The following is a 57,671-nucleotide window of genomic DNA, read 5'->3' as shown; positions in this document are numbered from 1 at the left end:
ATATTCAAACGCCATAGTCTTCCATGTTCTTCCATTCGTGGTCGGGCTACCATATTGAAAAACTCCTCGCTCCAAAGTTTCAATATCAATTCCGGGTTTGTATTTGGCAGGTCCTTTTTTAGTCGATGTAACAATCTCCCTCCAGGACTTATTTTTTGGAGGGCTGTGCTTAAATCCATGAGGAGTCCATCCAATACTGGGAGGTAATTCTGGATAGTTTTCACTGCCACTGGCTTCATGTGCCGGATCTTGAGTGCCAGCTGTTATACCGCATCTATCTTCCCCCGGACACGAACTCAACCCCAACGGATCCACCCACCCTGTCGGGTTGGGCACGTACTGGTAGCTGTTCAGCCCGCCCGCGAGTTTGATCGGGTCGGGGGTGAGGTAGCGGCCGGTGTTTGGATTGTAGTAGCGATGGCGGTTGTAGTGTAGTCCGCTCTCTTCGTCGTAATACTGGCCCTGAAAGCGCAGCGGGTTGGTGATTTCGGCCTTGTCGAGTTTGAGGACGTTGCCGTAGGCCCGGTAATGGGCCGACCAGACAATTTGGCCGCGGTGGTCGGTGAGTTCTTGTGGCGTGCCCAGGTGGTCGAGTTGGTAGTGGTAAGCCTGTGCGGTGGCGCCCTCACCCTGGAGCAAGGCCAGCGGTTTGAAGGTGCCCGGTTCGTATAAGTAGCTGCAGTAGTGGCTGATGCCACGCAGGCCTTTTTGTTGGGCGCTTTCGGCGATCAGGCGTTCGCCCTGCCAGAGATATTGCGTAGTGGTGCCACCATGGTCTTTGCTGATACGCCGCCCGAAAGCGTCGTAGCGGTAGGTCACCTGACTGCCATCTGGCAGGGTGATGCCGATCAGGCGCTGCTGACTGTCGTAGCGGTAGTCGCGGGTCAGGCGTTGACCTGTGCCGCGTCGCTCTTGGCGAAGGTTGCCGTAGGCGTCGTACTCAAAATGGCTATCGCCTTGCATCAGCAGGCGGTTGCCTTTGATGTTGGCGTAGCGGCTGTGCCGTTGGCCGTCGATGCTTTGATCGAGTAGGTTGCCCGCCGGGTCGTGGACGAAGTGTTCGTTCAGTTGGCCGCGTACTTCGGTCAGGCGGTCGAGGGGGTCGTAGGCAAAGCTTTTTTGCCCTTTACGGCTGTCACTGAGCAGGCTGAGGTTGCCGTTGGCGTCGTAGCGGTAGTGACGGCGGTACAGCGGCTGACCCTCTATATCGCCACGGGCATTCAGTTGGCTGACGGCGTGGTCTTGCAGTCGGCCTTGTTCGTCGTATTGGTAGTGGCTGACCACGTAGCCTTGTTGGCGGACGGTTTCCAGCCCCGCTTCGTAGCGATGCCCGGTGAGGGTTTTGCCGTTGAGGTCGATGCCTTTGAGGGCGCCGCCTTTTTGATAGTGGTAGTGCAGGCGGTTGCCATCGGGCAGGCGGCAGTCGCTGAGTTGGCCGAGTGCGTCGTACTGATAACGCAGGGTCGCCCAGCCTTGATGCTCGCTGACAAGGCGATCTTGCAGGTCGTATTCGTAAGCCAGTGGCCAGGCACCGTCGTCGACGGCAGTCAAGCGACCCAAGGTGTCGTAGATGTAGGTGACCTCGCTGCCATCAGGCAGGGTTTTACTTGTCAGCCGCCCTGCAGGGTCGCGCGCGTAGGTAGTGACCAGCGGAGCACTGTCAGGATGTTCTGCGTCCGGGTATTCGGTCTTTTCCAGTAATTGACCTTTGAGGTCGTAGGCATAAGCAGTTTTACGGCCGTCAAAGCCGATTTCTTGCTGGATCAAACCGTTGGGGTAGTACTCAAGCTGGTAGTGCTCGTGGCGCTCGTTTTCGATACCGGTCAACAATAAGCGGGCGTTGTCGTAGCGGTAGTTGAGCTGGCTGCCATCAGGGTTGATGCGACGGCTGATGAGGTGCAGGTTGTCGGCGTATTCATAGCGGGTGATATGGCCGCGCTCATCGCGCTCGGCCGTGACTTTGCCGTAGGCGTTGTAGCTCCAGGCTCGGGTTTTGCCACCGGGCAAGGTGATTTGGCTGAGACGGTTGGCAGCGTCCCACTGATACTGGGTGATGGCGCCCCGCTCGTCCTGCCGGGTGATGGTGCGACCCTGTGCATCGTAGCGATAACGCCGTTGCGTGCCGTCTGGCAGGGTTTCGTCGAGCAGTTGCCCAAGCGGGTTCCAGGTCAGTGTGTGCTGGCTGCCGTCCGGGTAGTACAGGCCGCTGAGTTGGCCTTTGGCAGTGTATTTGTAGTGGGTTAGATTGCCGTCCGGGTCGGTCTGGCAGGTAATGTCGCCCTGGTTGTTGCGTTCATATTTCCAACTGGCAAGACCGCGCTGCACTTTGCGCACATGGCCGTTGAAGTAGCTGTAGAACGTTGGTTCGTCAGTGGGCGGGATCACTGCCGTAAGCTGCCCGGCCTCGTTGTACTGGTATTCGGTGACCGCGCCGAGCGGGTCTTTTTCAGCGATCAGGCGGCCTTTGTCATCGTAGGCCTTTTGGTGCTCTGCGCCGTCCGGGTCGATCTGGCTGACTAGCCGCGCATTGTCGTCATGCACATACACTTGCTGGCTGCCGTCCCGGTTTTTCACCGTGACCGAGCCTTGGTCGTCCCATTCGTAGGTGGCGTCCATCTGCCCGAAGTTGGCCCAATGACGGATGCAACGCGCCTGCTTGCCCGCGTGTTGCCACTGCCAGTAAAACGCCGCGCCACCCGCCAGTTGCCGTTCCTGGATGACGTGTTGGGCGTCGTAGCGGTAGTGCTCGGTTTCTTCCAGCGCATTGCTGGCGCTAATCAGTTGCCCCGCTGCGTTGTAGCGATAAGCGACCTGCGTGTAGAGGGTTGCCCAACGTTCAAGGTGAATTCCGCACTTGGCGTAGTGGTCATTTGAGCGCTCGGCAAATTCACGGCTGTCATCGTATTGCTGGTAGTCAACAGCGCTGAGGCGTGCGTCGGTGTAGCGCAGCAGCAAGGCGCGGCCGGCACCGTTGTCTATGCGGTGCAGTCGCCCTTGCTGGTAGGTAATTTTCAGCCGGTTGCCGTAGGCGTCGCTGATGGCGGTCAGTCGCAAGTCGTTGAAGTGATAGAAGCGGCTGCTTTTACCGGCGTGGGCGAGGATCAACTCGCCATCATGGTCGCCCAGGTAAATCGCCGCCTTGGCCAAGCTGTTGATGATGGCCGGGCGTTGTGCGCTGGGCTGTGGAAAGCGGGTCTGACGGTTCTCTTGATCAGTCCACAGCAGTTCGTCGCCTTCGCGTTGCAGGCGGTGCGACAGTGTGTGGCTCCAGCCAAAACCCAAATCGCCGTTTACTTCGACCGCGCTGGTGCGATACAGGCGAGTCCACTCAAGCGGCAGCGCACCGTCGAGCACGCCATCAGTCAAGGTCAGCAGCTCTTCGCCGGTGACCATTGAAACCGGGCAACCGTGGGTTTGGGTGTCTTTGGCAGTTTCGGCAGGTTTGCCGTTGGAGGTTTGGGATTGCGACGGGGCATCGTCGACGTGCTCGACCACCTCCAGCGTTGTTCTCGCCTTGGGTTTGCTTCGGGCTATAACCGTGGCATCAGGGATGCTTTGGGCGGGGGCTGGGCCACTCTGCGGTTTGATATCCAGATCTGCCTTCAATCCTGGATCCAGGCGGCCCTCGCTTTGCAGCAAAATCGGCTTGCCTACTGTGGCGTGGTGAGTGGATCGCGCTTTGCTGGTGCGCATCAGCAGGTCGACAAAACCTTCCAGCAATCGAGTCGCTTTTGCGCTTTCAACCACAGTGTTGGCCCCCTTGATAGAGAGCCGTACAGCCAGGCCAATCCCCCCACTGAATATGATGCCGAGGACGATATTGATCAGAACGTCAGTGGTTAGGCGCGCTTGTATCTCGCTACGAACTTGGGGCGGTAATAGTTTGAGCCAGGCGATCAAGGCTGAGAAATAAGACCACATCAGTGGCTCATCGCTGGCAATTAGCAGCGCGGTTTCCAGTGTTTCTTTGGAGGCGTCCAAGAGCAACTTCAGTTGCTCTTCGCTGAGGAACTTCTTGAACTTTTCGTAGCTCTGCTGGGGGCGGCTGATCAGCTTCAAGAAACCAACGATGTCATCCCACACGGCCAACAATGACTTGATAAGGCCGCTCCACTGGCTCTTGATCTCGATCCAGGAACGTCCCAATGCATCGGCTTCCTGATGAGCTTGCCAGAGCGACAGATATTCAGTGTCCCACTGGGTACCGAGCCATTGGCTCAGATCACTGAGCACCTCCTGATAAGAGTTAAAAAACGCATCAAGCTGCTCAGAAGTGATCTGCGGGTAAAAGGTGACGTGGTATTGCTGATTGGGCAGGCAGCCCTCGACACGTGTGATACCGGTGGCATCAATCAACGCTTTGATCTCGACACCCCCCCCCACTGGCACCAAGCGCACTTGGGTATTGCCTATGGGTATAAAACGCGCTGCTTCAAAGGCGTGGACCAACGTCACGGTAGAATCGCGCTGGCATTGGGCAAACATGGCCGCCGGCGCCTGATCGTCCTTGTCATGGATCACTACTTCATCGCCGACACGAAACACTTGCTCGACATCGATCATGCCGCCGTACCAGGAGTCCGCCCGATCCCGATAGTCTTCGATACAGTTTTCTAGCTCTTGCAAAACCTGCTTTACGTCAGGCTGGGTGTCGCTAATAGTCAGAAACATTTTGCCGATAATCGTGATCATGGTTACGCACAAGCCTCTTGCTGCACATGAGCCAACAAGAGCCCGCTGTCTTTACGTTGTAAGGGGGTTGAGCGCTGTACGAAGTGTTCAACCTTCAGTCGCAGCCGGGCTTCGCCGATCACTGCATACAACGGCGCGTGAGTGTCTTTGAGCCACTGCATGAGGTTGTCGATTACGGTGTTGAGGTCTTGTTCAGCAAGACTGTCGAGCAGGTCATCGGGCACTTGCCACCACGCAAATGCCTGAGCGGCAAGCACCTCACCCTGCCCCACCGTGACCGGCTGGCCGTTGATCCAATAGCGGTCGAAGACCGGCAAGACATCACGGGTCGCTGTGCCCAAATGCTGAAGGATGGGCAACCAGTGGCGACCATCCCAGAACCGAAAGAAAACAGCTTCGCCAGAGGGCATCAGGACCTGGGTGAGACTGCGCAAATGTTCGGTGATACGTTGCGGACTGGCCGTGGAGATGGCCAACCAGCCCCAATCGTCAGCATCGGTTTGCGCGGCCCACTGGATGAACTCACTGTCAGGCGTCAGCCTCAGTAGATAAGGCATGACCGGGAGCCAGTCGGCATAGGCGGTGTCAGCCCACAGCCTGTCTGGTGGCTCGACTCCACCTTGTTGGCGGTAGGCCGCTAGGGGATCGGCATCGCTGGTGGAGCTGATCACCGCGTACAGGCTTTCGCCGGGGCGCAGCGGGTTATCTGCCAGCCACTGCTGGGGGGTTAAAGGCTCAGAGTTCACAAACGCCTCCTTTGCATTTTTCGCACTCTTCGCAGAAAGGTGCGTTGCGCTTGAGGCTGTTGATTTGGGTCGGGGTCAAGACGGCGGCGGTCAGTGCTGCAACGGCAGAGGTGACGGCGGGCAACGCGGGTGTGCCCGGCACCGGTACGCCACCGAGCAGGATCGGTGAGCTGACATAAATCCCGGCAGCGCTGACGATCAGGTGCTGGCCGCCCGCCGTCAGCGAGATACACGCCCCTGCCGACAACACCACATAGGCACCGGCCTTGATCGTGACTTCCATGCCCGCGTCGACCGTCAGCGCCACCCCCACCAGGGTGTGGCTGCTGGCGGCAATTTGGCGAAAGTCGTTGGCATTGAGCTGGGCTTTGCGATCACCGCTGACCGTGCGCTGATCATCACCTTTGAGCACCGAAATACTGTTGCCGGTGATGGTTTCTGCGCGCTGGCCATCGATTTGCAGCAGCGAGTCATTTTTGATGTGTTGTTCAAGGTCGCGCTGGGCATGCAGGTAGATCAGTTCCTGGCCCAGTCGGTCTTCAATGTGCAGTTCGTTGTAGCCCGTGCCGCTCGGGGTGCTACGGCTGCGCAGTACACTGCGGGTTTTGTAAGCGGGCAACGGATAGGGAGGCGGGTTGAGGCTATTGACCAGACAACCAGAAATCACCGGCTGGTCCGGATCACCCTCCAGAAACGCCACCAGTACTTCCATGCCGACCCGTGGCACGGTTACTGCGCCATGACTGTCACCGGCCCAGCTAGAAGCCACCCGCAGCCAGCAACTGCTGGCGTCGTTGTTTTGGCCTTCACGGTCCCAATGAAACTGCACCTTCACCCGACCGTATTGATCGCAATGTACCTCGTCGTTGACGGGGCCGGTGACCCGGGCGGTCTGCAGGCCCAGCACCTGAGGCTTGAGATGTTTGAGTGGCGGGCGGTAGAACACGTCCCACGGTGTCGCCGCGAAGTCGTTGCGATAGCCCTGGGTAAACCCGTCAGTGGGCTTGTCGTCCAGATCAGTCCCGGTCTCTTCGAGCACTTGCGGCTGTCGGCCCTGATGATGGATTTCAGTCAGCAACCACATCGCGTTCCAGTCGCCGTGGGGGTGCTCGCTCAGGGTAATGAAATGGCCACTGATAAAACCGCAGTCGTCACTTTCGCCATTGGCCAGACAGCGGTCGGCGCGTTGGCGCTCAAGGGCCCGCTGGCTCAGCAACTGGCCGCGCTGTTCGAGACTGAAGTGGCCGGGGTAGCGGTAATCTTCAAGATCTCGCTCGACGCGGTGGGTGTCGGGGCCGTAGCTCGCCTGGATATCGCGACTGGCGGTTTCGAAGGTGTAATCACGCAAGCTACTGCGGGTGGAACGGGTGTTGATGCCCACCTCGAAATAGCTGACCACCGGGGTATCGGCCACCAGGCCGCTTTCGCCCTGATATGGCACGGGGTGATCAAGTTTGGCGAAGGCGTTCTGGCCATCACCGAAGACCAATTGATGGCCTTGGGCAGAGTGACGGAAGTGGTAGTGAATGCCCTCTTCTTCGCACAGGCGCTGAATGAAGTGCAGATCCGTTTCGTGGTATTGCACGCAGTAGTCGCGAACCGGGTAGGTCCCGTGCAGGTTGAAAGCGTAGGCATTGCTGAAAATGCCGTGCTCCTCAAGGAGCCGGGCAATGATCTGCTCGACTGTCAGTTGCTGGAACATGCGCTGGTTGGTGCGATGCTCGAGGTAGGCCAGTTGCGGCACCAGGGTCAGGGTGTAAACCGTCAGGCGCTGGCGGGTCTGGCCTTGGGCAATGGCATAGATGAGCCCGTGAACGCCGCCTCCGCCGTCGGCATACGCCAAAAAGGCCGAGGCATGCAGCAGTGCCACCAGATCCAGATCGGCCCGCGGGCTGACCAGTATCAGCTCGAAGGCATAAGGCGTGCTGATGGCCTCATCACCTTTGAATGACAAGACTTGAAGGTCATCAGCAAAGCCGTCAATGGTCAGGCTGAAACGAAACTGAGGCTGCGAGCGTGACATCCGCGACTCCTTGCGCTGCGGTCGCCCTGATGTAACAAAACGTCAGGGTTTATCGGTGCGCAAGTGTGCAATCACGGCATTGGGGCTGGATGTAGGCTGGGTCTATGACTGTCTCAGCTTTAGGCGAATATCGAGTAGGAAGGCTGAATGCTAAGTGTAGGAGGGGCCGCCCAGTCGCGCAGCAGACAGGCCACTGTAGTCGCTGACGAGGTACGAAGGCTGCGATCGGCTGCGTGCAGCCGTGAAACCATCCACCTCGGTATTCTTAAGTACATATCCATTGCTGCGGCAACGACCACTTAGGGTTCCGGCCTTACGCCGGGCCTCTTGGATCAAGATCACAAGCCAGATCAAGATCAAAAGATCGCGAGCAAGCTCGCTCCTACAGGGCCTTTAGTGTCAATCACTTGTTTTGTGTTTGGTAAGAGTGAGCTTGCCTCGCGATCTTTTCGACCCGCGAGGCAACGGCTACAGCGTGTATTAAAACAATCCGGAGGTCGGTGGCGGCGTGCCTTTCAGTTGCCAGGAGCCAACGGCGGAGGCTTTCCAGTGGCGTGGGTTGTGGTTGGCCACCGTGCGCGCATTGCGCCAGTGACGGTCCAGGTTGTGCCCGCGCCCTGTGGTTGAGGCGCCGCCCACGTCGAACACCAGCTCGGCGGCCTTGAGCGCCGACTCGGCAGCAATATATTGCGCCTGTGCCACATCGACAGCGGCCTGGTCGACCAAGTGCGGATCGAGGTCGCCCGCCCATGCCCGGTCAATGGATTCTGCCGCGTGCAACACCACTGCTTCGGCGGTGAAGGCCCGGGCCGAGATGTCACCGACGCTCAATTCAACATAAGGGTCGTCCACCGAGCGGCTGGCGCTGCTGTGTTTGATGGGCCGGGCGTGCTCGTTGGCAAACACAATGGCGTCGTTCAAGGCGTTGCGTGCAATGCCCGCCTGAACCGCGGCGAGGAACAATTGCAAAAACGGCGTGACAATTGTGCGCTTGCCCTCTTCCACCGTCCGTGTACGAATTTCGTCAGCCAGCACTTGCACGTTATTCAGGCGCGTGGTGCCACTGGCGGTCAGGCGCTGGCCCATCGCGTCAAAATCGTCGAGCAACTCCAGGCCCTTGCGGTTGCGCGGCAGGATAAACGAAACCGGTTGATCCTCTTCGTCCAACGCCACCGCGCTGACCCAGTCGGCGTACAGCGAGCCGGTGCTGTAATACTTGCTACCGGTGGCCCGGTAGTGCTCGCCGTCACGCACAATCCGCGCGCTGATCGAGCCGTTGGCGCCGCCCACTTCCCAGCCGGCATTGCCCACCACGATGCCGTCCAGGTAGCGGGCAAACCAGCGCTCGCGCTCGGTTTCGGCCTGTTCGCTGGAGGACGCCAGCAAGCCTTCGACAAAGCCGAACCCCGGGCGCAACGCCTGGGCGACGTTGGAATCGGCGGCGGCAATGCGGATCAATAAACGGATCACATCCTTGACCGAACCACCGCTGCCGCCATAACGCACGGGGATGCGCGTGGTGAAAAAACCGGCCTTGGCAATCTGCGCCACCGCATCAAACGGCAGCAGGCGATCACGCTCGCGTTGTGCGGCCCCCGCTGCAATGGTGGGCAATATTTCATCAGCCCGGACATTCAGTGTGTCGATCGTGGCAATAGCCTGTTCAGTTACAAGAGACAACGTAGTCATGACAATTCCTTAAGGTGTTCAAGCTTAAATAGCGATCTTCCACAGTTGCGATTCGTCAAATCGCAACGCCGTGCTTTCCGCTTCCAGCGGTGGCACCACCAGCTCACTGTCGGCGCCCGGTAAACGCGGCACTGCGCCCAAGAGGCGTTGGGTGTAAGCGTGTTTTGGATGTTCAAAAAGGTCTTCGACCGGGGCGCTTTCAACCACTTGGCCGCGACGCATCACCAGCACTTCGTCACTGACATGGCGGATCACGCCCAGGTCATGGGAAATAAACAGGTAGGCCAGCCCCAATGAGGCTTGCAGGTCGGCCAGCAGGTCCAGCACTTGCGCCTGCACCGAGACATCGAGGGCCGAGACCGGTTCGTCACAAATGATCACTTTAGGGTTGCTGGCAATGGCCCGGGCGATGGCCACCCGTTGCCGCTGGCCGCCCGACAGTTGCAAGGGACGGCGGCTCGCCAGCTCGGCCGGCAAGCGCACTTGCTCGAGCAACTCGCGGATCCGTGCGGGCTGCTGCGAAGCTGCTACACCGGCCACATCCAGCGCGTCGGCGAGGATCTGGCCGATGTTCCAGCGCGGGTCGAACGAACTCAGCGGGTCTTGATAAATCACGCTGATGTCACGTCGATGCACACGCCGGTCTTTTTCCGCCACCCGATCTGCGCCCGCCCCCGCCCAGGCGTGCCCCAGAAACTGCACCTGACCCGCATCCGGCTCCAGCAACCCCAGCACAATGCGCGCCACGGTGGTTTTGCCCGAACCGGACTCGCCGACGATGCCCAGCGTGCGCCCGGCGCGCAGTTCAAAGCTGACGTCATCGACCACTTGGCGAGATTGCTGATCGGGGCCGATATAGCGTTTACCCAAACCGCTGGCCTTGAGCAGCACCGGCGAGTCAGCGCCCGGCCGAGGTTGCACAAGCTGCCCGCTGTTGTGCGACGACAGCCGCGTGCCCCGCGCATGTTCAGCCGGCACCGCGTCCAGCAACGCCTGGGTGTAGGGGTGGCTCGGGGTGCGCAAAACCTGCTGCATTGGGCCCTGCTCGACCACCACGCCGTGGCGCAGCACCAGCACCTCATCTGCCAATTGCGCCACCACCGCCAAGTCATGGCTGATGATCAGCAACGAATCACCGCGAGCCTTGATCTCTTGCAGCACTTGCAGAATTTGCGCCTGCACCGTGGCGTCCAGCGCGGTGGTCGGTTCATCGGCGATGACCAGCCCTGGGCTCAGCGCCAATGCACTGGCGATCAGCGCACGCTGGCGCAGGCCACCGGACAATTGATCGGGCCGCTGGCGGGCACGCAATTCGGGCTCGGGCACGCCAACTTTATCCAGCAATTCGATAACCCGCTCAGCGCGGCTGCGCCGGTCACCCCATTGGTGGGTCGTGAGCACTTCCAGAATCTCTTTGCCCACCGGGCGCAGCGGGTCAAGCGAGACCAGCGCATCTTGCAGCACAAAGCCAATGCCTTTGCCGCGTAAACCGCGCCAGCCACGCTCAGACAACCCGAGCAAATCCTGCCCGCCATAACTCAAAGTGCGCGCCGTCACCCGCGCCCCGGCACCGGCCAGACCAATCAGGCTACGCGCCGTCACGCTTTTGCCAGAGCCCGACTCGCCCACCAGCGCCAGGGTCTTGCCCGGCGCCAGGGTAAACGACACATCGCGCACCACGGTCTGGCCGCCAAACTCAATGGACAGGCCCTCAACGATCAAGTGTTTATCGCTCATGACAGGCGCCCCTCCAGACGTTGTTGCAGATAACGGCCCGCGACCGTGGTCGACAGCGTGGTGAGGACGATGAACACCCCCGGAAAGAAGGTCAGCCACCAGGCGTTGGCGACAAAGTCGCGGCCCATGGACAGCATGGTCCCCCACTCCGGCGCGGGCGGCTTGGCGCCCAGCCCCAGAAAGCTCAGGGCCGAGGCCCAGACAATCGCCTGACCAATCCCCATGGTTAGAGTCACGATCAGCGGGCGCATGGCATTGGGTAATAGCTGGCGCAGGATGATCCGCCGCGTGGGGTGACCCAAAGCAACCGCCGCTTCGATGTAACCGGCATTGCGCACCGCCAGCACCTGACCGCGCACCATCCGTGCATAGCCCGGCGCTGCGCCCAGTCCGGTGGCAACAATCAACGGCCCGATGCCGCTGCCAAACACCGCCACAAACAGCAGCGCCAACACCAGGCTCGGGAACGCGAACAGTATTTCCAGCAGCCAGCCAACCCCACGGTCAAGTCGTGCACCGCCAAGCCCGCCGAGCAACCCCAGGGCAATCGCAATGCTCATGGCCAGCACGGTAGCCGCCAGACCAATCAGCAGCGACTGGCGGGTGCCGTAAATCACCCGCGAGAAAATATCCCGGCCGGACTGATCCGTACCAAACCAATGCGCCCACCCCGGCGGATGAAACGCATAGTGCGGCACAATCGCCAGCGGGTCGGCATGGGTGAAGAGTTGCGGCAACAGCGCGGCAACGATCAAAAACGCCAGAAAAATCAGCGCCAGCAAAGGCCCCAGCGGCACCTGGCGTGACCTGCGTTGCACCCGCACACCCGGCAACTGCGTTTCGAGAGTCAGTGTGCTCATGCTGTTTTCCCCTGTTGACGAGGGTCGACCCACAGGTGCAGCAGGTCGACCAGAATGTTGGCCAGCACATACACCGCCGCAACGGTCAAGCTGATACCGATGGTCAGCGGCAAGTCCTGCGCCTGCACCGCCTGATACAACTGACGCCCCAGCCCCTTGCGCGAAAAGATCACTTCAACCACCACCGCGCCACTGATCAAGGCGCCGATGGCCCAGCCCGACAACGAAATGCCGGGCAACACCGCATGGCGCAGCGCATGCTTGAAGCGCACGGCGGTTTCGCTCAAACCACGGGTCCGCGCGGTCAGCACAAAAGGTTGCTCCAGGGTCAGCTCCAGTGATTCTCGGGTGACCTGCGCAATAAACCCGGCCAGCGGCACCGCCAGCGCCACAGACGGCAACACCAGGGTTCGCCAGCCATCGCTGCCGGCAGGCGGGAACCAGCGCAGCCCGAAGGCAAACACCGCCAGCAGCACCAGGCCTAGCCAAAAATGCGGCACGGCGGCCGAGACGGTTTCGGCAAACGAAGCCACCTTGGCCACCCAACGCTGGCGCCCGGCGGTCAACACGGTGAGCAACAGCACCAGCAGCCAGGCCAGGACCAATGAGGTAAACGTCAGTTGCAGGGTCGCCCACGATTGCTCGGCCAGCACGCGGGTCACCGGCAAGTGCTGCGAGTAAGACACCCCCAGATCGCCCTGGACCAGACGCCCCAGGTACAGCGCGTATTGCACCGCCAAGGGCTTGTCCAGCCCGTACTCGCGGGTGGCTTCGGCAATGGTCTCGGGCGACGGGTTGCCACTCGGGCCGCCGAGGATGGCCAGCACCGGGTCGCCCGGCATCAGCCGCAGGGCAAAGAAGGTCAGGGTCGCCACCGCCCACAGCACCAGCAGCCCGCCCGCCACACGCCAGACGGCGCGTCGCCCCACCTGCAGCCAGCGCTCGCGCTGCGGATTTACAGTCTCGATTCGGCTCATTGGTTCACCCTTTTCATTTATTGACCCAGGCGTCATACAAATACGTCACCGCCAAAGACGGCTCCAGGCGCACGCCCTGGGTGGTCTTGTAGATGCCCAGGCGTGAGCTTTGCGGGTACGTGGTCAGTTGCAGGTATTGGCTGGAGGCAATCTGCTGCGCCTTGTAATACAGCGCCTTGCGCTGCTCAGGATCTTGCGTGGTCAAGGCTTGCTGGATCAGCCCGTCAAACGCCGCATCGCTGAAGCCGGCGGTGTTCTGGTGATAGCCGCCGACACCCGCCGGGCGAATAAACTCCGAGCCAAAAATAATCCGCAGCACGTCGGGGGTGTTGGTGTTCCAGTAACCAATACGAATGTCGTAGTCCCAGTCCGCCTGGCGCTGAGTGGCCTGCACATCACTCATCTGGTCGATGATCAGTTGAAACCCGACCGCCCGAGTGGTCGCTTGCACCTGCTCCCACAAGGTGTACTCCGAGGGCGGCGTGCGGTTGCCCATCACCACATGCACCTGCAAGCGCTTGCCGTCACGAGTGCGATAGCCTTCGCTGTCACGTCCGGTCCAGCCGGCCTCATCAAGCAATTGCGCCGCGCGCGCCGGGTCGTAGTCCTGGGCGTGTTCGAAGTCCGGGCTGTAAAAGCGGGTCGCCGAACTCAGCGGGCCACCGGCACGGGGGAACTCGCTGAAATACACACTTTTGAGCGCGCCCTCGACATCCGAACTGCGCACAAAAGCTTCGCGCACCTTGAGGTCATTAAACGGCGCACGGGTGATATTCAGCGTGCCGTTGGTGGGGTTGCCCGGCCGCAAGGCCACCAATACCGTAAGGTCCGGGTTGCGTCGGGCGGCCTCATGGGATTCGGGCGGCAGCGTCTCGATCACATCGACCTCTCCGGCTTGCAGCGAGGCGAAGCGCACCGACGGCTCCTGAATGAACTTCCAGACGATGCGCTCCAGCCACGCCGGGCCTTGATGCTTGGCAGTGGGTGGCGCCCAGTTGTAATCCGGGTTGCGCACCAGTTCGACCTGGCTTTGCCGGTCCCAGCGGACGATCTTGAACGGGCCGCTGCCCACCGGGCTTTCGCAGTTTTCATCGCGCGAGCGAAGCAGCGCGGTGGGCGACTCTATGCCCAGAAACCCCTGGGCCAAGACTTCCAGAAACGCCGCGTACGGGGTGGCCAAGTGCACCACCGCCGTATGGTCATCGAGTACATCGGTGCTGCGGTATTGGCGGATATAACCGCCCGCCGTACTCGATTGGGTTTTCGGGTTGGCCATGTGATCGAGGTTGGCCTTGACCGCAGCCGCGTTGAACGGCGTGCCGTCGGTGAAATGCACGTCATCGCGCAAATGGAAGGTGTACGTCAGGCCATCGGTCGAGACCTCCCAACTTTTCGCCAGCCAGGGCCCGATCTGGCCTTGGTCATCCATCGACACCAGCGAGTCGAGGTACTGCTGGCCGATAAACACCTGCGGCATGTCACCCGCCACATGCGGGTCGAGGCACGTGGGCTCGCGGTCGGTGGCATAAATCAACGTCCCGCCGCTGACCGGTTTGTCGCTGCGCGCAACGGTTGAGGTTTCCTGCCCGCAGCCGACCAGTACCGAGCACAGGGTTGCGATGCCGAGCAACGGAAAGTTTCGAATAAAGGGGGAAATATTGCGCATGGGGCCTGCTGCCTTAAGTCCGGGACTTAGGCTATTGCACAAGCCATGCCGGGTTTTTCGCCCAGCAAACAGGCGCATATAGGCGTCAGGAAGGAGTCAAAAGCAACAGTCTGTGCAGCGACTGTTGGTGAGCCAACACTTGGCAAAAACCCACTGTAGGAGCGAGCTTGCCTCGCGATCTTTTGATCTTGATCTAAGAGCCCCCTCACCCTAGCCCTCTCCCGAAGGAGAGGGAACCGATTGGGGGATGCTATCGATTATCGGCGGCCTGCTTGCTTCGCGACAGGGCGACGTCGTATACGGCGCGCGCCCACCTACAAGTGATGTGCTCAGAAACGTAATGGCGTGGCCGGTTGTTGCAACAGCGCCGGGTCGCGATAACGGGCGCCGAAATGATCAGCGGGCAAACGCGCCTGCCCCGAACCAAACAGGCGTTCGCGCAGGGTTTCGCCTTCGTTGTAGCGCTCACGGAAACGACCACGACGGCGCAGTTCCGGGATCACCAGTTCAATAAAATCCCGGGCCGTTTCAAACGACAGGTACTGGCGCAAATTGATCCCGTCGATGCCGTCGACATCCAGCCACTTCTCGATTTCATCCGCCACCACGGTCGGCGTACCCGCCACAAAGAAACGCTCGCGGTTAAAGCCGGAGAACTGCGACAACACGGTGCCGATGGTCCACTCGGGCTTGTAGCGCTGCAGGCTTTCCCAGCCGTCGACTTTAAGCTCGATCAAATCACTGATCAGCGCATCGCTGGGGTAAGCGGTCAGGTCAATGGCTGACTGGTGATGGGCCAGCGACGCTTCGACGCTCATCAGCTTGCGATAGCTGTCGAGCTTGCGGCTGACTTCTTCGTCAGTCCGGCCCACGATCACCCCGGCCATGACGATAAATTTCAGCCCCGCCGGGTCACGCTCATGGGCGATGGCCTTGTTGCGCATGGCCTGGATATTCGCGCGCACGGCCGGAGTGTCGAGGCCACCGGTAAACACCACTTCGGCATGCCGCCCGGCAAATTCGATACCGGCTGGCGAGCCGGTTGCCTGGAACAACACGGGCGTGCGCTGGCGCGACGGCTGGCACAGGTGCGGCCCAGCCACGCTGAAGTGCTCACCCACGTGGTTGATGTAACGGACCTTGTGCGGGTCGGTGTAGACCCGTTGTTCACGGTCGATAATCACCGCGTCATCGTCCCACGAGCCTTCCCACAGCTTGTAGAGCACATCCAGGTATTCATCGGCGATTTCATAGCGGTGGTCATGCACGACCTCGGTGTCATGCCCGAAGTTGCGCGCCGCATTGGGCAGGTACGAGGTCACGATGTTCCAGCCCACCCGGCCCTTGGTCAGGTGATCCAGGGTGCTCATGCGCCGGGCAAAAGCAAACGGCGGCTCGTACGTGGTCGAAAACGTCGCGCCAAAGCCGAGGTTTTTGGTCACGGCGGCCATGGCCGGAATCACCATCAACGGGTCGTTGCTGGGGATTTGCATAGCCTCGCGCAGGGCGGTTTCCGGGCCATTGCGAAAACGGTCATAGGTGCCGATCACGTCGGCCAGAAACACCCCGTCAAAGGTGCCGTATTCCAGCAGTTGCGCCAGCTCGGTCCAGTAATCCAGATCATTGAAGCGGTGACGGTTGTTCTCGGGATGCACCCACAGGCCGTGAACGATATGGCTCACGCAGTTCATTTCAAACAGATTGACGTGCAGTTGCTTGGGCATCGCCCGTACTCCTATGGCGCAGGGTTGGGGACACGCTGATGGACGGCCTCGATGCGCGCCAGAATCTCCGGGCTGAGGCTTACATTGATTGCGCTGAGGTTGTCGCGCAATTGCACGAGGCTGGTTTGCCCGGTCAGCGCGCTGGCCACAAAGGGTTTGTTGATGACATAAGCCAGCGCCAATTGCGCCGGGGTCAAGTCGTGCTCGCGGGCGATGTCCACGTAGCCTGCGATGGCTTCTTGGGCCAGCGGGCTGTCGTAGCGATTGAACGTGCGGTACACCGAGGTCAGACGCGAGCCCTCAGGGCGGGCGCCTCCCAGGTACTTGCCGGTCAAGGTGCCAAACGCCAGCGGCGAATACGCCAGCAGGCCAACGCCTTCGCGATGGGTGAACTCGGCCAGGCCGCCCTCGTACAGGCGGTTCAGCAAGCTGTAGGGGTTTTGGATGCTGACAATGTTCGGCAGGCCCAGGCGCTCGCTCTGCTTGAGGAACTCGGCCACGCCCCACGCCGTTTCGTTGGACACGCCGATGTGGCGGATCTTGCCCGCCTTGACCTGATCGGCCAGCACCGAGAGGGTTTCTTCGATGGCCACGCTTTGCGTGTCTTCGGCGTACGGGTATTCACGCAGGCCAAAAAAGTTGGTCGGGCGGTCGGGCCAGTGCAGTTGATAGAGATCGAGGTAGTCGGTTTGCAGGCGCTTGAGGCTACCGTCCAGGGCTTCGACGATGTTGCGCCGGTCATGCCGGGTCAGGCCATCGCGAATATGCAATTGGCCACCGGGCTCGCGGGCCGGGCCGGCAATTTTGCTGGCCAGCACGATGTCGGCGCGGCGCGCGCTGTTGGCGCCCAGCCAGTTGCCGATATAGCGTTCGGTGGTACGCCAGGTGTCGCCGCGGGTGGGCGTGGGGTACATCTCGGCGGTGTCGATCAGGTTGACGCCTTCAGCCAACGCCAGTTCGATTTGCTGATGAGCGTCGCTTTCGGTGTTTTGGTGGCCCCAGGTCATGGTGCCCAGGCCCAGAACGCTGACGTTAATGCCGCTGTTACCCAGTTGACGGTAGTGCATGAGAGGTCCTTTTAGCTGGCAATCAATACAAACACCTTGAGTGTTTATGACTACCAGGAACCTATGCACCTAACATGCCACGGACCCCAACCTCAGGCATAACAGCATATTAGCCCTACGGGTCAGGCAACGTGTTGTTGGACCGTGTGCAATGTGCTCATGAAGTGTTGGGCAACCAACATGTTGATTTGTTTGCTTCACGACGTTTGATCTTGACCTAAGAACCCCCTCACCCCAGCCCTCTCTCGTAGGAGAGGGAGCCGATTGGGGGATGCGGCAGCCCAGTATTTATGGCGACTCTACTGTGCCGCCCTGGCAGCCGCGCTGATTGGGATTGTCGGTGCAGCCTTGCTGATAACTGAAGTATTGGCAGCCCGCACATAGAACAACAAGGCTCAACAGCATCCATCGCAATGTCATACGTTCTCCTGGGTCAGCTGGTTATTCATCTTCAATAGCCTAGCTGACATAAGAGAACACAGATGTTTAATGCCGATCTAAAAGCCTGGCACGATCTGGCCTTTGTAACGGGTCAGGATAAATTGACGCACGGCATCAGAGTGCAAAGCTTTGGCCAGCTTCTGAATACGCGGGTCATTGATGTTGTCCGGGCGTGCCACCAGGTACTCGACGTACAAGTCTTTGCCCTTCTCGACAATCAACGCGCTGTTGGTGTCGATACCCGCTTCCAGCGCGTAGTTGGCAAACACAAAGGCCAGGTCCACCTGGCTCACAGAACGGGCCAGCATGGCGCCTTCCAGCTCACGGATTTTCAGGTGCTTGGGGTTGGTCACAATGTCACGGGTGGTCGACTGCGGGTCGCCAGGGTTTTTAAGCGTGATCAGCTTGGCCTCTTCCAAAAGCACCAGAGCACGACCGGCGTTGACCGGGTCATTGGGGATGGCCACTGAAGCGCCGTCCTTCAGCTCGGCGATGTTTTTGATTTTGGTCGAGTACGCGCCAAACGGCTCGATATGCACGCCCACTACCGGGACCAGATCCGTGTGGCGTTCCTTGTTGTACTCATCCAGAAACGGCCGGTATTGGTAGTAGTTGGCGTCGATGTTTTTAAGCGCGAGTTGTTGGTTGGGCTGGATAAAGTCGTTGAACACTTTGATCTGCAGATCAACGCCCTCCTTGGCCAACTCAGGCTTAACAAACTCAAGAATTTCGGCATGGGGCACCGGCGTGGCACCGACCACCAACGTTTCATTGGCCTGAGCGCTAAAGGCAGCCATCACGGCCACCAGAGCAAGAAGCTTTTTCATTGCACAAACTCCGAACAATCAAAAATGAGCCGTCTCAACGACGGCTGTAATGGGACACCAAACGGTCACCGGTCATTTGCAGCCCTTGCACCAACAGGACCAGCAAGGCCACGGTGACCACCATGACGTCAGTCTGAAAACGCTGATAACCAAAGCGGATTGCCAGGTCGCCCAAGCCCCCGCCACCGATCACTCCGGCCATCGCGGTGTAATCCACCAGTACGATTGCGGTCACCGTGACGGCTGCAATCAGCCCCGGCCGGGACTCTGGCAACAAGGTGTGCCAGATGATTTGCCAGGTCGTGGCGCCCATGGACTGGGTGGCCTCCACCAGGCCGCGATCAACTTCACGCAGCGCGGTTTCCACCAACCGCGCAAAGAACGGCGTACAGCCCACCACCAATGGCGGAATGGCACCCGCCACCCCCAGCGAGGTGCCGGTGATCAAGGTGGTCACCGGGATCAGCACAATCAGCAAAATGATGAAAGGCAGCGACCGCAGGACATTCACCACCATCGACAGCACGCGGTAGATACCGGGTTTGGCGTGCAACTGCTGCTTGCCGGTGAGGTACAGCACTACCCCCAGCGGCAACCCCAGCAACACGGTAAAACCCAGGGCCATGCCGAGCATGCTCAGGGTGTCGAGGCAGGCCTGGCCGATTTCAGGCCAGTTGATGTTGCTCAGCAGCGCGTCCATCGTTATGACCAGTCATGACGCGGCGGATTGACCCCGTTCAACAGCCAGTTGCCGACCACGTGGTACTTCCAGCGCACCGGGTCATGCAGGGTGTGCACGCGGGCGTTGCGCCAGTGGCGGTCATGGTTGTGTCGCGCCAGCGAGGAACGCGTGCCGCCCAATTCAAACAGACGGTTACTGGCTTCCAGGGCGATTTCCGTGGTCAGCACCTTGGCCTTGGCCACCGCCACCGAAGCCCGCGCCACGCCGTCTTCACCTGGATTTTCGCGCTCGCGGTCGAGGACTCGGCCGGCCCGTTCAAGCAAGGCTTCGGAGGCGTCCAGCTGGATGCTCAACTTGCCGATCTGGATGATGGTCAGCGGGTCCTCGCTGGCCTTGTCCAACCCCGAGTCGATCCATGGGCGAGCGTGATCACGCACAAAACTCAGGGTGTCGCGCAAGGCCGCGCGAGCAATACCAGCATCAATCGCAGCGGTGGTGATTTGCGCAATCGGTCCGGCCAGGGTCGGGTTTTCATAAGACTGGTACGTCTTGAACACGTTAAAGGCCGGCACCCGCAGGTTTTCTGCGAGCACCGTGCCGCTGGCGGTGTTGCGCTGGCCAATGCTCGACCAGTCATCCACCACGGTGAGGCCCGGCGTGCGCCGCGGCACAAACGCCAAGTGCGCCTTGTCGTCGGCATTCAGCGCCAGCACCCCCAGCCAATGGGCGTACAACGAGCCGGTGCAGTAGCCTTTACGGCCATTGATCACCACCTCATCGCCTTCGCTGACAAAGCGCGTCTGGATGTCTTGCACGGTCTTGCCGCCGGTTTCAGAAATCGCATTGGCAAAACGATTGCCCTTGAGCGCCAGCCCAAGAAACCAGGCCTTCTGCTCTTGTGTGCCTTGCAGACGAATGTCTTCGAGCAGGCAGTAATGGTTCTGCGGGATCTGCCCGAGAGAAGCATCGGCCGCCGAAATGATGGCGATCACCTCGGCCAGCGTGGCGAACGACACCTCAGCACCGCCGTACTCCTTGGGCACGGTAATGCCCCACAGGCCGCTGTTGGAGAACACGTCCACCACCTCAGCAGGCACTTCGCGCTGACGGTCGCGCTCGGCATCACCTTCGAGTAAAAACGCGGCGACCTTGTGGGCGACTTCAATGGCTTCTGCGTCTGTGCGGATGACATGGGCATCGGGAACAGACAGTGGGTAATGGGCGTCGGCTGGGGTGTTCGACATGGGGTTCTCACTCTTGACTCGTGTTTAATCGCCAACAGATGCGATCGTTATTCACAACAGAGCAGAATCCATGCCAGATAATTTTTTGTTTAAATTCAGTAAGTTATTGTTTATTCGAAGCATCAATAGTTGGCCTGGCAACAGTCTGTAGAACAACTGTTGCCAGACCAACACTGCCTGCGCAAACCCAGGATCACAGCCTTCGTGCCTCGGCAGTTCCTACAGGGTTGGCGCTACGCAGGCGAGCTTGTGAACATCAATGACCGACGACAGCAGCCCCGGCCTGGCGCCGCCCCTTGGGAAAACCGTGCTGACGAGCGTTGAACACGATCAACAACCCGGCCAGCAACAACACCAACAACGCCCAGGGCAACGCACTCACACCGACTTGATCGAGCAACACGCCACCCGTAAGCGCTCCGCCAGCAATGGCGCTGTTCCAGACCACCACGTTCATCGACAACGCCACATCGGCGCCCTCACCTGCCGCGTCTGCCAGTGCCGTCTGCAGCAAGGTTGCCGCACCGCCAAAGGACAGGCCCCAGATGAAAATACCGACGTACACCACCGGCGCAGACTGGAAGAACACACCAAACAACAGGGCAATCGCGGTAAACGCAGCAAGGCTGACCAGCACCACCCTGCGTAAATGGCTGTCGACCAGCCGACTGGTCAGCCAGATGCTCAACAGCGCCGCAAGGCCAAATACCAGCAACACAAGATCCACCTCATCGGCCAGACCCGCTGGCGTCACAAACGGGGCGATATAGGTGTAGAGCATGTTGTGCGCGAGCATCCAGGTCATCACCACCGCAAGCACGGAGCGCACCCCGGGTGTCAGCAGTACCTGACGCAAGCCGATGCGCTGGGTGCTGGCCTGCCCCGGATAATCCGGCACTTTGGCCAGCACCCAGACAATCAGCACCACAGTCAGTATCGACATCAGGCCGAAGGCGCTGCGCCAGCCCATCAGCGCCCCCAGCCAGGTGCCCAGCGGTACACCCAGTGACAGCGCGATGGGCGTACCGACCATCGCCACCGCCATGGCGCGGCCCTGCAAGTGCGGCGCAACCATACGTCGTGCGTACCCCGCCAACAGGCTCCAGGCCAGACCGGCCGAGGCGCCCGCGCAAAAGCGCGCCACCAGGGTCACGCCATAGTGTGACGACCACGCGGTGATCGAGTTGAACAGCAGAAAACCCACAATGGTCAGCAGCAAAACATTGCGCCGCCGCCAGCCCTGGGTGGCGATGGTCAAAGGAATCGCCGCCAGCAATGAACCCAGCGCGTAGACCGTGACCATCTGCCCGGCCATTGCCGAGGAGATCTCAAGGCCGCTGCTGATTTGGGTCAGCAAACCCGCCGGCAACGTCTCGGTGACAATGCAGATAAACCCGGTCATGGCCAGCGCCAGCAGCGCGCCCATGGGTAATCGCTCAGTAGTGTCGCGCTCTTCAACCATCGCCTGTCCCAACCTGTCTTAGTTATGTATCGATAGGTACAGATGTTGGCGATGCAAAAGCGATTGGTCAACGACTTTTGTATCGACTAGTATTTATGTCTTGTGAAAAAAGGAGGCTGACAATGGCCCAGATGGGACGCCCACGTACGTTTGACCGTGACGCGGCAATCACTCAAGCCATGCACCTGTTTTGGCAGCATGGTTATGACTCCACCTCGCTGAGCCAGCTCAAGGCGAACATCGGCCCAGGCATTTCGGCACCGAGTTTTTATGCCGCTTTTGGCTCCAAGGAGGCCTTGTTCAAAGAAGTCATGGAACGTTATCTGAACTCCCATGGCCGCGTGACCGAGAGCCTGCAAGACCCCGGCATTGCCCCGCGTGAAGCCATCGAACTGGCGTTGCGCCGCTCAGCCCGCATGCAATGTGAACCGGGGCACCCACGTGGCTGCCTGGTAACACTGGGGCTGATGAGTGCGTGTTCGGCTGAAACCCTGGAGATATGCGCCCCACTGGCCCAAGCCCGTGCGCGTAACCGGGCCGGGCTCATTGCCTGCATCGAGCGCGGCGTCGCCTCGGGCGAACTGTCCGCGCAGACCAACGTTGTTGCGTTGGCCACAGTGTTTGAAAGCTTTTTGCTGGGGCTGACGACGCTTGCACGGGACGGCCTGGAGCACGCAGTACTGGACGCCGCTGTCACCCAGGTAATGAGCGCATGGGACGTGATGCGCGTGGCCGCGTAACGGCTTGCGCTCATGTCTGTTTTTGGCGGGTCAGCTCATCAATCAGCAGTTGCGTCGGGGCGGTTAATGCCACGCCTTTGCGGGTGACGATTTCGTACGGCTCGCTGCGTGATTTCAAGTCCAGCGCCAAGCGCATCAGCATGCCGTGGGTCACCGCCATTTGCGCAACGTCCACCGGCATTACGGCGACCAGTTGCGGGTCCTGCAAGAGCAATGACAGCGTGGTGAAGGTCGATGAGGTTTCAATCGGATACGCCGGGAAGTTAAGCCCCGCTTCCCTGAACTCCCGCTCAAGGGTCAGGCGCATGGGCATGTTGACCGGGAACACCACCCACGACGAATCTGCCAGTTCGCTCAACGCCAGCGACGTACGGCGCGCAAACCGGTGCGCGGTGTTAGCGACCACGATCAGCGGCTCCTGCTCGCGCAGGCGGCTGTCATAAGCCGCCGGATGTTTGCTGACGCTGGTGCGGCATATGGCCAGGTCCAGGCGCCCTTCGTCGAGTAATCCCAACAGGCGAGCGCTGGTGTCTTCGACGATTTCTACCGATAACTGCGGCTGTTTGGCGCGCAATTGCGCCAGGCACTCCACCAGCACCGGCACTGCGCCCATGATCACCCCCACCGACAGACGCCCGCCATGGCCTTGCAAAATGCCGAGCATTTCTTCGCGCAGGTGTGCCACATCGGTGTGTATCAAACGCGCGTAACGGATCACGCAACGCCCCAGATCATTGGGCGTCAGGCCTTTGGGCGTGCGCTCGAACAGGGTTGCGCCCAGCGTTGATTCAATTTCGTGCAGCGCCTTGGTCGCGCCGGGCTGGGTAATTGCCACAGACTCGGCGGCCTTGTGCAGCGAGCCGAATTCGTCCAGCGCAATCAACAACCGCAGTTGTTTGAGGCGCAGCCGGGAAATGATGGTGGTCAGGGATGGCAGCATGGGGATGACTATTGGTTATCGCTCAATCAGCATCTGTCATTAGGCAGCATCCCTGACAAAAATTAAAGTGAGCGCCAGAAGGGGTTATCAACCCGCCATAAAAATAATCTGCGAGAGTTCACTGTATGCGCTTGATCCAGTTTGAAACAGCTCAAGGCCAGCGCCACGTCGGGGTGATCGAGGGCGATGAGATCCATGTGGTGCTGGGCATCGAAACCACCCGCGAACTGGCGCTGGAGGCCATCCGTAAAGGCCACGGCCTGGTCGCTGAAGTGCTGGCCCGTGGCACCGAGGCAAGTCCTGTCAGTTATAGCCAGACACTGGAGCAAGGCCGCGTACTCCCGCCGCTGGACCATGCAGACCCGGCCCACTGCCTGATCAGCGGCACCGGCCTGACCCACTTGGGCAGCGCCTCGACACGCGACAAGATGCACCAGCAAAATGCAACCGATCACAGCACCATGACCGACACCGCACGTATTTTTCAGTGGGGCATTGAAGGTGGCCGCCCGGCATCCGGCACGGTGGGCGTGCAACCGGAGTGGTTCTACAAGGGTGACGGCTCGATCGTGGTTCGCCCCGGCAGTGCATTCAGCAAACCGACCTTCGCTGAAGATGCCGGTGAAGAACCCGAACTGACCGGCCTGTATGTAGTGGGCGACGATGGCAAGCCCTACCGGGTAGGCTTTGCGCTGGGCAATGAATTTTCTGACCACGTCATGGAGCGCCGTAACTACCTGTACCTCGCGCACTCTAAATTGCGCAATTGCAGTTACGGCCCCGAGCTGCGTGTCGGCGAGCTGCCGCGTCACCTGACCGGCATGAGCCGCATCCTGCGCGGGAACGAGGTGGTCTGGGAAAAAGAGTTTCTCAGCGGTGAAGACAACATGTGCCACAGCCTGGAAAACCTTGAATACCACCACTTCAAGTACCCGCAGTTCCTGCGCCCAGGCGATGTACACGTGCATTTCTTTGGGACCGCCACTCTGTCGGTGGCCGACAACATTCACACCCTGGAAGGTGACCGCTTCGAAATCAGCATGCCGGAGTTCGGCGCACCGCTGATCAACGGCATACAGGCAGGCACCGCTGAACTGCCAGCCGGGCACGTCGTAACGTTGTAGCAAGGCTTTGTGGGCTTGCCTGCAAGCCCACTCCCCGCTTGATAAAAAACATAAAAAAGCGAGACGAACATGAACAGCAAAATTGCACCGGCCGCCCCCAGCCAGGCCGCCGGGCTTGCAGACGCCTCACGACCTACCACGGTGCGCTGGCGCATATTTTTGATCCTGCTGCTGTTGTCGGCGATCAACTACATCGACCGCGCGTCACTGTCGGTGGCCTTGCCACTGATTTCCAGCGAATTTGAAATGACCCCGGCCCTGGAAGGCCTGATGCTCAGCGCGTTCTTTTGGTCCTATGCGCTGATGCAAATTCCTGGCGGCATGCTCCTGGACCGTTTTCAGGTGCGCAATATCGTCGGTGTGGCGACCGTGGGCTGGGGCTTCTTCCAGGCCATCGCAGGGGGCGCCCACAGCTGGATGACCTTGCTCGCCACCCGTATCGGTCTGGGCGTTGCCGAATCACCGATCATGCCCGCCGGGGCCAAGCTGAACGGTGCCTGGCTGACGCCCAATGAGCGGGGCCGCGGGGCAACCCTGGTGGATGGCGGCGCACCCTTGGGCACAGCCTTTGGCGCCATCATCATCGCGGGTCTGATTACCTGGTTCGACTCGTGGCGCATTGCGTTCGTGATCGCCGGTGTCGGCACCATGATCGTCGGTGTCTGGGCCTGGTGGTACATCCGTAATAACCCGGCCGAACACCCTAAAGTCAACGCAGCTGAACTGGCCTATATCACCAACGCCAATGCCGAGGCGGCGAAAACCAACGGCGAACGCAAAGCCATCCTCAAAGACTTGCTGAAAAGCCGCTCGGTATTGGCCATGTTCGCCGGGTACGCCTGCTACAACAGCGTGTTCTACGGCTTGCTGACCTGGATGCCGAGCTACCTGCACAAGGCGCACAACCTCGATATCAAGGCCATGGGCGGTGCAACGTTCCTGATCTTTATGTGCGGGTTTATCGGCGAGATCTTCGGCGGTTGGCTGGCGGACAAATGGAAAGACGCAGGCGGCGCTCCGAACAAGGTGATGCGCACCATGTTCGGCGGCTCGGCGGCGATTGCTGCGCTGTGCATCCTGCTGGTGGCCTACACACCGGACGCTTTCACCGTGATTTCGCTGCTCTGCGTGGCCCTGTTTTTCATTCGCTGGTGCGGTATGTACTGGTGCTTACCAGCCATTTTGGGCGGTAAATCCAAGGCGGGCGTACTGGGCGGCAGCATGAATTTCTGCGGCAACATGGTCGGCGTCATCGTACCGATCCTGATCGGCCTGATCGTGCAGTTCACCGGTTCGTACTTCCTCGCGCTGATCTTCTTCGTGGTGATGGCTTTCGGTCTGATGCTGTTCTCATCCCTCATCGACTACCGCGAGCGCGGTCTGGCCTGAGCCTTTCACTGAGGTAACTGTTGATGCAACTCATAACTAAAACAGGCAGTGAAAATGCTGCCAACGCCGTGATTCGACTCAACCCGCTGGACGATGTGCTGATTGCCCGCCAGCCCATTCCCAAAGGCCTGATCCTTGAGTCCGAAGGGCTGACAGCGCTGGACGCCATCCCTTCGGGCCACAAGATCGCGACCCGTGATCTGCAGGCCGGCCAGGCGCTACGCCGTTATGGACAGATCATTGGCTTCGCCAGCCAGCCGATCAAGGCCGGTGAACACGTGCATGTGCACAACCTGGCCATGGGGGATTTTTCGCGCGATTACGCCTTTGGTGTGGATGCGCGGGGGATTCATACGCCCAACCAGGACACCTTTATGGGCATCGTGCGCGCGGACGGCCGCGTCGCTACCCGTAACTACGTGGGCATCCTGACGTCGGTGAACTGCTCGGCGACGGTGGCCAAGGCCATCGCCGATCACTTTCGCCGCGACATCAACCCGCAGGCCCTGATCGACTACCCCAACGTGGATGGCGTGGTCGCCCTGACCCACAGTTTTGGGTGCGCAGTCGACCCCGGCGGCGAAGCCCTGGCCATGCTGCGCCGGACCTTGGGCGGCTATGCGATTCACCCCAACTTTGCCTCGGTGCTGATGATCGGTCTGGGTTGTGAAACCAACCAGATCGCGGATTTGCTGGAGGCCCAAGGCCTGGAAAAAGGTGAATTCCTGCGCGCCTTTACCATTCAAGGCACAGGCGGCACGTCGAAAACCATTGCCAGCGGCATCGAGCAGGTTAAATCCCTGCTGGCCGAGGCCAACCGCGTCGAGCGTGAGCCGGTCAGTGCCAAACACTTGATCATCGGCTTGCAATGCGGCGGTTCCGATGGCTACTCGGGCATCACCGCCAACCCGGCACTGGGCAACGCGGTAGATCGCCTGGTGGCTGCGGGCGGGACTGCAATCCTTTCCGAGACCCCGGAAATCTATGGCGCCGAGCATTTGCTCACACGCCGTGCGGTCAGTCGTGAAGTCGGTGAAAAGCTGATCAAGCGGATTCACTGGTGGGAAGACTACTGCAAGCGCATGAACGCCGAGCTGAACAACAACCCGTCGGCGGGCAACAAGGCCGGAGGCTTGACCACCATCCTCGAAAAATCCCTGGGCGCCGTGGCCAAAGCCGGTTCCAGTGACCTGGTCGATGTTTACGAATACGCCGAGACGGTGCGCGCCCACGGCCTGGTGTTTATGGACACGCCGGGCTACGACCCGATTTCGGCCACCGGCCAGGTGGCGGGCGGCGCCAACCTGATTGCGTTCACCACAGGGCGCGGTTCGGCCTATGGCTGCGCGCCCTCGCCGTCGATCAAGCTGGCCACTAACACCCGCCTGTGGGAGACCCAGGAAGAAGACATGGACGTGAACTGCGGCGGCATTGCCGACGCCAGCATGACCATCGAAGAACGCGGCGAGTACATCTACCGCCTGATGTTGCGCATCGCCTCCGGTGAGCGCAGTAAAAGCGAACAGCACGGTTACGGCCAAAACGAATTTGTGCCATGGCAGATCGGTGCAATTACCTAAGCCAGTGATGACACACCACACCTGTGGGAACCGGGCTTGCCCGCTCCCACGGGTTTCATTGTTTTTTCAAGGAGATGGACATGACCCAGATTACCGGCCAGAACTTTATTGGCGGCCAGCGCAGCGGCGCTGGCGCTGTTCATTTGCAAAGCCTGGATGCAACGACCGGTGAAGCCCTGCCGTATCAGTTTGTGCAGGCCACCGACGCCGAAGTAGACGCCGCCGCCAACGCGGCCAGCGCCGCCTTCGCGGCCTTTCGCAGTTTGCCCGCCAGCCGCCGTGCGGAATTTTTAGAAGCCATTGCCGAAGAAATCGACGCACTGGGCGACGCGTTTGTGGCCATTGTTTGCCGTGAAACCGCCCTGCCCGCCGGGCGTATTCAGGGTGAGCGCGGCCGCACCAGCGGGCAGATGCGTTTGTTTGCCCAGGTGCTGCGGCGCGGCGATTTTTATGGCGCGCGGATCGATCAGGCCCTGCCCGACCGCCAACCGCTGCCTCGCGCTGACCTGCGCCAATACCGCATCGGCGTCGGCCCGGTCGCCGTTTTCGGTGCCAGCAACTTTCCGCTGGCGTTCTCAACCGCAGGCGGCGACACCGCAGCGGCACTGGCCGCCGGTTGCCCGGTGGTGTTCAAAGCCCACAGCGGCCACATGGCAACCGCCGAATGGGTGGCGCAGGCGATTATTCGGGCTGCTGAGCGTACCGGTATGCCTGCGGGCGTGTTCAACATGATCTACGGCGCCGGGGTTGGCGCAACGCTGGTCAAGCATCCGGCGATTCAAGCCGTCGGCTTTACCGGCTCACTGTCGGGCGGTCGCGCCCTGTGTGACATGGCGGCGGCACGCCCGCAACCGATCCCGGTATTTGCCGAGATGTCGAGCATCAACCCGGTGGTGTTGCTGCCAGAAGCCTTGCAACAGCGCGGCGAACAGATCGCCAAAGAGTTGGGTGGCTCGGTGATGCTCGGCGCCGGTCAGTTCTGCACCAGCCCTGGCCTGGTGCTGGGGATTGCCTCACCAGCGTTCAGCGCCTTTGTCGATGCACTGGGCTCGTTTTTCAGCGCCCAACCGGCGCACACACTGCTCAATGCCGGTGGCCTGAAAAGCTATGTCAAAGGTCTCAGCCATTTGGCTTCGGTCGAAGGCATTCGCCATCTCGCAGGTTCGCAACAACAGGGCAATCAGGCGCACCCGCAGCTGTTCCAGGCCGATGCCAGCCTGCTGATCGGCGGTGCCGAGGTGCTGCAAGAAGAAGTCTTTGGCCCGACCACCATCGTCATTGAAGTGGCCGACAAAGCGCAGTTGCTGCAAGCGCTGCACAGCCTGCACGGTCAACTCACGGCCACGCTGATCAGTGAGCCTGCGGACTTGCAAGCCTTTGCCGAAGTGGTGCCGGTACTTGAGCACAAGGCTGGCCGCTTGCTGATCAACGGCTACCCGACCGGGGTTGAGGTGTGTGATGCCATGGTCCATGGCGGGCCTTATCCGGCGACATCGGATGCCCGTGGCACATCGGTCGGCAGCCTGGCCATCGACCGTTTCCTGCGTCCGGTGTGTTTCCAGAACTACCCGGACAGCCTGCTGCCCGATGCGCTCAAGAACGCCAACCCGCTGGGGATCCAGCGCCTGCTCAACGGTCAGCCGAGCCGTGAGGCGCTGAATTGACGCTTACTGGTCAGCCGCGTAAATAACCGTTTGCGCGCTGTCCGGGGCCACGGACTTGAGGGTGAAGTAGGTGTCACCCTCATCAGTGAGAATCTCGTATTGCACTTTGCCGGGTACGCGATTCGCCACGCTGACGTGCTTGATGATTTTCAGCACGCGCTGGAACTTCACATTCTGGGTGCCGTTCTGGGCGGGGCCGGTGAGCACGCTAACGGTCTGAAACCAGTCTTGATTCTTCTTGTGCGACACCAGCGTATCGGTCAATGCCTCAAAGCGTTCAAGGCGGGTAAACCCCCACAAGGTTTGCTCTGCCGACGCCTTGCCCTGAGCGTTTGAGCCGGTAAACACAAACAGATTAATGGCCGGATTGTCTTCACAAAAAAAATCGTAGGGCACCAGCCCATCGACCATTTTCTTGCCCGCGACAAAGCCTTTTTTATGCACCAAAAACATGTATACCTCCACTCAATGGCATCACCACAACCTCAGACAGTGCTGAGCGGGAAGTCTACGGGGGCAAGGCGTACAGAGCCGTCAAGGCTATGTAATATCGTGTAAAGATCATAAAACGTGTGAGCTGCCGCCCCGTCTTCGACGCCGCGCTGTCGCGCAGCAAACAGGCCGCCGAGTATCTTCAGCATCCCCCAATCGGTTCCCTCTCCTTCGGGAGAGGGCTAGGGTGAGGGGGCTCTTGACTTGAGTACATATCCGTTGCTGCGGCAACGGCCACTTAGGGTTCCGGCCTTACGCCGCGTCACTTTGCAAAAGCGGCAAAGTAACCAAAACGCTTTTGCCCCTACCCCTCGGGGCCTCGCTGAGGCTCGGCATGCCCTCACCACAGGCCTTGCTCCGTAGGCCCGCCGCGATCGGCCATCCATGGCCGTGTCGCGGCTAACCCGGCGTCCTGCCGGGTTACCCACTGCGCAAAACCTGCGTTCGGCCAGCGTGGTTTAATGGGGCCTTTTAGATCAAGATCAAGATCAAAAGCAAGATCTAGATCAAAAGATCGCGAGGCGAGCTCGCTCCTACACGGGGTCTTTGGGCAGGCTGATTTCTACGGTGAGGCCGCCCGAGGGCTGGTTGTAGGCGACGATGGTGCCGCCGTGCATTTCCACCGAGCGTGAAGCAATTGCCAAGCCCAATCCAAAACCGCCACTGGGCTCGCTGGCGCCGCGTTCGAAGGGCTGGAAAATGCTCTTCAGGCGCTGTTCTTCAACCCCCGGCCCATGATCGGTAATTTGCACCTGCAAGCTGTTGCCCGCCAGGCTGGTCTGGGTGGTTACCCGCACACGCGTGCCGGGGCGGGTATGGCGAACGGCGTTACGAATCACGTTTTCAAAGCAGCGATACAGCAGTTCACCGCTCACCCGGCTGACAAACGGTGGGCCCGCCTGCAAGGTGACTTCGCAGTCTTTGACCCCCGCTTCAAACTGCGCATCTTCAACGATCAATCGGAGCAATTCGATGATGTCGACCAACTCCCGCTCGATGCTGTCGGGCCGCCCCTGAACGCGGGCCAAGGTCAGCAGCGCTTCAATCAGGGTGTCCATGCGCACCGACTCGCGCTCGATGCGCTCGACCATTTCTTTGCGCCCGGGGTCTTGATGCAACAGCCCGATCGCCACTTGCATGCGCGTCAGCGGTGAGCGCAATTCGTGGGAGATGTCATGCAGCAAGCTCTGTTGCGCCTCGACCAGCAGCCTCAGTTGGTTGGCCATGCGGTCACAGTCTTCGGCCAGGTCGACGATTTCATCACGGCGCCCGCCCATCATCGGTTTGACCCGCGTCCCGAAACGCCCCTGGGCCACGTCACTCATGGCGCGGCGCAAAAAGGTCAACGGCCAGGTCAGGTAAAAGGCCATGTAACCGCTGAACAACGCGCTCATCACCGTGCCGATAATCAACGGCATCAGGCCCGGCCCCTCGCCAAACTCCGGCCCTGGTTCGCCGTGCTCACCTGGCGCGCGGGTCGAGCGGATAAACAGCTCGATGCCTTCCTTGCTCAGCACCGCGCGCTCGAACACCGGGTGCAATACGGGTGACCCGGCCAGCAATTGCCCGCTGCTGTCATACACGCCAATGGCCTGGTCATCGGGGTGGCGCCAGACCGTGAGCAGCTGCATGCCCGATTCGACACCAAAGGTTTCAAGCAGGTGGATTTCGCTGGTCAGGATGGTGTCGAGGTGCGGGTCCCCCGGTTTTGATTTACTCAGGATCACAAAGCCCATGCCGACAAAAAACGTCAGCGTGGTGGCCAGCCAGAACGCCAGAAACAGCTTCCAGAACAGTCGACTCGCTTTCATTATTCAGCGATCAACAGGTAGCCCAGGCCGCGCACGCTCTGGATCCAGGCTTTGGCATCAGGACGCGGGCCGAGTTTTTGCCGGATGCTGCTGATATGCACGTCGATACGCCGGTCGTAGCGGGTCAACGGGCAGCCCAGGGCATTGAGTGACAAGTCTTGCTTGCTCACCACTTGCCCGGCGCAACGGGCCAGTTCTTCGAGCAGGCTGAATTCAGTGCTGGTCAGGCCCAGCTCGTTGCCTTGCCACAGGGCCTGGCGTTTGCCGGGCCAGAGCACCAATTGCCCGGTCTTGATCGCTTCGGTCGCGGTCTGGTCAGGAGCGGGGTTGACCCGACGCATGATCGCCCGCAAGCGCGCCACCAGTTCACCCGGCGAGCTGGGTTTGGGCACGTAGTCATCCGCGCCCAGTTCAAGGCCGGTGATGCGGTCAATGTTGTCGCCACGGGCGGTCAGCAACACCACCGGCACCTGGCTGCGCGCACGAATGCGCCGCAGCACTTCGATCCCCGACAACCGGGGCAGCATGACGTCCAGTACAACAATGCTGTAGCGACCGGACAACGCCTGGACTTCGCCCTCTTCGCCGCTGTGCACGGCGGTCGCAGCAAAACCTTCGCGCTCCAGATATTCACTGAGCAGTGCAGTCAGTTCCTGGTCATCGTCGACGAGCAATACACGGATCATGGCGGACTCTTGCAAAGGGGGGCCAGGCATTATCGTAGCTGAACCGTGCAGCGTCATCGCGTAACGCCAACCTTTACCTAACTTGACACTGGGTTAACCGCACCAAACGCCCCGAGCTTTTATGCTGGCGCTCCACCCGCTTGCGTGGCTCGCGGAGCATGGCGTCTGCTCGAGTCATCCGCACGCCCGCCAGCGCTGCTTGTCGATGTGTTCTGGAAATAAAGATCTTGATGAATTTTCCGCGCCTGCTCTGCTCGGTTGCACTGCTGCTCAATGCCACCCTTGCACATGCCCAGGGTTTCAAAATTTCTGATATTCGAATCAACGGCTTGCAGCGGGTTTCCGCCGGTAGCGTGTTCGGCGCCCTGCCCTTGAATGTCGGCGAAGAAGCGGATGATCAGCGCTTGGTCGAATCCACCCGCGCCCTGTTTAAAACCGGGTTTTTCCAGGACATTCAGTTGGGCCGCGATGGCGACGTTCTGGTCATCACCGTGGTTGAACGCCCGTCTATCTCCAGCATTGATATAGAAGGCAACAAAGCCATCTCCACCGACGACCTGATGAAAGGCCTCAAGCAATCGGGGCTGGCCGAAGGCGAGATTTTCCAGAAGGCCACCCTTGAAGGCGTGCGCAACGAGCTGCTGCGCCAATACGTGGCCCAAGGCCGTTACTCGGCCTCGGTAGACACCGAAGTCGTCTCCCAACCGCGTAACCGCGTGCAGTTGAAGATCAAGATTGACGAAGGCCAGGTGGCGGCGATCAAGCACATCAACGTGGTCGGCAATAGCGTGTTTGATCAGGCAGAACTCGACGACCAGTTCACCCTGAAGACCACCAACTGGCTGTCGTTCTTCAAGAACGATGACAAATACGCCCGCGAAAAACTCACCGGTGACCTGGAGCGCCTGCGCTCTTACTACCTGGACCGCGGCTACATCAACATGGAAATCATCTCGACGCAGGTCTCGATTTCGCCCGACAAAAAGCAGGTGTTCATCACCGTCAATATCAATGAAGGTGAAAAGTACACCGTGCGCGACGTGTCCTTGCGCGGCGACCTGAAAATCCCCGAGGACCAGATCAAAGCCTTGCTGCTGGTACAAAAGGGCCAGGTGTTCTCGCGCAAACTGATGACCACCACCTCTGACTTGATCACCCGGCGCCTCGGCAACGAAGGCTATACCTTTGCCAACGTCAACGCCGTGCCAACGCCGAATAAAAACGACCACACGGTTGATATCGTGTTCGTGGTCGACCCGGCCAAACGCGCGTACGCCAACCGCATCAACTTTCGGGGCAACACCAAGACCGAAGACCAGGTGCTGCGCCGTGAAATGCGCCAGATGGAAGGTGGCTGGGCCTCGACCTACCTGATTGATCAGTCCAAGGTGCGTCTTGAGCGTCTGGGCTACTTCAAGGAGGTCAACGTTGAAACACCGGCCGTGGCGGGTGTCGACGATCAGGTAGACGTGAACTACACCGTTGAAGAACAGGCCTCGGGCTCGATCACCGCCAGCGTCGGCTTTGCCCAAAACGCCGGTTTGATCCTCGGCGGCTCGATCACCCAGAACAACTTTTTGGGCACAGGTAACTCCGCCAGCCTTGGCCTGACCCGCTCCGAGTACCAAAGCAAATACAACATCGGCTTCACCAACCCCTACTTCACCCCGGACGGCGTGAGCCTTGGCTACAACGCGTTCTACAACAAAACCGACTACAACGATTATTACGACGATGGCGTGTCGTACTACTCGATCAATAGCTACGGTGCCGGGATCACCCTGGGTTACCCGATCAACGAAACCTCACGGGTCAGTTTTGGCCTGACCGCGCAGCACGATGAACTCAAGCCCGGCACCTACAGCGCCGATGAGATCTATGACTTCATCCAGCGCGACGGCAAGTCCTTCACCAACTTCAAAGCCAACCTGGGCTGGTCGGAATCGACCCTGAACAAAGGGATTCTGGCGACACGCGGTTACTCGCAAAACCTCAACCTGATGGTCACGGTGCCCGGCAGCGACTTGAGCTTCTACAAAATCGATTACAGCGGCCAGACCTTCCTGCCGCTGACACAGTCCACCTCGCTGCGTTTTCATACCAACCTGGGCTACGGCAATGGCTACGGCTCAACCGACGGCCTGCCGTTCTATGAAAACTACACCGCAGGCGGTGAAGGTTCGGTGCGCGGCTTTGAAAGCGGCACTCTGGGGCCCCGCAACACCCCAGCCACCGGCAAATACGCCAGCATGGGTCAGGAGTACTACACCGATCGCAAAACCGATGCGCTGGGCGGCAATATCATGATCACCGGCGGCGTCGAATACCTGTTCCCGATTCCCTTCATCAAGGACAACAAATCACTGCGAACCTCGTTGTTCTGGGACGTCGGTAGCGTGTATTCGGACAAATGCTACTTGAGCACCACCACCGGCTGCGACGGCGTAGACCTGAGCCAGATGGCCAGCTCGCTGGGCGTGGGCGTGACGTGGTACAGCCCGATGGGCCCGCTGAGCGTCAACCTGGCCTTCCCGGTGCGCAAACCGACCGATGCCGAGACGCAAATCTTCCAGTTCTCGCTGGGGCAAACGTTCTAACCCGCCCAGCGAGAACGTTATTTACATAAACCAGCGGTACTCCCGCGCGCTGATGTCTTGCATAAACGCCAGATGGTCCTGGCGTTTGTTTTCGCAATAAACGTCGACGAACTCGGCCCCCAAACCTGCGCGCAACTGCGGTTGGGGCTGCATGGCGCGCACGGCTTCGAGCATGTCCAGCGGGAAGTCGACGCCGCTGTTGCGGTCTTCGTTAAGTGGCGCAATCGGCTCTTTGGCCGACTCAAGCCCGTGCTCAAGCCCCACCAAAATCGCCGCCAACACCAGATACGGGTTGGCATCGGCGCCCGCCAGACGGTATTCCACCCGCAGGTTTTTGCTGTCTGACTCGGGAATCCGCAAGCACGCGTCGCGGTCCTCAAAGCCCCAACTGGCGCGGGTGGCGATGTTGGTGGTGCCACCCAAGCGGCGGAAAGCGTTGTGATTGGGGGCAAAAATAGGCATGCACGCGGGCAAGAGTTCCAGACAGCCCGCAATGGCATGGCGCAGCGGTTGCTGTTGATTGGCCGCCAGCAGGTTGTTGCCCGCCGCGTCATACAGGCTGACGTGCACATGCATGCCGCTGCCCGGCTGATGCAGGTAGGGCTTGGACATAAAGCTGGCCCGGTAACCGTGTTTCATCGCAACACCCCGGGTGCTGCGGCAGAACAATGCAGACCAGTCGGCGGCACGCAAACCATCGTCGAGGTGACCAAAGTTGATTTCAAACTGCCCAGGGCCCAGCTCGGCGGTGATGACCGTGGCATCGATACCCTGGATTTGCGCCGCCTCGACCATTTCATTGAGCACCGGGGCAAAACGCGACAGGCGCTCGATGTGCATGTTGGGTTGGTCGTCGGTGTCGTCGGTAAATGGGTCACGGGCAAATTTTGGCAAGCCATCACGCAGGTGCTTGTCGAAGAGATAAAACTCCAGCTCAAACGCCACCACCGGATGAATGCCTTTGCTGGCCAGGCGATCAAGCACTTGCGCGAGGACTTCACGCGGCTCGAATACGATGGGTTTTGCCGTGCCGTCAGAGGTAATCAGCATCTGCCCCAACGGCTGGCCTTCCCAGGGCACCGGCTTGAGAGTGCCTGGCACCAGACGGCGCACCGCATCCGGGTCGCCATCGTTAAAGCAATAATCACCGATCTTGAACAACCCGCCCTGCGCGCCCAGCAGCACGCAGTTTTGCGGCAACTTGAGCGCGCTGCCCCCCGCGACTTTTTCCAGCATGTCGATCGGATAACGTTTGCCGTAGAAATGCCCCGGTATGTCCAGGGAAATCAGGTCGACATAACGCACATCCGGGTAGCGCTGGCGAAAAGTCCGCACTTCGGCCAGCAGGTCAGAGCACGCAGCATCCATCGTATTCATCCTTAAATCAGGTATAGACCCACAGCACGCGTGTGAGCTGCTCGGTCAGGTTGGCGTAACGGCACAAGGTGTTGCTGTCGAACTGAAAGCTGTCGCCGGCGCGCAAGGTCACCGGGTCTTCGTCATCGCCCAACCATAAGGTCAACTCGCCCTCCAGCACATAACCGCCCTGCTCGGAGCTGTCGAGCATGTGCCGCTCGCCGCTGGTGGCACCCGCCTCCAGCAGACTTTCGAGCATGGAGAACGATGCGCGGATTTTCGGTGAAACCAGAATGTCGGTGATGCCGTTGGCCAGGTACAGGGTGCGGCGCTCGTCCGGCCGGGTGACCCAGGACAACGCTTTGGGCTTGGGCATGTTGTAGAAATAGGTGGTCGGCACGTCCAGCGTTTCGCTGATGGCGGTGAGATCCGCCACCGTCGGCCGGGACAGCCCGCGTTCGACCTGGGACATAAAACCCACCGAACGGCCAATTTTGTCGGCCAGTTCCGTAAGGGTGACTTTTTTATGCTTGCGCAGATCGTGAATGAGGATCGCCAGCGCAGCGATTTCTTCTTGTTTATTCACGCCCTGATTCCGCACAGCCTGGAAGGCACATTCACACCGCCATGAAATTTATTTAGCTTAATTTCATGAAAAATTACCCGGTAAATTTCACAAGCGCAAGGCTATTTTTTGACCAGACAACCGTGCCTAAGGGCAAAAAACCTCTCGGCATGCCCTAAAAAAACACTAAGCGGCTGTTTTTACGTGATTTTTTTCATCTAGGGGGTTCACAGGCCGAGAAAATGTCGATATATTCTCGCCCACTCTTACAGCAGATCTTAAAGACCTCGCAGTAAGCAGCGTCACACAGAGTGCCAGGCACTCTTCGCAACAGATACAGGGGCGTCGCCAAGCGGTAAGGCAGCAGGTTTTGATCCTGCCATGCGTTGGTTCAAATCCAGCCGCCCCTGCCATTTTCCAGTGTTATTCAGCCGCCAGGCATCCAACGAATAACCAATTAAACCCGTAAAACCTGTAGCCGCTGCCGAAGCATGAGGCTGCGAAAACCATTTCATCTATCTCTTCTCGCAGCCTTCGTGCCTCGTCAGCGACTACAACGCCGGGTAATCGATATATCCAGCAGCGCCACCGCCATACAGGGTGTTCGGATCCAGCTCAGCCAGAGGCGCACCGGTTTTCAGGCGTTCGACCAGATCCGGATTGGCAATAAATGGCCGCCCGAAAGCGAACAAATCTGCCTTGTTTTCTGCCAATTGCTGCTTCGCCAGCGCCAGGTCATAGCCGTTATTGGCGATGTAGGTGTTTTTGAAACGTCGACGCAACCCGGCATAGTCAAAGGGCGCAACATCACGCGGCCCGCCGGTCGCACCTTCCACTACATGCAGGTACACCAGGTCGAGCGCCGATAACTGGTCGACGATGTAATCAAACTGCGCCTGCGGATCGCTGCTGGTTATCCCGTTGGCCGGGGAAACCGGCGAAATACGGATACCGGTACGCTGCGGGCCGATCTCGCTGGCCACCGCCGACGCCACCTCCAGTAAGAAGCGGGCACGGTTGACGATGGAACCGCCATAGGCGTCGTCACGCAGGTTGGCGCCGTCTTTGGCGAATTGATCCAGCAAGTAACCGTTTGCGCCATGGATCTCGACCCCGTCAAAGCCTGCCTTGATGGCATTGGCGGCGGCCTGACGAAAATCGTTGATGATGCCCGGCAGCTCCTCAAGCTCCAGCGCCCGAGGTTCAGAGACATCCACAAAGCTGTTATTGACGAAGGTTTTGCTCTCGGCCCGCAGCGCTGAAGGCGCGACCGGGGCACCGCCATCGGGTTGCAGGTCTACGTGGGAGATCCGCCCCACATGCCATAACTGGGCAAAAATCCGCCCGCCCTTCGCATGTACGGCATCGGTCACTGCACGCCAGCCGTCAATTTGCGCCGGGGAATAAATACCGGGCGTGTCCTGATAGCCCTGCCCTTGCTGGGAGATTTGCGTGGCTTCTGAGATCAGCAAACCGGCCGAAGCCCGCTGGCTGTAATACTCTGCCGCAAACTCACTGGGCACAAACCCTTTACCCGCACGGTTACGCGTCAGCGGCGCCATCACAATGCGGTTGGCAAGCGTAAGGTGCCCAAGGGCGTAAGGCTCAAACAACGTCTTTTCGGTCATGGCTGCGGTCCTTTGGAGGAATGGCGAAGGACTGTGAGCATAGACCGCGGCGCCTCATGCTGCCGGTGCCAGCAAAAGATCTTTACGACTGCTTCGCAGCCGGACGTAGCCTCGCTGAACTCGTCAATTGCTACGGGGGTTATTGCCTATTTAGCCCACTCAATTGTCTCGCTGTAAGGCGTTTGGATGTCGCGCTCGGGGATTTCCCAGATCACCAGTTTGGGCGGGGTGTCTTTGAAGGCCGGATTATTGAAGTAGGTGTTCGCCCCCCCGGAAAACTCGCCGCCATCCTTAGAGAAGTTACCCACCGGCGCGGCCAGCGCCTGTTGCAGGAAGCCGAGGAAGTTGGAGTTGCGCGAAAAGGAAGTGCCGATCAGGGCGATGTTCGGCAGGTTGTCGTCGCCAAACAGGTCATCTTCGCTGGCCGCCCCGCTGCTACCTTCGGTCTTTTTCTCGCTGAATTCGCTGGCCGCCACTGTTTCCGGGGCGGGCTGAGCACTTACTGGCAACCAGTCCAGACCCGCCAGGTGCACCAAGTCGCCCGGGCGGCGAGCCGGGTTTTGCAAAGTACGCTCGTAGTCTGTGTGCGGCGTGGCGCTGATGCCCATGGCCTGCACCTGCTGGACAATCGCTTTGGCGGCCGCCGATGAGCCCACTTCGCTCCAGTGAGTATCGGTGCGCAGAAACGCCTCGGCACCCAAGGGTTGCAGGGTAGGCGCCAGGTCGATGGCCTTGACGCCCGCCTTGTTGAGGGCGGCAACCCACGCCACCGCACGGTCCTGCAATTGCGCCGGACGACGCAAATCGCACAGTTGTGAAGCGCCAATCCGGCTCTTGTCCGGCACCACCGCCACCAGCAGTTGAATGCCTCGCTTGGCCAGGCGCTGTTGAATGTCGATAACTGCTGCTGCCTTGGTATCGGCATTGTCCTGGGCGTGACGGTTGATGCGCATTTCGTCGGTCAGAAATAACCAGCCGTCACAGCCCGGACGCACCCGCGCACCGGTGTCGTGGAAGGTCAGCCAACTGGCCGCACGCTCCAGATCAGCGGCGCGTTCAGGCACCGCCGCCATCGACAATTGCTTGGCGATTTTATGAGTGACTTCGCCGTGCAGCACTTGGTCCTGGGTGAGGTTGGGCGGCAACAGTTGTACCTTGCCGCTGACCAGCAACCACATAGCCGAAGCAAAGCTTGCCAGCAAAAACGCGGCGAATACCCAGCCGGACAGCTTGCTGATACGGGCCGTGAATTCACTCGGCATAACCGCTTTTGGGGATGAGTCAGGCATGGGCTCGGCCATCAGAACTGGAAGTACAGGAAAGGCACCGCTTCACGGCTCGCGATCAACGCGAACGAGAGCAGAAAACCCGCCACCGGCCACACGGCCGCTATCGGTGCATACAGCGCTGAGCCGCCGAAGCGTTGCTCATAGCGGCTTTTAAAGGCTGGCGCGAGGATGCAGGCGATCCCCAACAAAGCCGCCAGACCGTGGGCCGAACGCAGGGTCACAGCCAGCGCATCACCCAGTGCAAAATCGTGCAAACCTATCTGCCCGGCGTACATGTTCAACGCCGAATGGAAATCCGGCGCGCGGAACAACGTCCAGGCCATAAACACAAACAGCAGGGTCAAGGTGTGCGCCAGCACCGGCGGAATGCTTGGCAAGGTCGAGCGTGACCACAGGCGGTCTACGCACAATGCAATACCGTGCGCAGCGCCCCACAGCAGGTAGTTCCAGCTGTCGCCGCCATGCCACAGACCGGCGATGGCCATGGTCAGGAACAGGTTGCGATAGGTTTTCCAGGCGCCATTGCGGTTGCCACCCAAGGCGATGTACAGGTAGTCGCGCAACCAGCTGGACAACGACATGTGCCAGCGCCGCCAGAAGTCCTGAATGCTCCGGGCCAGGTACGGTTGATTGAAGTTTTCCGGGAAGTGAAAGCCCAGCATCAAGCCCAGGCCGATGGCCATGGCGCTGTAGCCGGCAAAGTCGAAAAACAGTTGCAGCGAATACGCCAGGCAGCCGATCCAGGCATCGACAAAAGACGGGTTATCCAGATGAAACGCCACGTCCACCAGCGGCGACAGGGTGTCGGCCACCAGCACTTTCATGCACATGCCGATCATGAAACGGCGGGCACCCAGCGAGAAGTTCTGCCAGTCGAAGTAGCGTTTGACCAGTTCGCGGCGCACCCAGTCGTAACGAATAATCGGCCCTGCAATCGAGTGGCCGAACATCGAAATGTAGGTGGCGTAGTTCACAAAGCTGCGCTCGACCGGCACGGTTTTGCGGTGCACGTCCACCAGATAAGAAATCGCCTGTAGCACGATAAACGACAGCCCTGCAGGCAACGCCACGCGCTGCCATTCCAGCGGCATGGCGCCCGGGTAGGTGATCCACTCCATCCAGGTGGCTGCAAGAATGTTGGCGTACTTGTACCAGCAGAGCACGGCGGTGTTGAACACGATCAGCGCGACCAACAACCGCACACGGCCCTTCGAGTCTTCCCGCGAACGGTCAATCAGGAGCCCGCCGACCCACGCGACCACGGTCAACGCCATGTGCAACGCGAGAAACATCGGGTTCAGCCAGCCGTAAAACAACCAGCTGCCGATCAACAAAATGACGTTACGCCACTGCGGCTTGCCCAGCGCGTAGATGAGCAGGAACGCTGGCAGAAATAACGTCAGAAACTCGAGAGAGGCGAAGACCATGGCGGCGGCAGAATCCGATCAGTGGGATAGAGTGTCCGTTGCGTGCAACAACCGCGGCCCGTTGGCAGACGGCACCAACATCACGCTGTAACGCTCGCCCGCCTTGAGTTGGCCCAGATCCAGCGCAGCGCCGACATTGGCATTCGCGCACACCAGTTGCACCGACAATTGCACCGGATTGATCAGGCGGCGCTGGGCGGTGTTGACCGGTACAGACTTGAACAACTCAGCGTTACGGCCCGCAGCAAGCAGTGCGGCATCGGCACACGAGGCATCAACGTTAAAAAACGCCAGCGACGCCTTTAAAGCGTTGAAGTCATTCTCGGGCTCGCGCACCACCGCCTGTTGAATACCCGCGCCATTCGGCACAGCAAACACCGTCACAAATTCACTGGGCTCGATCTTCAAATCGATGGGCAACTTCTGCCCGCCACTGACCAACGTGCCTTTGATCGGTTTGCTGGAGTCCACGGGAAACAACAGTGACACCGGCTGCGCCGTCTCAAGACGCAGCGGCGCCTGCCCAGGCTGAGCAACCACCTCCAGCGGCGCAGGGCTGGCGTTGACGAAGCGAATAAATGCCGAGTCTTCAGCCGGGCCGGTGGCGTAGAGCGCCGGGGCAGCATTTGCCAGGGCGCTGGATGCCAACACCGGCAGGGCCATTAGCGCCGAAAAGTGCTTGCTCATTTTTTCAGCCCTTTAACCGCAGGCGTGTCCAGCAACGCCTTGTCGATGGCGTCACCCCAGAGTTTGTAGCCGGGCGCGGTCATGTGCTGGCCGTCGACCGTTGCCCATTCTTTTTGCCCCGGAACCGAAAACTTCAAGGAGTCGATGTAATCACAGGGTGCGACGTTGGCCGCCAGGAAACCCGACACCTGCTTGACCCGCTCCGGGGTCTTTTTGTATTGAGCGCCAACAGAGCCCCAGTTCGGCCCCACCCAAACGCAACGCTTGCCCGTCGCAGCAATCGCTTTGGCCAGGTCGGTGGTCTGCTGCCAGGCCCAGGTTTTAGGGAATTGCGGTTTGTCGTAGCCCGCCATGGTGTCGCCCAGCACAACCAGCACCAGGTCCGGCTTATCGGCAGCGATCAACTCACTGATGGGCGTGGTCGCGGTCTTGTCACTCAACACCACCACCTTGCCGCCGTCCTTACGCTCGGCAGCCCCGCACTGCCCCGCCGGGGAGGCCTTGAGCCAATCACCGGCATTAGAGCCGCAAATCCCCAGGGTGTGTACTTTGGCCCCTTGGGCCACGAGGTCTTCATGCAACGATGTGATCAAATACCCCGGCGTCGCCAAGTGGCTGTCGCCGATCATTAGAATTGTGATGCCCGCCAAAAGAGATGCTGCCACGGTCTAGCTCCTGCACATTAGTTCGAATACGGGGAAAGGTAAGGATTGATCGGCATCGGCATGCGCCCGGTGAAGTCTTCGAGCGTGTAACGAAGGTACAAGCCACCTGTCCACTGCTTGTAGTCCTGGGCGTTGTCCATGCCAAAGCTGCCCCCCAAAATCATATTGCTACCCAAACGGTACTCGGCTGCCGCGCCTAGGTTGTAGCCGATCCCGTTTTTGTTCTGGCCTGAAGACTTGGTCTGCAGCGACGAGCCGGCAGCGGCATAGGCCGCCGACGCCTGCTCCAGCGATGCTTGCATGGCGCCGTCGTTGGCGAAGTACTTGGCCGAGTCCTGCTCGATGTGTTGCAGGCCCACCGAGCCGCGCAGCGTGTAGCTCCAGCGATCCGCGCGTTGCGACCAGCTCACCGGCACGCCGATGGAGAAGTAGTTTTGCGGGCTAAAGTAGCCGCCACTGCCGTAGGTGAAGTTGTCCTGGTTGTTGTCGTACTTAAGGGCGGTGGCGCCAAGGCCTGCCGTCAACTGGCGTTCTTCATCCCTGAGCAGGTACCAGTAAATACCGGCACCACCTTCGGCACGGGTGTTGTCCTTGACGTTGTTGCCAAGCAGTTTGTACAGGCCCGCGTAACCGTACGCGCCGTAGTCACCGTTGTCGTAACCCAGTTGCACGCGCCCGCCGTTGGCGGTCACCCCGCCCCACTTGAGACCGCTGCGCGCATCTTTGGCACCGGCAAAAGACACCAGGCTGTCGTTCACCGAGCGGCGCGACAAGCTCGCCCCGTAACGCACGTTACTGTCCTCGCTTACCGCGCGATCAATGCTCACGCCCCCCACGGGCGTGCTGTACAGAAAGCCCAACGGGCTGACACCAATGTCGGCCTTGAGCCCTTGCGAGGGCATTTCATAGCCCACCGCCACACCCACGCCTGAGTCCTTTTGCCGACCGGCCGAGCCATTCACCCCACTGGCTGCGGCCAGCGCTGCCGGGGTTGGATCGGGGGCTGCCAGCACGGTTTGCACCGCCGCAATCTGAGCCACATTAGGGCCGCCAAAGCGGTTTTTGGCCGAATCACCGACGCTGCCTGCGTTCAGCGACACCGGGGTCACGCGCAAGGCAACACGGTCATCGCCCACCGGCAAGCTGATCTCCAGCGGCGCTTCCACGTCGGTCATTTTGCTCAGGCCCGACTCGCTGTCGTTACTGCGAATGGCCACCCCTTGGGTGATACGCGGGCTGCGCTCTTGCTTGATCTCGGTCAAGGCGGTTTGCATCGCCTGGCGCGCTTCTTCTTGCGGGTCGCTGACCGGGGCTGAAGCGACTCGGCGTGGCGCAACGTAATCATCGTCGAACTCAGACACGGCATACCCGCCACTGCTGACACTCGGTGCGATACGCGCTGGGTTGCGAGTATTGCCCGCATACACCGGCGCGGGCTCGGCGATGTCTTCGTCGGGCGCGGCGAGTTGCTCCTGTGCAGGCTCGGGAATCAGCGGCACGCTGCTGCCCTGGGCCAAACGTGACTGGCGACGCTGCCCCTCTGCCCCCACAAACGGGTTGGCGGCCACAGCGGTTTTCGCGAAGGGATTGGTGTCTTGCTTGGGCGGCGCCTGCAATGCCAGGGCGCGGGTGTACAGATCCTGAGCCTTGGCGTTTTTGCCTTGGGCGCGGAAGATACCCGCCGCACTGGCGAGGATCTGCGCATCGTTGGGCGCCAGTTCCAGGGCTTTGTCCGCCGAAGCGGCGGCCCCGCTCTTGTCACCCGACTTGTTCAAGGCTTGGGCCATACCGATCTGCAGTTGCGGGTCATCCGGCGCCGCCCGCAACAAGGGCTTATACAGCGCGATGGCTTTGGCGCTGTCGCCATTGGCCAAGTACATGCGCGCCAGTGCGCCGTTGGCCAATGGGTCGTTCGGCCGTTGGGCCAACGCTGGGGCCAGGGTGTCGTAAGCCGCGACCAAATCGCCCTTCTCCCGCAGCACGTCCGCTTGGCGCACGGTGTACAAAAACAGCAGTTCGTCGTAAGTACGCTGGTCCGCCGCGGTCAAAGGCTGGCTCTGCAATTGATGCAGCAGTTGATTAACCTTGGCGTCATCGCCGGTTTTAAGCAGCACACCGGCATACGCCAGGCGCAACGACGCAGGCGGATTAGTGCTCTGCGCAATGGCGTTGCGCAGCATCGACAAAGCGTGATCCGGATAACCCGCATCGACATACGCCGAGGCCAACATGCCGATGGATTGCGGCTTGCCGTTGGCGGCCAGTTCAGCGCGGCGCAACAAGGTCAGCGCTTGCTCACGGTCGCCCTGCTTGGCCAGCGTCGCCGCCTGGGTGACCAGCGCTTGCATCTGCGCTTCGCTGGCCAGTTGCTGCATTGGCGCCGTGCGCTGACTCACAGGGATGCGATCCAGCGTGCTTTGCGCGGCCGACCATTCGCCCAATTGGCTCGACAGCAAGGCACTCGCGTACAAGACCTCGGGGTCTTGCGGGTTGGCCTTGAGCGCATCGGCCATGGTTTGCCGGGCCTTGTCCGGGGTCTTGGCTTGCAGGTAATACAGTGCCAGGTCGTAGTGCGTCCAGGCATTGCCCGGATCATTGCGGATGGCTTCTTGCTGCGCCGCGATCGCACCCTTGAGATCACCACTGCGCGCCGCATTTTTGGCCTTGCCCACCGCTACCGCGGCTTTCAACGGACGCAAGTCGCCCAAACGCTGTTGCTGGGCCGGGGTCATGCGCTCGACCATCTGCATGGCCTGGCTGGCCTGACCGTTTTGCGCCATCACGGTGATCAACCCGAGCAACGCATCCGGGTTGTCGTTGTCCAGGCTAAGGGCCTGACGATAGCTGGCCTCGGCATTGGTCAACTGGTTTTGTTCAGCCTGTACCCCGCCCAGCGCAATATAGCCTTCGGCCTGACGCGGCTTGCTGGCGATGGCTTGCTGCAACAGGCTGCGCGCCCGTGGCAAGTCCTGGCTGGCCCGCGCTTTGTCGGCCTGACCCAGCAGGCTCCAGTAGCGGTTACCGTCCAGCGCCGACTGCCAGCGCTTGTCGGAACCGCGAGCAGCGGCCCGGCTCAACAACTCATTGGCGTCACTCAAACGGCCCTGACGCTGACGCACCAGACCAAGGCCGCCCAAGGCGTCGGAGTCTTGCGGTTGCTCTTTGAGGCGAGCCAAAAACGCTTGTTCAGCAACGTTGAGCTGGTTGTTTTGCAGCGCCTTGTAGCCGCGCGCCAGGTTGGGGTTCATGTTGGCCGTGCTACCCGCTTTGGGACGGCTGAGCATTTGCGTGCGGATCTCGCTGTCGTTCGGGTTGGCCTTGAGATAAGCCTCAAACAAAGGGATGTCCGAAGGGCGTGGGGTGCCCAGCCAGACCAGCCCCTGGCGCCAGCTTTCGGTGGCTTCACCGCCCAGTTCAGGCAGCGTCGACAGCTGCGCAAGGCGCTGCAAACCTTCAGGACGGGTGCCTTCATTGCGAATCAGCAATTTGGCCAGCACCAGCTTGGCCTTGGCGTTGTTCGGGTTCTGTTGCAGCAAGCGCTCCAGCCCCTGACGGGCTTCATTGGCGCCGCCAGCGGTGTAGCTCAGGTAGTTGTAGAACTCCAGCGCCAGCTCACCTTGCGGCGGCTTGCCGGCAAACGCCTGCCGGTACAACGCCACCGATTTTTCCAGCTCGCCGCTACGGGCCTGGGTGCGTGCCTGATCCAGCAGGTCCGGGTTTTTACCGGCTTGCAGGGCAATAGCTTGCTCCAGTTGCAACGTCAGCGGATCACCGGGATGGGACTGTTTCAACTGCGCCAGGTAATTGCTGGCGCCGGTCACGCGCTTGGCCTTGAGTTCCAGCAGGCCCAGGCCGTACAACGCGTCCACTTGCTGCGGGTCGATCAACAACAGTTTTTTCCAGACCTCTGCCGCCCGTGCCGGGTCGTCTTGGGTCTGCCAGTATTTACCCTGCTCAAGCAGTGCCTTGCCCGCGTCATTGAGCGCGGCAAAACTGCTGCTGTTAATCAGTGCTGCAAGTATCCCGAAGGCTACGGCGTGGTGGCGCGCGGACATGTTGTCTCCCACATCGGTTGCAACTTCCCGTCATCCAGGAAGTGGTAGCGGTTGTCCATATAGCCCAAGGAAAACAGGCTCAATACAAAGAAGTAGTAAGGCGGCTGTGCCAGCTTGACCGCTTCAGGCGTGAGGCTTTGCGCCATGAGTTGCTCAACGCGCACGGCCTGCTCTTGTTGCAGCGTAGTCTTGCCCAGCGCTTTGAGGTAAGGCAGCAACGCCGCCGAGAAACCAAACGGCCCTGCCCCGGTATGCGCGCCGCTGGTGACCTGAACTTTTTCAGGGGGTACGCCGTCTTCGGTGGTGGCCTGCAACATGCCATCCAGGTGTGCGAGCAAGGGTTTGCGCAGCCGGTCACGGGCAGGCATCAGGCCGGCCCACATATAGGTGCGAATGGCGTCATAGCTGCCCAGATCACCCTTGGTAGGGTCGGTCACGAACTCGCCGGTTTTGGCGCCGGTAGCGCGATAAGTGACCCAATCCGCGACAAAGCCGTTGTGAGAAACGGCTTTGATCAGGGTGGCGGTGTTCTTGGCGATGTCCGCCCATGGACCTTTGGGGTCGACCTCAGCAAAGCGTCGCAGTACCGGAATAGGCATGTAGCTGGGGTTTAGCTGCCACTGATCCGGGCTGGCCGGATCCGGTTTGATAAAGCCGAACTTGCCCGGCAGCAGCATCTTGCCCAGGCCGGGCAAGGTGGCAACCTCTTGGGCGGCGATGTTGTGCAGCAGATGACGACCGTCTTCGGTGTAATCGATGCGGTGCCAGAGCCGCCCGGCCTCCAGCAGGGCATAGGCAAACCACAAATCGCCATCGGACGCCGAGTTGCTGTCCAGCAACACCCATTCACCGTGCTCGTCCAGACCCCAGAACCAACCCGGCAAATGGGTTTTGATGTCGCCCTGGGCGAGGTTATTCACACTCCAGCGCCACAGTTTTTCAAAGGTTTCGCGATCATCCGCCACCAGCGCAAAAAACATGGCGTACGACTGCCCCTCTGAAGAGCTGTGACGCTGCGGCGTGCTGGCGTCCATCACCCGGCCGTCGGGCTGCACAAAGTGCTCAACGAATGTTTGCCAAAGCGGCCAGGGCGGCACATTGCAAGCCTCTGCGCGCGCGGTGACCGGCAGCAGCCAGCTCAACAGCAACGCACACAGCAGGCCACCCCGAAAGCGGGCTCGCACAACACTCACACCCGTCACGAAAAGCACTGGGGCCTACTCTTTAAGACGCTTATTGGCACGCGCACGCAATGCCAGGTAAGCCAGCCCGCTGAGCACCACCACACCCAGACCGGTCAGCACCAGCACCCACAGCACATGCCGCGACATCAACCATTGCAGGTATTTGATCGTGCCCAAGTTGCCGACGTAGTAATCCTCGTCAGCCACCAACGCCTCAACTGCTTTGTCACGCACCACCACCAGGCTGCCCTGGACCGACTGGGTGTAATCCTCCCCGCCAATCAGGGCGTTGGTCGCATCCGCCAGACCTTCTGGGCCGCCACCCGCGATCACCACCACGCTGCGACCACTTTTAAGTGGCGACTCAAAACCCGTCAGGTAAGTGCTGCGCGCACCACCGGAGAACGCCATGGCCAGTTTGGTTTTACGCACGTTGGCTTCCGGGTCCGGGCTGAACCAGTCACGCACGCGCATCGGCAGGTCAGACAGATGGAATTTCTGCTGGCCGTCGGCATCGTAAGCCGGCAAGCGATCGGCCCACAGCGACAGCAACGGCTGGTTGTTGCCCGAGGCAAACACCAGCAGGTCTTTGTCGGCAGCGCCCGCCACTTTGTCGGTTTCGATCACTTGCACACCCACCGCCGGGTAGCCGGTGGACTGGCCAAAACGGCCGAGCACGGTCAGGAACGCATTCAGCTCAGGAATGCCAGGGTGATCGGGCAGCACCACCGCGGTTTCTGACAGGTCAGCCATGCGGGTGAACGGGAAGCCGGCGTCTTTGAACACACCCAAGTTGGGCATCGCGATGAAATGGTCGTAGCCGGTCAGGTCCAGCGTCGACTCAGGGTCGATGGAGCCGCGCATGTTGTCGATGATGATGTCGCGGCATTCGCCCTGCTTGATGTAATCAAACATGTAGCGCAGTTGCAGGCGTGATTGCAGGGCCACCGAATTAAGCGGCAGGCGTACGCTCAGCTCACGATCAAGGTTGCCGTTGTTGCTTTTCAGACTGCTCAGCACACTGCTGTCGAGTTTTTCCTCGGAGGGCAGGCTTTGCGACTGAATCAACGCATCGTTAAAGCTGACGATAAACGACGAGTTGTTGGATTTTTCTTGCGGGGTGTAACGGTATTTGAGGTCCAGCGGGGCCCCGCTATCGCGCCAGGTGAACAGGTCCGGCGGGAAGTTCAGCGGCACCACGATGTCGCCCGGGTTGTAACCGGAGACATTGAACTGTTGTTCTGGCAGTAGCTCGCCGAGCTTGACCTTGCGGTCTGTCGGCAACCAGTTTGGCGCGTCGTAGGGTTTGCGTGGCTGCACCACCGTGAGGTTATCGATCACCACGCCGTTGCCCGACAACGCCTGGCTGCCCAGCACTAACGCGGTAGCGGCCCGCTTGAGTTCGGCACTGTCACGCCCGGTAATGAGCAACAACTTGCCGTTGGGGTCGTTGGGGTTGGTGATGATGCTCACGCTCGGGCCCTTGGCCGCTGGTAGCGTCACGCCGTCCAGTTGCAGATCGCCCTGGCCGCTGAGCAATACCACGGCGTTACCGCTTGTAGGGATCTGGTTGAAGCTGGAAGAGAACCGCGCACCGCGATAGCTGGACAGTGCCCCGAACCAGGAAGACAACGCACCGGCCGCTTCCAGCGTGGTGTTGTCCGGTGAGGCGGCAAAAACAAATGGCAGCTCCAATGGCCGCGCGTCACGACGATCAAAAAAGGGCAACGGTAAAATCGACAAATCATTGGGCAACGGCAGCGGTGACACATCGAGGGTCAAGTTGGTTCCGTTGTTGATTTTGGCCCACAAGCTGGAATGCTGCGGGTCCTCGCAACTCATGGTGTAGTGCCCGATGAACTGCAAGCTCAAACGGTTGAACTCAGTGATCAGGTGCGGAGGAATATCGATGGTTTGCTGCTGCGGTTGCCCGGCCTTGTCTTTAGGCAGCGGCAGGCTCGCCGCCACTTCGTCATTGATCAGCACGTTGATTTGCGACAGGTCGGCCAGCAACGAAGGCGAATAGGCGTACTGCAGGTTCAACTTGGCGCCCGTGACAATCGAGTCGGCGCGCACGTTAAAGCTGACGCTGTCGGTTGAGTCCACACCGCGCAAGGTCATGGGGTAATTACGCCCCAGCTGCTTGAGCGTCACGGTGTAGCTATTGGGGGTGGCCGCAGGAGCCGCCGGCGCAGCGGCCGTCTCGGCGAATGCCGTGCCGCCACTCAACGCCAGCCAGGCACAGGTCAGGCCTGCCAGTGCACGACGCGGGTCGCGCAGATTACTGAAAGCGAAAGGCTTTGAATTCATCATTTGTCCAATACGTTTTCTAGAGTGGATGGGGCGACACGACGACGCGCAACGGCGTTTCGTAGTTCCATAAGCGTGGCTTTGAACAGTGCGGTAAAACCGCGCCAACCGATGCGGGTAACGGCACGCAAAGCCACCAAAGGCGTATCGATTTCGCCATGGCCCCAGGTTGAAGCCCAGGTATCGGCACGTGAAAACGTCAGACGAACCAGTTCGCTTTGCTGACGCAAACTCAAGTGGTCAAACTGCAAACCCAGCAGTCCGCCACGGCTGAACACAATGATGGCCGGGAACACGCTCGCCTGATCGTTGCGAAACAGCGAGATCTGCACGCGCGCGCCTTGGGGGGCGCTAACGCCTTCGGGCAAACGCAGGCCCATGCCTTTTTGCGAGAAGTCTTGCGTGACGCCTTCGATCACGCTGCCATCAGGCAAGGTCATGAGCGCAGGCATGACAGCAGCCACCCGAGGCTCAGAACGTACCTGACGGGTTTCACTGGCAACCGCCACGGCCGCACTGGTGATGATCAGGTTGTAGACCGTCCACACCAGGTTGATCAGCAAGGTAACGACCGCCCCCTCGCTGCCCACTGCCAGTTGCACAAAGCCGAAAATCATCCCGGCCAGGTTGATGGCCAGCAGCACAATATAAGGACGGGCCAGCTTCCAGTCGAAGAAGGTCTGATCGATGATCCCGCCCTTGCTGGTCACGTTGAAGCCGCCGAACTTGGGTTTGACCAGCGCCATCAACACCGGCCCCATGATGTACCAGGCCAAAACCGTCTCGTACACCTCGTTCCAGAACGAGTGGCGAAAGCGCCCCTGAATCGCCGAGTTGGTCAACGCCGCATGGAAAATATGCGGTAACGCATACGCCATGATCATCAAGCCGGTGGCATGGAAGATTTGCGCACCAAAAAACAGGTACGCCAGCGGTGCGGTCAAGAACACCAAGCGCGGCAAACCGTAGAAAAAGTGCAGCATGGCGTTGAGGTAGCACAGCCGTTGGCCCAGCTTTAAGCCCTTGCCGAATAACGGGTTGTCGGTGCGAAAGATCTGCGCCATGCCCCGCGCCCAGCGCACCCGCTGGCTGATATGGCGAGACAAACTTTCGGTGGCAAGCCCGGCTGCCTGCGGAATCGCCAGATACGCCGTGTTGTAGCCTGCGCGGTTGAGTTTTAGCGCGGTGTGGGCGTCTTCGGTCACGGTTTCTACTGCCACGCCGCCCACTTCAAGCAGCGGGTCACGGCGCAATACCGCGCAAGAACCACAGAAAAAGGTCGCGTTCCACAGATCGTTACCGTCTTGTACCAGGCCGTAAAACAACTCCCCTTCGTTAGGCACTGAGCGGAAGGTGTTGAGGTTTTTTTCAAACGGGTCTGGTGAAAAGAAGAAGTGCGGGGTCTGCAACATCGCAAGCTTGGGGTCTTTCAAAAACCAGCCAATGCTGATTTGCAGAAACGAGCGGGTTGGCACGTGGTCGGCATCGAAAAAGGCCACGTACTCGCCGCTGGTCACCTTCAAAGCTTCGTTGAGGTTGCCGGCTTTGGCATGACGGTTATTGTCACGGGTGATGTAGCCGACGTTGATCTGCTCGCAGAACTCACGAAAGTCTTTGCGATTGCCGTCGTCGAGCACATGAACGCGCAGCTTGTCCTTGGGCCAGTCCATGGCCTGAGCGGCAAAAATCGTCAGCTTTACGATATCCAGCGCTTCGTTGTAGGTCGGAATAAACACGTCGACAACCGGCCACTCGCTGGGTGGCCCCTTGAGCAGCACCGGCTGGCGACGCAGCGGCCAGGCCGTTTGCAGGTAGCCAAATACCAGCACCGCCAGGGCATACAGTTCGGCCAGCACCAGACCGTAACCAAACGCAATGTCGAGCCAGCTTTCAAAGTCCAGGGTCGCCGTGACGCGCCAGTACATGTAACGCAACGACGCGGTGAGTGACAGCCCGATCAGGATCAACACCGTCAGGCGCCCCGGCATCTTGCGCAACACCAGCGCCACGGCAAAACAGCCCACGGCGAACAGGCACTGCGCATAAAACTCAAACGGCGTAATGATGATAAAAGTGCCGAGCACCACGCAGATCAGCGTGACGCCCAGGCCGAGTGCGTGACGCAGCCCGGCCGGCCACTGTTCAATGCGATCAGATATCGCCTGGGCCCAACGCTGAGTGCGGGTTGGCGGGGCGGCCGCATCGGCTTCTGGAGTTGTCGTTATCACTGGGCTTCAACCCCTTGAGCACGCGAGGCTTTGAACCGGGCCTTGAGTTGTTCGGCAAGCAGTAACACGCCCTCACACGCTGGCGAAGGTTCGGCCGCCGACATGGGGTTGCGCCCATAGGCCAGCGCTTCACCCAGGGTATTGTCCAGAGGCACGACCGCGATCAACTGCTGCCCAAGGCGGCGCTTGAGCACCTGCAGCATGTCCCGTGAAAACTCACGGCTGGCGTCGAACTGATTCACCACATAGGTGCAATGTGAAGAGGCGGCGCGGGCATGGGGCGCCTCCAGCAGGCGATCAATCGGGTCCAGCGTGTTAAAGCTGGCCGCATCGGCCGTGGTGACCACAATCACTTCGTCGGCCACGTCCAGGGCTTGCGCCAGTGACGCTGTAGAGCCGGTCGGGGTGTCGATCAACACCACATCATTTGCACCCAAGTCCATGCGATCCAACTGGCGAGCCAGCCAGTGACGGTCTTCGTGCAAGGCATGAATCAGCGCGTGATGTTCGTCGTCGCCTAACACGCCGTAGGGCATCAACAAGGCGCCATCAAAGCCGGGTTGCAGCCTGTCATTCCAAGCTTGCCCTGCCCCGCTCAGGCTGCCGATGCCGGACTCGCCCTGCTCGACGCCAAGGTAATAGTGCAACGCGTTTTGCGGGTCCAGATCGATGGCCAGGGTGCGGCCGCCCTCCAGGCGCAAACGGCTGGCCAGCCCGGCCGCCAACGTGGTTTTACCGACACCGCCTTTGAGCGACACCACCACAACCACATGCGCCTTGCACTTGGCCGGACGACCCCGCGCAGTGTCTTGGTGCAATGCCACTTCTGCCAGCGCCTGCGCCTCAACCTCACGAGCCTGAACCACCTCGGCGAGCAGGTTGCGCAAACGGCTGGGGGCAGCAGGCAAGACCGCCAGAGTTGGCTGCGTAATAAGGGGTTGCGATGGAGGTGGAACGAGGTGAGCGTCGACACTGGGGGCCAGATGTTGCTCTACCTCGGCGACCGGCACGGGCTCGGGTGCCGGCTTGCTGACGGGTTGCTCCAGCATTGAAGCGACAGGCTCGATTGAAACAAGGGGTTCGCTAAGCGGCGCTTCAGCACTGTCTGCGACTACTTCAGTAGTAACTGCATTTTCAGGCGCAATTTCAGGGCTGGCCGGGGCTTTTTCCGGCTCAGGTACAAGGGGGTTCTCTTTGTAATCGATCTGGCTTTCGAACTCGTGATAACTACCAGCACTTGCTCCGAATCTGCTGAAAAGACTCGATATGTCATCTGTACGGTTCATAGAGAATTCCCGTGACGCTGGCTTTTTATTAAAGGACATCTGCACGCCACATCGATAGCTTCAAGGTAGGCCATCAGTATGGCATCGTCAATATTTTGAATATGTCAGACCTTAAATCTGGGATCCAATTAAAAAAAAAGATCCTATTCGTCATTATTTTGACATTTCGGAAATTTTGAAATTGACGCGATAGCCCTTCAATTGCACCGCGGCTGCGCCTGCCGCCCTGCAACCCGCTAACGGCGGGCCTTCCAACCAAAAAACAGCGAAATGCCGAAACTCAAACCTATCTCACTACTGTTACAAATAACGGCACTGAATTGACGGAGCGAACCACCGCAGAAAAATAAAAAGTGACTCGTATTCCCCGTTAAAAAGACTAGTTCCATCTCATGATTTTGGAGGGACGCCTGCGTAAAATCAGGCATTTCGTACGACGTTTCCCTTTCAATCCGACGAAACATCCTAGAAAATCTCGCGCGCTTGCGTCGGCCAACATCGGGCACTAGTCTCGGCCCACTGCTGAAAAAAACAGCAGTCGGGTTTAGTAGCTCGGTTTGTAATCCGGCGCATACCGCCACCTCGTTGAGGCGTATTTTTTCGCTCTCGATTTTATGGTGGCCGTGCGCAGGGCGTTCTCGAGCGCGCCGGGTTCCGGATACACCGGTCTACTAACCTGCGTACGGCTACCACCTTAATTCGTTTAGTAGCGAACGGTGATAGCTCCCTTATGCTGTATCCGGAGTTGTAACCATGAAAAAAATCGTACCTGACCCACCTGCTTTAACCCCAGAAGCTGCTGCGAGCCATGAGCTGTCGCTCGATCGTGTCGCCGCTAATCGCGCTCTGGATTTTTACCTGCTCGACCAAAAGCCCTCTCGCCACGCGGACTCGTCCTCGTATGCAATCCCTGACAGCGTTAATTCAGAAGCGGCTTTGGCCCAAGCGTCAGACTTATTGCGCTGCCTGGGCGCCTCGGCGATTGAGGCGGGGAATGGTTTGAGCGGGCATCAGCGCCACTTAGTGTTGTCGCTCGTGTACCTGGCAGAACTCGCCCAGGCGTACGTCGACAGGTCACTGGACAGCGTGAGCACGCACTAAAGCAGTACGCGCCTGCTTGGCGACAGGCGCGTTTGAAGTGTGCAGATTACTGAGATGAGCAGATTGAGCCTTGAGAGGATCCGCGCTTATGAGCGACAGGATCTGCGTCGTCGCACCGTTGCGTAACTACTTTGAGGCGAAGGGTCAATCTGACGCATTAAAGGGAAGGCTTGAATATGAATCAAGACGGGACAGGCGCAACAACCTGGTCATCAGCAGTTACTGCTGACTCCAATGACACGATGTAAGGGTCGCTCTCTGCCAAAAGCTTGGCAAATTCGCTTGGCACCTTGCCACCCTTAATCATCGCAGCAAAGACGGCGTAGACATCATTTTTGCCACCCGCTTTTCTAAGCGTGTCCTGATCATTGATCCATACATAGATGATCGTTTTAGGGGCATCTGAACGAAATTGAAAAAACAGACGGTAGCGCGGAGCCATACCCTGCTTTTTAACCCGAAGCCAATGCTTATTGGTCTTTCCCAGCGTCGTACCTTGACGGTAGCCAGGGTGCGCCGGGTTGGCAGGTACATTGACCAAAATATTTTCGGCAATAGCATCTAGAAGCTTGTAGGAGGGATGACGATGAAATTCATCTGGATCCTTCTCTGCAGCCTTCTCAACCTCTGCTGTAAGCGCCTCAAGGCGCTCCAAGAAAAACGGGTGAGCATAAAGTGCCCACCCGTTGACAATGTTAAGAGTGCTTTCAGTCACGTAATCTTTAGCCTTCTAGAAGCTCACTACGACGATTTTGCTCAGCCTTAAGGCGAAGGGACTGAATTCGATTCAGAAGACCAGCAGGTATAGGCTGGATACTCTCTGGCTGATTTTTGATGTCATCGTGGAGAAAATCTAGAAAGTCGGCTTTGGTCTGGAGCTCAGCCTTTTTCTCTGCGAAAGACACAACATTGGTTTTAGACATAATGTCTCACCTTTGGAAAATGCGCTAACCCCTATCAGGTATAGCATGGTCTGCGTCTTGCGACCTTGACCTGCGCGAACACCGGTCAACATAGAATTTTCTAAGCGCTGTCGAAAACCCTTGCGGGATCGGCCTCAAATGAGGCAGGAGCGATTATGTAGCCTTAACAAGCTTTGTTCAACTCAATATCTGAAAAATCAAATCTCGTGCTTATGATCGCTCAGCACCTGCATTTGCATCATATGAACAAAAGCCTGGCAAATCCAAAGACAACAAAAAAGGGCCCACCTTTCGGTGAGCCCTTCTAGACCGCCCAGCAGAGCGGATTTTGTTTGGTAGGCGCGATTGGACTCGAACCAACGACCCCCACCATGTCAAGGTGGTGCTCTAACCAACTGAGCTACGTGCCTGCTGTGGGGTCGCATTCTATAGATTTGCGGAGGGGTGTCAACACCTTTTTTGCAGCTAACCCCATGAATAGTCGAAATTTTTATTTTCACCCCGAAAATACTCAGCCAGCGCTGGCTGGCGGGCGAATTTCAACTGAGGTAGCATCGGGCGCACTCGTAAAAAATATAAAACAGAGGTTGCAGAATGGCGAACACACCTTATCCCCAGTCCTACTATGCGGCTTCGGCTAATCCGGCGCCGGAGCGCCCTGCCCTGCAGGATGAGGTTGAAACGGATGTCTGTGTGATCGGCGCCGGCTATACCGGGCTGTCGAGTGCTTTGTTTCTGCTGGAGCACGGTTTTAAGGTCACGGTGCTAGAGGCGGCCAAAGTGGGTTTTGGCGCGTCAGGGCGTAACGGCGGCCAGATCGTTAACAGTTATAGCCGCGACATTGATGTGATTGAGCGCACGGTCGGCGCCAAGCAAGCCCAACTGTTAGGCCAGATGGCCTTTGAAGGCGGCAAGATTATTCGTGACCGCGTTGCCAAGTATCAGATCCAGTGCGATTTAAAAGACGGTGGTGTGTTTGCCGCGATCACCAGCAAGCAAATGGGTCACCTCGAAGCACAGAAGAAGCTGTGGGAGCGCTACGGCAATACGCAACTTGAGCTGCTCGACAAGCGCCGTATTGGTGAAGTGGTTGCTTGCGATCTCTACCAGGGCGGCCTGCTGGACATGAGCGGCGGGCATATCCACCCGCTGAATCTGGCGTTGGGCGAAGCGGCTGCGGTCGAATCCCTGGGTGGCACAATTTACGAGCAGTCGCCCGCTGTGCGCATCGAGCGAGGTGCCAACCCGGTGGTGCATACGCCACAGGGTAAGGTCCGCGCCAAGTTCATTATCGTGGCGGGCAACGCGTATCTGGGCAATCTGGTGCCTGAGCTGGCGTCCAAGTCCATGCCGTGTGGTACGCAGGTCATTACCACTGAACCGCTGAGCGAGGAGCTGGCCAAAACGCTGCTGCCTCAGGATTACTGCGTCGAGGACTGCAACTATTTGCTCGACTACTATCGCCTGTCGGGCGACAAGCGCCTGATCTTCGGCGGTGGCGTGGTGTACGGGGCGCGCGATCCGGCCAACATTGAAGCGATTATTCGACCTAAGATGCTCAAGGCGTTCCCGCAGCTCAAGGACGTTAAAATTGATTACGCATGGACAGGCAACTTCCTGCTGACGCTGTCCCGTTTGCCGCAGGTTGGGCGCATTGGCGACAACATCTATTACTCACAAGGCTGCAGCGGACACGGGGTGACGTATACGCACCTGGCGGGCAAGGTGCTGGCCGAAGCGCTGCGCGGGCAGGCTGAGCGTTTTGATGCGTTTGCTGACTTGCCGCACTACCCTTTCCCCGGCGGGCAGTTGTTGCGTACACCGCTGACGGCGTTGGGTGCCTGGTATTACAGCTTGCGTGACAAGTTCGGGTTTTAACGGCTAAAGAAAGGGCTCGCGATCTTTTGATTTTGGTCGTTGTACCGAGCGGGATGGTTTGCGGCCGCTGCGCGCCCGGACGTAGCCTCGCAAAGCTCGTCAACTGCTACAAGGGCTGTGTGCGCCTGGCCCTGTAGGAGCGAGCTTGTCTCGCGATCTTTTGATCTTTTAAAAGATCGCGAGACAAGCTCGCTCCTACAGTGGGTGTTTGTTATTGCAGGGCTTTGAT

At 59.6% G+C, this 57,671-nt stretch carries 41 protein-coding genes and 2 tRNA genes (1 of these 43 running past the window's edge); 9 read left to right on the top strand and 34 right to left on the bottom strand.

Annotation, left to right across the window (positions count from 1 at the left end):
* The 15 genes from QMX84_RS09425 to QMX84_RS09355 form a co-directional block, all read right to left on the bottom strand.
* Positions 1-4,692, bottom strand: partial view of an RHS repeat-associated core domain-containing protein gene (locus QMX84_RS09425; protein WP_282363680.1) — the 5' portion only. It extends 114 nt beyond the left edge of the window; 4,692 of the gene's 4,806 nt are visible here — the first part of the coding sequence; the start codon lies at positions 4,690-4,692; its stop codon lies off the left edge, out of view.
* A 2-nt stretch (positions 4,693-4,694) separates the two neighbouring features.
* Complete coding sequence (locus QMX84_RS09420) at positions 4,695-5,438, bottom strand: DUF4123 domain-containing protein (RefSeq protein ID WP_282363679.1); 744 nt, start codon at positions 5,436-5,438, stop codon at positions 4,695-4,697.
* A complete protein-coding gene (locus QMX84_RS09415) occupies positions 5,428-7,461 on the bottom strand; it encodes a type VI secretion system tip protein VgrG (RefSeq protein ID WP_282363678.1) in 2,034 nt (677 codons plus the stop codon). Before QMX84_RS09415 ends, QMX84_RS09420 begins: the two co-directional genes overlap by 11 nt.
* A gap of 480 nt (positions 7,462-7,941) precedes the next feature.
* Positions 7,942-9,150, bottom strand: coding sequence for an acyl-CoA dehydrogenase family protein (locus tag QMX84_RS09410; RefSeq protein WP_282363677.1), 1,209 nt, complete (start codon positions 9,148-9,150; stop codon positions 7,942-7,944).
* 24 nt (positions 9,151-9,174) lie between these two features.
* Complete coding sequence (locus tag QMX84_RS09405; RefSeq protein ID WP_262124568.1) at positions 9,175-10,887, bottom strand: ABC transporter ATP-binding protein; 1,713 nt, start codon at positions 10,885-10,887, stop codon at positions 9,175-9,177.
* The gene (locus tag QMX84_RS09400; protein WP_282363676.1) at positions 10,884-11,747 is read right to left on the bottom strand and encodes an ABC transporter permease; all 864 of its coding nucleotides are present in this window, start codon (positions 11,745-11,747) and stop codon (positions 10,884-10,886) included. The genes QMX84_RS09405 and QMX84_RS09400 overlap by 4 nt, the downstream gene beginning before the upstream one ends.
* Positions 11,744-12,724 carry an ABC transporter permease gene (locus QMX84_RS09395; protein ID WP_048368923.1) on the bottom strand — a complete coding sequence of 327 codons (981 nt, stop codon included), beginning with the start codon at positions 12,722-12,724 and terminating at the stop codon, positions 11,744-11,746. Before QMX84_RS09395 ends, QMX84_RS09400 begins: the two co-directional genes overlap by 4 nt.
* Positions 12,725-12,737: 13 nt before the next feature.
* Positions 12,738-14,390: an ABC transporter substrate-binding protein gene (locus QMX84_RS09390; RefSeq protein ID WP_282363675.1), complete on the bottom strand. Its 1,653-nt coding sequence runs from the start codon at positions 14,388-14,390 to the stop codon at positions 12,738-12,740.
* A 329-nt stretch (positions 14,391-14,719) separates the two neighbouring features.
* Complete coding sequence (locus tag QMX84_RS09385; RefSeq protein WP_282363674.1) at positions 14,720-16,114, bottom strand: LLM class flavin-dependent oxidoreductase; 1,395 nt, start codon at positions 16,112-16,114, stop codon at positions 14,720-14,722.
* Between the two features lie 11 nt (positions 16,115-16,125).
* Positions 16,126-17,181, bottom strand: coding sequence for an NADP(H)-dependent aldo-keto reductase (locus QMX84_RS09380; RefSeq protein WP_048388512.1), 1,056 nt, complete (start codon positions 17,179-17,181; stop codon positions 16,126-16,128).
* A gap of 288 nt (positions 17,182-17,469) precedes the next feature.
* On the bottom strand, positions 17,470-17,601 hold the full coding sequence (locus tag QMX84_RS09375; RefSeq protein ID WP_256678844.1) for a hypothetical protein: 132 nt from the start codon (positions 17,599-17,601) through the stop codon (positions 17,470-17,472).
* A 77-nt stretch (positions 17,602-17,678) separates the two neighbouring features.
* Entirely contained in the window at positions 17,679-18,449 is a 771-nt protein-coding gene (locus QMX84_RS09370; RefSeq protein WP_282363673.1) for a MetQ/NlpA family ABC transporter substrate-binding protein, read from the bottom strand.
* Between the two features lie 34 nt (positions 18,450-18,483).
* Entirely contained in the window at positions 18,484-19,149 is a 666-nt protein-coding gene (locus tag QMX84_RS09365; protein ID WP_273223090.1) for a methionine ABC transporter permease, read from the bottom strand.
* Between the two features lie 2 nt (positions 19,150-19,151).
* Entirely contained in the window at positions 19,152-20,375 is a 1,224-nt protein-coding gene (locus tag QMX84_RS09360) for an SfnB family sulfur acquisition oxidoreductase (RefSeq protein WP_282363672.1), read from the bottom strand.
* Between the two features lie 256 nt (positions 20,376-20,631).
* The gene (locus QMX84_RS09355) at positions 20,632-21,837 is read right to left on the bottom strand and encodes an MFS transporter (protein ID WP_282363671.1); all 1,206 of its coding nucleotides are present in this window, start codon (positions 21,835-21,837) and stop codon (positions 20,632-20,634) included.
* 122 nt (positions 21,838-21,959) lie between these two features.
* On the opposite strand from QMX84_RS09355, the gene QMX84_RS09350 reads away from it, so the two are divergent.
* Positions 21,960-22,577 carry a TetR/AcrR family transcriptional regulator gene (locus QMX84_RS09350; protein ID WP_262124066.1) on the top strand — a complete coding sequence of 206 codons (618 nt, stop codon included), beginning with the start codon at positions 21,960-21,962 and terminating at the stop codon, positions 22,575-22,577.
* 10 nt (positions 22,578-22,587) lie between these two features.
* Here the strand turns inward: QMX84_RS09350 and QMX84_RS09345 are convergent, their stop codons facing one another.
* On the bottom strand, positions 22,588-23,517 hold the full coding sequence (locus QMX84_RS09345) for a LysR family transcriptional regulator (RefSeq protein ID WP_262124064.1): 930 nt from the start codon (positions 23,515-23,517) through the stop codon (positions 22,588-22,590).
* Between the two features lie 125 nt (positions 23,518-23,642).
* Here QMX84_RS09345 and araD1 point away from each other — a divergent pair, with 125 nt between their 5' ends.
* The 4 genes from araD1 to QMX84_RS09325 all read left to right on the top strand — a co-directional run bounded on the left by araD1 (position 23,643) and on the right by QMX84_RS09325 (position 29,274).
* Entirely contained in the window at positions 23,643-24,641 is a 999-nt protein-coding gene (araD1, locus tag QMX84_RS09340) for an AraD1 family protein (RefSeq protein ID WP_282363670.1), read from the top strand.
* A gap of 69 nt (positions 24,642-24,710) precedes the next feature.
* Positions 24,711-26,030 (top strand): MFS transporter, encoded by a 1,320-nt coding sequence (locus tag QMX84_RS09335; protein ID WP_048368912.1) that lies wholly within the window; start codon positions 24,711-24,713, stop codon positions 26,028-26,030.
* A gap of 23 nt (positions 26,031-26,053) precedes the next feature.
* Positions 26,054-27,610: an altronate dehydratase family protein gene (locus QMX84_RS09330; RefSeq protein ID WP_282363669.1), complete on the top strand. Its 1,557-nt coding sequence runs from the start codon at positions 26,054-26,056 to the stop codon at positions 27,608-27,610.
* A gap of 80 nt (positions 27,611-27,690) precedes the next feature.
* Positions 27,691-29,274 (top strand): aldehyde dehydrogenase (NADP(+)), encoded by a 1,584-nt coding sequence (locus QMX84_RS09325; RefSeq protein ID WP_262124060.1) that lies wholly within the window; start codon positions 27,691-27,693, stop codon positions 29,272-29,274.
* Positions 29,275-29,277: 3 nt separating this feature from the next.
* On the opposite strand, the gene QMX84_RS09320 is transcribed toward QMX84_RS09325, so the two are convergent.
* From QMX84_RS09320 to QMX84_RS09310, 3 genes are all read right to left on the bottom strand, one after another.
* Complete coding sequence (locus QMX84_RS09320) at positions 29,278-29,727, bottom strand: hypothetical protein (RefSeq protein WP_262124058.1); 450 nt, start codon at positions 29,725-29,727, stop codon at positions 29,278-29,280.
* 572 nt (positions 29,728-30,299) lie between these two features.
* Entirely contained in the window at positions 30,300-31,580 is a 1,281-nt protein-coding gene (locus QMX84_RS09315; protein ID WP_282363684.1) for a HAMP domain-containing sensor histidine kinase, read from the bottom strand.
* A complete protein-coding gene (locus QMX84_RS09310) occupies positions 31,577-32,263 on the bottom strand; it encodes a response regulator transcription factor (RefSeq protein ID WP_048368907.1) in 687 nt (228 codons plus the stop codon). Before QMX84_RS09310 ends, QMX84_RS09315 begins: the two co-directional genes overlap by 4 nt.
* A gap of 230 nt (positions 32,264-32,493) precedes the next feature.
* On the opposite strand from QMX84_RS09310, the gene bamA reads away from it, so the two are divergent.
* Positions 32,494-34,860, top strand: coding sequence for an outer membrane protein assembly factor BamA (gene bamA, locus QMX84_RS09305; protein ID WP_282363668.1), 2,367 nt, complete (start codon positions 32,494-32,496; stop codon positions 34,858-34,860).
* Positions 34,861-34,881: 21 nt separating this feature from the next.
* On the opposite strand, the gene QMX84_RS09300 is transcribed toward bamA, so the two are convergent.
* Both QMX84_RS09300 and QMX84_RS09295 read right to left on the bottom strand, forming a co-directional pair.
* Positions 34,882-36,228, bottom strand: coding sequence for a glutamine synthetase family protein (locus tag QMX84_RS09300; RefSeq protein WP_282363667.1), 1,347 nt, complete (start codon positions 36,226-36,228; stop codon positions 34,882-34,884).
* 16 nt (positions 36,229-36,244) lie between these two features.
* Positions 36,245-36,802 carry an XRE family transcriptional regulator gene (locus QMX84_RS09295; protein WP_048368902.1) on the bottom strand — a complete coding sequence of 186 codons (558 nt, stop codon included), beginning with the start codon at positions 36,800-36,802 and terminating at the stop codon, positions 36,245-36,247.
* A 317-nt stretch (positions 36,803-37,119) separates the two neighbouring features.
* Between QMX84_RS09295 and QMX84_RS09290 the strand changes: the two genes are divergently transcribed.
* Positions 37,120-37,194, top strand: a tRNA-Gln gene (locus tag QMX84_RS09290).
* 138 nt (positions 37,195-37,332) lie between these two features.
* Here the strand turns inward: QMX84_RS09290 and QMX84_RS09285 are convergent.
* From QMX84_RS09285 to bcsQ, 10 genes are all read right to left on the bottom strand, one after another.
* Positions 37,333-38,409, bottom strand: coding sequence for an alkene reductase (locus tag QMX84_RS09285; RefSeq protein ID WP_282363666.1), 1,077 nt, complete (start codon positions 38,407-38,409; stop codon positions 37,333-37,335).
* Between the two features lie 146 nt (positions 38,410-38,555).
* Complete coding sequence (locus QMX84_RS09280; RefSeq protein WP_282363665.1) at positions 38,556-39,698, bottom strand: cell division protein FtsQ; 1,143 nt, start codon at positions 39,696-39,698, stop codon at positions 38,556-38,558.
* Positions 39,699-39,709: 11 nt separating this feature from the next.
* On the bottom strand, positions 39,710-41,125 hold the full coding sequence (locus tag QMX84_RS09275) for an MBOAT family O-acyltransferase (RefSeq protein ID WP_048368900.1): 1,416 nt from the start codon (positions 41,123-41,125) through the stop codon (positions 39,710-39,712).
* 18 nt (positions 41,126-41,143) lie between these two features.
* Positions 41,144-41,812: an alginate O-acetyltransferase AlgF gene (locus QMX84_RS09270; protein ID WP_282363664.1), complete on the bottom strand. Its 669-nt coding sequence runs from the start codon at positions 41,810-41,812 to the stop codon at positions 41,144-41,146.
* Entirely contained in the window at positions 41,809-42,441 is a 633-nt protein-coding gene (locus tag QMX84_RS09265; protein ID WP_048388555.1) for an SGNH/GDSL hydrolase family protein, read from the bottom strand. Before QMX84_RS09265 ends, QMX84_RS09270 begins: the two co-directional genes overlap by 4 nt.
* 53 nt (positions 42,442-42,494) lie before the next feature.
* Positions 42,495-46,532, bottom strand: coding sequence for a cellulose biosynthesis protein BcsC (locus QMX84_RS09260; protein WP_282363663.1), 4,038 nt, complete (start codon positions 46,530-46,532; stop codon positions 42,495-42,497).
* On the bottom strand, positions 46,508-47,743 hold the full coding sequence (gene bcsZ, locus QMX84_RS09255; protein ID WP_348775190.1) for a cellulose synthase complex periplasmic endoglucanase BcsZ: 1,236 nt from the start codon (positions 47,741-47,743) through the stop codon (positions 46,508-46,510). Before bcsZ ends, QMX84_RS09260 begins: the two co-directional genes overlap by 25 nt.
* 6 nt (positions 47,744-47,749) lie before the next feature.
* On the bottom strand, positions 47,750-50,026 hold the full coding sequence (gene bcsB, locus QMX84_RS09250; protein ID WP_282363662.1) for a cellulose biosynthesis cyclic di-GMP-binding regulatory protein BcsB: 2,277 nt from the start codon (positions 50,024-50,026) through the stop codon (positions 47,750-47,752).
* Complete coding sequence (gene bcsA, locus QMX84_RS09245) at positions 50,026-52,254, bottom strand: UDP-forming cellulose synthase catalytic subunit (RefSeq protein ID WP_282363661.1); 2,229 nt, start codon at positions 52,252-52,254, stop codon at positions 50,026-50,028. Before bcsA ends, bcsB begins: the two co-directional genes overlap by 1 nt.
* Complete coding sequence (gene bcsQ / locus QMX84_RS09240) at positions 52,251-53,540, bottom strand: cellulose biosynthesis protein BcsQ (protein ID WP_282363660.1); 1,290 nt, start codon at positions 53,538-53,540, stop codon at positions 52,251-52,253. The genes bcsA and bcsQ overlap by 4 nt, the downstream gene beginning before the upstream one ends.
* 753 nt (positions 53,541-54,293) lie before the next feature.
* Between bcsQ and QMX84_RS09235 the strand changes: the two genes are divergently transcribed.
* Positions 54,294-54,641, top strand: a complete 348-nt coding sequence (locus QMX84_RS09235) for a DUF3077 domain-containing protein (protein ID WP_282363659.1) — start codon at positions 54,294-54,296, stop codon at positions 54,639-54,641.
* Between the two features lie 181 nt (positions 54,642-54,822).
* Here QMX84_RS09235 and QMX84_RS09230 read toward each other — a convergent pair whose 3' ends face one another.
* The 3 genes from QMX84_RS09230 to QMX84_RS09220 all read right to left on the bottom strand — a co-directional run bounded on the left by QMX84_RS09230 (position 54,823) and on the right by QMX84_RS09220 (position 55,974).
* Entirely contained in the window at positions 54,823-55,356 is a 534-nt protein-coding gene (locus QMX84_RS09230) for a type II toxin-antitoxin system YhaV family toxin (protein ID WP_178110127.1), read from the bottom strand.
* A gap of 7 nt (positions 55,357-55,363) precedes the next feature.
* Positions 55,364-55,564, bottom strand: a complete 201-nt coding sequence (locus QMX84_RS09225) for a hypothetical protein (RefSeq protein WP_153336209.1) — start codon at positions 55,562-55,564, stop codon at positions 55,364-55,366.
* A gap of 333 nt (positions 55,565-55,897) precedes the next feature.
* Positions 55,898-55,974, bottom strand: a tRNA-Val gene (locus tag QMX84_RS09220).
* A 184-nt stretch (positions 55,975-56,158) separates the two neighbouring features.
* Between QMX84_RS09220 and QMX84_RS09215 the strand changes: the two genes are divergently transcribed.
* Positions 56,159-57,442 carry an FAD-binding oxidoreductase gene (locus tag QMX84_RS09215; RefSeq protein WP_123750512.1) on the top strand — a complete coding sequence of 428 codons (1,284 nt, stop codon included), beginning with the start codon at positions 56,159-56,161 and terminating at the stop codon, positions 57,440-57,442.
* The last annotated feature ends 229 nt before the right edge of the window (positions 57,443-57,671 follow it).

The sequence above is a fragment of the Pseudomonas sp. PS01297 genome, from assembly GCF_029959305.1.
Taxonomy (GTDB): domain Bacteria; phylum Pseudomonadota; class Gammaproteobacteria; order Pseudomonadales; family Pseudomonadaceae; genus Aquipseudomonas; species Aquipseudomonas helleri.
This window is presented reverse-complemented; position numbering and strand designations above follow the sequence as displayed.

Coding starts and splice junctions, on each gene's coding strand:
- QMX84_RS09415 (WP_282363678.1), bottom strand. CDS start 7,461: ATGTCACGCTCGCAGCCTCAGTTTCGTTTCAGCCTGACCATTGACGGC.
- QMX84_RS09410 (WP_282363677.1), bottom strand. CDS start 9,150: ATGACTACGTTGTCTCTTGTAACTGAACAGGCTATTGCCACGATCGAC.
- QMX84_RS09405 (WP_262124568.1), bottom strand. CDS start 10,887: ATGAGCGATAAACACTTGATCGTTGAGGGCCTGTCCATTGAGTTTGGC.
- QMX84_RS09400 (WP_282363676.1), bottom strand. CDS start 11,747: ATGAGCACACTGACTCTCGAAACGCAGTTGCCGGGTGTGCGGGTGCAA.
- QMX84_RS09395 (WP_048368923.1), bottom strand. CDS start 12,724: ATGAGCCGAATCGAGACTGTAAATCCGCAGCGCGAGCGCTGGCTGCAG.
- QMX84_RS09390 (WP_282363675.1), bottom strand. CDS start 14,390: ATGCGCAATATTTCCCCCTTTATTCGAAACTTTCCGTTGCTCGGCATC.
- QMX84_RS09385 (WP_282363674.1), bottom strand. CDS start 16,114: ATGCCCAAGCAACTGCACGTCAATCTGTTTGAAATGAACTGCGTGAGC.
- QMX84_RS09380 (WP_048388512.1), bottom strand. CDS start 17,181: ATGCACTACCGTCAACTGGGTAACAGCGGCATTAACGTCAGCGTTCTG.
- QMX84_RS09375 (WP_256678844.1), bottom strand. CDS start 17,601: ATGACATTGCGATGGATGCTGTTGAGCCTTGTTGTTCTATGTGCGGGC.
- QMX84_RS09370 (WP_282363673.1), bottom strand. CDS start 18,449: ATGAAAAAGCTTCTTGCTCTGGTGGCCGTGATGGCTGCCTTTAGCGCT.
- QMX84_RS09365 (WP_273223090.1), bottom strand. CDS start 19,149: ATGGACGCGCTGCTGAGCAACATCAACTGGCCTGAAATCGGCCAGGCC.
- QMX84_RS09360 (WP_282363672.1), bottom strand. CDS start 20,375: ATGTCGAACACCCCAGCCGACGCCCATTACCCACTGTCTGTTCCCGAT.
- QMX84_RS09355 (WP_282363671.1), bottom strand. CDS start 21,837: ATGGTTGAAGAGCGCGACACTACTGAGCGATTACCCATGGGCGCGCTG.
- QMX84_RS09350 (WP_262124066.1), top strand. CDS start 21,960: ATGGCCCAGATGGGACGCCCACGTACGTTTGACCGTGACGCGGCAATC.
- QMX84_RS09345 (WP_262124064.1), bottom strand. CDS start 23,517: ATGCTGCCATCCCTGACCACCATCATTTCCCGGCTGCGCCTCAAACAA.
- araD1 (WP_282363670.1), top strand. CDS start 23,643: ATGCGCTTGATCCAGTTTGAAACAGCTCAAGGCCAGCGCCACGTCGGG.
- QMX84_RS09335 (WP_048368912.1), top strand. CDS start 24,711: ATGAACAGCAAAATTGCACCGGCCGCCCCCAGCCAGGCCGCCGGGCTT.
- QMX84_RS09330 (WP_282363669.1), top strand. CDS start 26,054: ATGCAACTCATAACTAAAACAGGCAGTGAAAATGCTGCCAACGCCGTG.
- QMX84_RS09325 (WP_262124060.1), top strand. CDS start 27,691: ATGACCCAGATTACCGGCCAGAACTTTATTGGCGGCCAGCGCAGCGGC.
- QMX84_RS09320 (WP_262124058.1), bottom strand. CDS start 29,727: ATGTTTTTGGTGCATAAAAAAGGCTTTGTCGCGGGCAAGAAAATGGTC.
- QMX84_RS09310 (WP_048368907.1), bottom strand. CDS start 32,263: ATGATCCGTGTATTGCTCGTCGACGATGACCAGGAACTGACTGCACTG.
- bamA (WP_282363668.1), top strand. CDS start 32,494: ATGAATTTTCCGCGCCTGCTCTGCTCGGTTGCACTGCTGCTCAATGCC.
- QMX84_RS09300 (WP_282363667.1), bottom strand. CDS start 36,228: ATGGATGCTGCGTGCTCTGACCTGCTGGCCGAAGTGCGGACTTTTCGC.
- QMX84_RS09285 (WP_282363666.1), bottom strand. CDS start 38,409: ATGACCGAAAAGACGTTGTTTGAGCCTTACGCCCTTGGGCACCTTACG.
- QMX84_RS09280 (WP_282363665.1), bottom strand. CDS start 39,698: ATGCCTGACTCATCCCCAAAAGCGGTTATGCCGAGTGAATTCACGGCC.
- QMX84_RS09275 (WP_048368900.1), bottom strand. CDS start 41,125: ATGGTCTTCGCCTCTCTCGAGTTTCTGACGTTATTTCTGCCAGCGTTC.
- QMX84_RS09270 (WP_282363664.1), bottom strand. CDS start 41,812: ATGAGCAAGCACTTTTCGGCGCTAATGGCCCTGCCGGTGTTGGCATCC.
- QMX84_RS09265 (WP_048388555.1), bottom strand. CDS start 42,441: ATGATCGGCGACAGCCACTTGGCGACGCCGGGGTATTTGATCACATCG.
- QMX84_RS09260 (WP_282363663.1), bottom strand. CDS start 46,532: ATGTCCGCGCGCCACCACGCCGTAGCCTTCGGGATACTTGCAGCACTG.
- bcsB (WP_282363662.1), bottom strand. CDS start 50,026: ATGAATTCAAAGCCTTTCGCTTTCAGTAATCTGCGCGACCCGCGTCGT.
- bcsQ (WP_282363660.1), bottom strand. CDS start 53,540: ATGAACCGTACAGATGACATATCGAGTCTTTTCAGCAGATTCGGAGCA.
- QMX84_RS09235 (WP_282363659.1), top strand. CDS start 54,294: ATGAAAAAAATCGTACCTGACCCACCTGCTTTAACCCCAGAAGCTGCT.
- QMX84_RS09225 (WP_153336209.1), bottom strand. CDS start 55,564: ATGTCTAAAACCAATGTTGTGTCTTTCGCAGAGAAAAAGGCTGAGCTC.
- QMX84_RS09215 (WP_123750512.1), top strand. CDS start 56,159: ATGGCGAACACACCTTATCCCCAGTCCTACTATGCGGCTTCGGCTAAT.